Origin of the sequence: Pseudarthrobacter defluvii (assembly GCF_030816725.1) — a bacterium.
Classification (GTDB): domain Bacteria; phylum Actinomycetota; class Actinomycetes; order Actinomycetales; family Micrococcaceae; genus Arthrobacter; species Arthrobacter defluvii_A.
The window spans coordinates 1,196,996-1,254,666 of sequence record NZ_JAUSYG010000001.1 but is presented as its reverse complement, the minus strand read 5'-3'; the positions used below and the strand labels follow the sequence as shown (position 1 = coordinate 1,254,666).

Annotated in this window: 51 protein-coding genes, 1 tRNA gene and 4 pseudogenes (2 of these 56 running past the window's edge); 17 read left to right on the top strand and 39 right to left on the bottom strand. The window is 65.9% G+C overall.

Annotated elements, in window-relative coordinates; translation table 11 throughout:
* A protein-coding gene (locus QF031_RS05905) for an ABC transporter family substrate-binding protein (RefSeq protein WP_307425332.1) crosses the window boundary here: on the bottom strand, window positions 1-1,449 show its 5' portion. 327 nt of this gene lie to the left of the window's left edge; the window shows 1,449 of its 1,776 coding nt (coding positions 1-1,449); the start codon lies at window positions 1,447-1,449; the stop codon falls past the left edge of the window.
* 150 nt (window positions 1,450-1,599) lie between these two features.
* Here QF031_RS05905 and QF031_RS05900 point away from each other — a divergent pair, with 150 nt between their 5' ends.
* Window positions 1,600-2,025: a DUF3788 family protein gene (locus QF031_RS05900; protein WP_307425329.1), complete on the top strand. Its 426-nt coding sequence runs from the start codon at window positions 1,600-1,602 to the stop codon at window positions 2,023-2,025.
* A gap of 60 nt (window positions 2,026-2,085) precedes the next feature.
* On the opposite strand, the gene QF031_RS05895 is transcribed toward QF031_RS05900, so the two are convergent.
* Together QF031_RS05895 and QF031_RS05890 are read right to left on the bottom strand one after the other, a co-directional pair.
* Window positions 2,086-2,529, bottom strand: coding sequence for a hypothetical protein (locus QF031_RS05895; RefSeq protein WP_307425326.1), 444 nt, complete (start codon window positions 2,527-2,529; stop codon window positions 2,086-2,088).
* 138 nt (window positions 2,530-2,667) lie between these two features.
* On the bottom strand, window positions 2,668-3,237 hold the full coding sequence (locus QF031_RS05890; protein ID WP_307425323.1) for a TetR/AcrR family transcriptional regulator: 570 nt from the start codon (window positions 3,235-3,237) through the stop codon (window positions 2,668-2,670).
* 55 nt (window positions 3,238-3,292) lie between these two features.
* Between QF031_RS05890 and QF031_RS05885 the strand changes: the two are divergent.
* Window positions 3,293-3,792: pseudogene (locus QF031_RS05885) on the top strand (DUF4188 domain-containing protein).
* Between the two features lie 10 nt (window positions 3,793-3,802).
* Window positions 3,803-4,309, top strand: coding sequence for a DUF3995 domain-containing protein (locus QF031_RS05880; RefSeq protein WP_307425320.1), 507 nt, complete (start codon window positions 3,803-3,805; stop codon window positions 4,307-4,309).
* Window positions 4,310-4,361: 52 nt separating this feature from the next.
* Here the strand turns inward: QF031_RS05880 and QF031_RS05875 are convergent, their stop codons facing one another.
* From QF031_RS05875 to ychF, 4 genes are all read right to left on the bottom strand, one after another.
* Complete coding sequence (locus QF031_RS05875; RefSeq protein ID WP_307425318.1) at window positions 4,362-4,874, bottom strand: DUF3592 domain-containing protein; 513 nt, start codon at window positions 4,872-4,874, stop codon at window positions 4,362-4,364.
* Between the two features lie 174 nt (window positions 4,875-5,048).
* Window positions 5,049-6,089, bottom strand: a complete 1,041-nt coding sequence (locus tag QF031_RS05870) for an IS3 family transposase (RefSeq protein WP_307425315.1) — start codon at window positions 6,087-6,089, stop codon at window positions 5,049-5,051.
* Window positions 6,053-6,499 (bottom strand): hypothetical protein, encoded by a 447-nt coding sequence (locus QF031_RS05865; protein ID WP_285245506.1) that lies wholly within the window; start codon window positions 6,497-6,499, stop codon window positions 6,053-6,055. The genes QF031_RS05870 and QF031_RS05865 overlap by 37 nt, the downstream gene beginning before the upstream one ends.
* 135 nt (window positions 6,500-6,634) lie before the next feature.
* Window positions 6,635-7,720, bottom strand: a complete 1,086-nt coding sequence (ychF, locus tag QF031_RS05860; protein ID WP_307425311.1) for a redox-regulated ATPase YchF — start codon at window positions 7,718-7,720, stop codon at window positions 6,635-6,637.
* Between the two features lie 90 nt (window positions 7,721-7,810).
* Between ychF and QF031_RS05855 the strand changes: the two genes are divergently transcribed.
* Entirely contained in the window at window positions 7,811-9,040 is a 1,230-nt protein-coding gene (locus QF031_RS05855) for a DNA recombination protein RmuC (RefSeq protein ID WP_307425308.1), read from the top strand.
* Between the two features lie 87 nt (window positions 9,041-9,127).
* On the opposite strand, the gene QF031_RS05850 is transcribed toward QF031_RS05855, so the two are convergent.
* Window positions 9,128-10,207 (bottom strand): 4-hydroxy-3-methylbut-2-enyl diphosphate reductase, encoded by a 1,080-nt coding sequence (locus QF031_RS05850; RefSeq protein WP_307425305.1) that lies wholly within the window; start codon window positions 10,205-10,207, stop codon window positions 9,128-9,130.
* A 9-nt stretch (window positions 10,208-10,216) separates the two neighbouring features.
* Window positions 10,217-11,068, bottom strand: a complete 852-nt coding sequence (locus QF031_RS05845) for a hypothetical protein (RefSeq protein ID WP_307425302.1) — start codon at window positions 11,066-11,068, stop codon at window positions 10,217-10,219.
* 161 nt (window positions 11,069-11,229) lie between these two features.
* Between QF031_RS05845 and xseA the strand changes: the two genes are divergently transcribed.
* Together xseA and QF031_RS05835 are read left to right on the top strand one after the other, a co-directional pair.
* Entirely contained in the window at window positions 11,230-12,582 is a 1,353-nt protein-coding gene (gene xseA / locus QF031_RS05840; RefSeq protein WP_307425300.1) for an exodeoxyribonuclease VII large subunit, read from the top strand.
* Window positions 12,579-12,798 (top strand): annotated as a pseudogene (locus tag QF031_RS05835) (exodeoxyribonuclease VII small subunit). Before xseA ends, QF031_RS05835 begins: the two are co-directional and overlap by 4 nt.
* Window positions 12,799-12,861: 63 nt before the next feature.
* Here QF031_RS05835 and QF031_RS05830 read toward each other — a convergent pair.
* From QF031_RS05830 to QF031_RS05805, 6 genes and pseudogenes are all read right to left on the bottom strand, one after another.
* Window positions 12,862-13,716, bottom strand: coding sequence for a polyphosphate kinase 2 family protein (locus tag QF031_RS05830; RefSeq protein WP_307425297.1), 855 nt, complete (start codon window positions 13,714-13,716; stop codon window positions 12,862-12,864).
* A 52-nt stretch (window positions 13,717-13,768) separates the two neighbouring features.
* On the bottom strand, window positions 13,769-14,989 hold the full coding sequence (locus QF031_RS05825) for a pyridoxal phosphate-dependent aminotransferase (RefSeq protein ID WP_307425295.1): 1,221 nt from the start codon (window positions 14,987-14,989) through the stop codon (window positions 13,769-13,771).
* A 140-nt stretch (window positions 14,990-15,129) separates the two neighbouring features.
* A complete protein-coding gene (locus tag QF031_RS05820) occupies window positions 15,130-16,092 on the bottom strand; it encodes an ABC transporter substrate-binding protein (RefSeq protein ID WP_307425293.1) in 963 nt (320 codons plus the stop codon).
* Window positions 16,089-16,835, bottom strand: coding sequence for an ABC transporter permease (locus QF031_RS05815; RefSeq protein WP_307425288.1), 747 nt, complete (start codon window positions 16,833-16,835; stop codon window positions 16,089-16,091). The genes QF031_RS05820 and QF031_RS05815 overlap by 4 nt, the downstream gene beginning before the upstream one ends.
* The gene (locus QF031_RS05810) at window positions 16,832-17,551 is read right to left on the bottom strand and encodes an ABC transporter permease (RefSeq protein WP_307425285.1); all 720 of its coding nucleotides are present in this window, start codon (window positions 17,549-17,551) and stop codon (window positions 16,832-16,834) included. The genes QF031_RS05815 and QF031_RS05810 overlap by 4 nt, the downstream gene beginning before the upstream one ends.
* Window positions 17,551-18,652 (bottom strand): annotated as a pseudogene (locus QF031_RS05805) (ABC transporter ATP-binding protein). The gene QF031_RS05810 and the pseudogene QF031_RS05805 overlap by 1 nt, the downstream one beginning before the upstream one ends.
* A 236-nt stretch (window positions 18,653-18,888) precedes the next feature.
* On the opposite strand from QF031_RS05805, the gene QF031_RS05800 reads away from it, so the two are divergent.
* Window positions 18,889-19,908, top strand: a complete 1,020-nt coding sequence (locus QF031_RS05800) for a pirin family protein (RefSeq protein WP_307425282.1) — start codon at window positions 18,889-18,891, stop codon at window positions 19,906-19,908.
* Window positions 19,909-19,924: 16 nt separating this feature from the next.
* On the opposite strand, the gene QF031_RS05795 is transcribed toward QF031_RS05800, so the two are convergent.
* Entirely contained in the window at window positions 19,925-20,875 is a 951-nt protein-coding gene (locus tag QF031_RS05795; protein ID WP_370874491.1) for an N-acetylglucosamine kinase, read from the bottom strand.
* Window positions 20,876-20,973: 98 nt separating this feature from the next.
* Complete coding sequence (locus tag QF031_RS05790; protein WP_307433161.1) at window positions 20,974-21,966, bottom strand: LysR family transcriptional regulator; 993 nt, start codon at window positions 21,964-21,966, stop codon at window positions 20,974-20,976.
* 100 nt (window positions 21,967-22,066) lie between these two features.
* Here QF031_RS05790 and QF031_RS05785 point away from each other — a divergent pair, with 100 nt between their 5' ends.
* On the top strand, window positions 22,067-23,305 hold the full coding sequence (locus tag QF031_RS05785) for an MFS transporter (protein WP_307425280.1): 1,239 nt from the start codon (window positions 22,067-22,069) through the stop codon (window positions 23,303-23,305).
* A 140-nt stretch (window positions 23,306-23,445) separates the two neighbouring features.
* Window positions 23,446-23,949, top strand: a complete 504-nt coding sequence (locus QF031_RS05780; RefSeq protein ID WP_307425276.1) for an Lrp/AsnC family transcriptional regulator — start codon at window positions 23,446-23,448, stop codon at window positions 23,947-23,949.
* Here the strand turns inward: QF031_RS05780 and QF031_RS05775 are convergent.
* Window positions 23,946-25,220, bottom strand: a complete 1,275-nt coding sequence (locus QF031_RS05775) for an MFS transporter (RefSeq protein WP_307425274.1) — start codon at window positions 25,218-25,220, stop codon at window positions 23,946-23,948. The genes QF031_RS05780 and QF031_RS05775 overlap by 4 nt on opposite strands.
* Before the next feature lie 169 nt (window positions 25,221-25,389).
* On the opposite strand from QF031_RS05775, the gene QF031_RS05770 reads away from it, so the two are divergent.
* Window positions 25,390-25,884 (top strand): Lrp/AsnC family transcriptional regulator, encoded by a 495-nt coding sequence (locus QF031_RS05770; RefSeq protein ID WP_307425272.1) that lies wholly within the window; start codon window positions 25,390-25,392, stop codon window positions 25,882-25,884.
* Window positions 25,885-26,880, top strand: coding sequence for a magnesium/cobalt transporter CorA (gene corA, locus QF031_RS05765; protein WP_307425270.1), 996 nt, complete (start codon window positions 25,885-25,887; stop codon window positions 26,878-26,880).
* Here the strand turns inward: corA and QF031_RS05760 are convergent.
* From QF031_RS05760 to QF031_RS05750, 3 genes are all read right to left on the bottom strand, one after another.
* Window positions 26,858-27,613, bottom strand: coding sequence for a Pr6Pr family membrane protein (locus QF031_RS05760; protein ID WP_307425268.1), 756 nt, complete (start codon window positions 27,611-27,613; stop codon window positions 26,858-26,860). The genes corA and QF031_RS05760 overlap by 23 nt on opposite strands.
* Before the next feature lie 91 nt (window positions 27,614-27,704).
* On the bottom strand, window positions 27,705-27,857 hold the full coding sequence (locus QF031_RS05755; RefSeq protein WP_307425266.1) for an LPXTG cell wall anchor domain-containing protein: 153 nt from the start codon (window positions 27,855-27,857) through the stop codon (window positions 27,705-27,707).
* 198 nt (window positions 27,858-28,055) lie between these two features.
* The gene (locus QF031_RS05750) at window positions 28,056-28,259 is read right to left on the bottom strand and encodes a hypothetical protein (RefSeq protein WP_307425263.1); all 204 of its coding nucleotides are present in this window, start codon (window positions 28,257-28,259) and stop codon (window positions 28,056-28,058) included.
* 100 nt (window positions 28,260-28,359) lie between these two features.
* Between QF031_RS05750 and QF031_RS05745 the strand changes: the two genes are divergently transcribed.
* Window positions 28,360-28,776, top strand: coding sequence for a hypothetical protein (locus QF031_RS05745; protein WP_307425261.1), 417 nt, complete (start codon window positions 28,360-28,362; stop codon window positions 28,774-28,776).
* Between the two features lie 46 nt (window positions 28,777-28,822).
* Here the strand turns inward: QF031_RS05745 and QF031_RS05740 are convergent.
* The 4 genes from QF031_RS05740 to galU all read right to left on the bottom strand — a co-directional run bounded on the left by QF031_RS05740 (window position 28,823) and on the right by galU (window position 31,587).
* Window positions 28,823-28,895: transfer RNA gene (locus QF031_RS05740), tRNA-Ala, on the bottom strand.
* A 133-nt stretch (window positions 28,896-29,028) separates the two neighbouring features.
* Window positions 29,029-29,952 carry a hypothetical protein gene (locus QF031_RS05735; RefSeq protein ID WP_307433158.1) on the bottom strand — a complete coding sequence of 308 codons (924 nt, stop codon included), beginning with the start codon at window positions 29,950-29,952 and terminating at the stop codon, window positions 29,029-29,031.
* Between the two features lie 104 nt (window positions 29,953-30,056).
* Complete coding sequence (locus QF031_RS05730; protein ID WP_307425258.1) at window positions 30,057-30,677, bottom strand: GNAT family N-acetyltransferase; 621 nt, start codon at window positions 30,675-30,677, stop codon at window positions 30,057-30,059.
* Window positions 30,678-30,681: 4 nt separating this feature from the next.
* Window positions 30,682-31,587: a UTP--glucose-1-phosphate uridylyltransferase GalU gene (galU, locus tag QF031_RS05725; RefSeq protein WP_307425255.1), complete on the bottom strand. Its 906-nt coding sequence runs from the start codon at window positions 31,585-31,587 to the stop codon at window positions 30,682-30,684.
* Window positions 31,588-31,691: 104 nt separating this feature from the next.
* Here galU and QF031_RS05720 point away from each other — a divergent pair, with 104 nt between their 5' ends.
* The 3 genes from QF031_RS05720 to cpaB all read left to right on the top strand — a co-directional run bounded on the left by QF031_RS05720 (window position 31,692) and on the right by cpaB (window position 33,539).
* Complete coding sequence (locus QF031_RS05720; RefSeq protein WP_307425252.1) at window positions 31,692-32,312, top strand: 5-formyltetrahydrofolate cyclo-ligase; 621 nt, start codon at window positions 31,692-31,694, stop codon at window positions 32,310-32,312.
* Between the two features lie 111 nt (window positions 32,313-32,423).
* Entirely contained in the window at window positions 32,424-32,696 is a 273-nt protein-coding gene (locus QF031_RS05715; protein WP_307425249.1) for an FmdB family zinc ribbon protein, read from the top strand.
* A gap of 114 nt (window positions 32,697-32,810) precedes the next feature.
* Entirely contained in the window at window positions 32,811-33,539 is a 729-nt protein-coding gene (cpaB, locus tag QF031_RS05710) for a Flp pilus assembly protein CpaB (RefSeq protein WP_307425246.1), read from the top strand.
* Between the two features lie 71 nt (window positions 33,540-33,610).
* On the opposite strand, the gene QF031_RS05705 is transcribed toward cpaB, so the two are convergent.
* The 13 genes and pseudogenes from QF031_RS05705 to QF031_RS05645 all read right to left on the bottom strand — a co-directional run bounded on the left by QF031_RS05705 (window position 33,611) and on the right by QF031_RS05645 (window position 54,748).
* Entirely contained in the window at window positions 33,611-37,933 is a 4,323-nt protein-coding gene (locus QF031_RS05705; protein ID WP_307425243.1) for a DUF4011 domain-containing protein, read from the bottom strand.
* Between the two features lie 128 nt (window positions 37,934-38,061).
* Window positions 38,062-39,651 (bottom strand): glutamine-hydrolyzing GMP synthase, encoded by a 1,590-nt coding sequence (gene guaA / locus QF031_RS05700; RefSeq protein WP_307425239.1) that lies wholly within the window; start codon window positions 39,649-39,651, stop codon window positions 38,062-38,064.
* A gap of 112 nt (window positions 39,652-39,763) precedes the next feature.
* Window positions 39,764-40,273 (bottom strand): DUF3817 domain-containing protein, encoded by a 510-nt coding sequence (locus QF031_RS05695; protein WP_307425236.1) that lies wholly within the window; start codon window positions 40,271-40,273, stop codon window positions 39,764-39,766.
* Window positions 40,270-41,130 (bottom strand): SURF1 family protein, encoded by an 861-nt coding sequence (locus tag QF031_RS05690; protein ID WP_307425233.1) that lies wholly within the window; start codon window positions 41,128-41,130, stop codon window positions 40,270-40,272. The genes QF031_RS05695 and QF031_RS05690 overlap by 4 nt, the downstream gene beginning before the upstream one ends.
* A 76-nt stretch (window positions 41,131-41,206) precedes the next feature.
* Window positions 41,207-41,695, bottom strand: coding sequence for a PTS sugar transporter subunit IIA (locus QF031_RS05685; protein ID WP_307425230.1), 489 nt, complete (start codon window positions 41,693-41,695; stop codon window positions 41,207-41,209).
* Between the two features lie 56 nt (window positions 41,696-41,751).
* Window positions 41,752-43,491: a glycerol-3-phosphate dehydrogenase/oxidase gene (locus tag QF031_RS05680; protein ID WP_307425227.1), complete on the bottom strand. Its 1,740-nt coding sequence runs from the start codon at window positions 43,489-43,491 to the stop codon at window positions 41,752-41,754.
* A 109-nt stretch (window positions 43,492-43,600) separates the two neighbouring features.
* Window positions 43,601-44,737, bottom strand: coding sequence for a GuaB3 family IMP dehydrogenase-related protein (locus QF031_RS05675; RefSeq protein ID WP_307425225.1), 1,137 nt, complete (start codon window positions 44,735-44,737; stop codon window positions 43,601-43,603).
* A gap of 295 nt (window positions 44,738-45,032) precedes the next feature.
* The gene (locus QF031_RS05670) at window positions 45,033-45,395 is read right to left on the bottom strand and encodes a hypothetical protein (RefSeq protein WP_307425222.1); all 363 of its coding nucleotides are present in this window, start codon (window positions 45,393-45,395) and stop codon (window positions 45,033-45,035) included.
* Between the two features lie 12 nt (window positions 45,396-45,407).
* On the bottom strand, window positions 45,408-47,267 hold the full coding sequence (locus QF031_RS05665) for an ABC transporter ATP-binding protein (RefSeq protein ID WP_307425218.1): 1,860 nt from the start codon (window positions 47,265-47,267) through the stop codon (window positions 45,408-45,410).
* A gap of 27 nt (window positions 47,268-47,294) precedes the next feature.
* Entirely contained in the window at window positions 47,295-48,812 is a 1,518-nt protein-coding gene (locus QF031_RS05660; protein WP_307425214.1) for an HNH endonuclease signature motif containing protein, read from the bottom strand.
* A gap of 127 nt (window positions 48,813-48,939) precedes the next feature.
* Window positions 48,940-50,451, bottom strand: a complete 1,512-nt coding sequence (gene guaB / locus QF031_RS05655) for an IMP dehydrogenase (protein WP_307425212.1) — start codon at window positions 50,449-50,451, stop codon at window positions 48,940-48,942.
* Between the two features lie 201 nt (window positions 50,452-50,652).
* Window positions 50,653-52,697: pseudogene (locus tag QF031_RS05650) on the bottom strand (acyltransferase family protein).
* Between the two features lie 32 nt (window positions 52,698-52,729).
* Window positions 52,730-54,748 carry an acyltransferase family protein gene (locus QF031_RS05645; protein ID WP_307425208.1) on the bottom strand — a complete coding sequence of 673 codons (2,019 nt, stop codon included), beginning with the start codon at window positions 54,746-54,748 and terminating at the stop codon, window positions 52,730-52,732.
* A gap of 167 nt (window positions 54,749-54,915) precedes the next feature.
* Here QF031_RS05645 and QF031_RS05640 point away from each other — a divergent pair, with 167 nt between their 5' ends.
* Entirely contained in the window at window positions 54,916-55,884 is a 969-nt protein-coding gene (locus QF031_RS05640) for a DUF389 domain-containing protein (protein WP_307425205.1), read from the top strand.
* 10 nt (window positions 55,885-55,894) lie between these two features.
* On the opposite strand, the gene QF031_RS05635 is transcribed toward QF031_RS05640, so the two are convergent.
* Complete coding sequence (locus tag QF031_RS05635) at window positions 55,895-57,418, bottom strand: ATP-dependent DNA ligase (RefSeq protein ID WP_307425202.1); 1,524 nt, start codon at window positions 57,416-57,418, stop codon at window positions 55,895-55,897.
* Between the two features lie 68 nt (window positions 57,419-57,486).
* Between QF031_RS05635 and QF031_RS05630 the strand changes: the two genes are divergently transcribed.
* A protein-coding gene (locus QF031_RS05630; RefSeq protein ID WP_307425199.1) for a dihydrofolate reductase family protein crosses the window boundary here: on the top strand, window positions 57,487-57,671 show its start. It continues 418 nt past the right edge of the window; the window shows 185 of its 603 coding nt (coding positions 1-185); its start codon is at window positions 57,487-57,489; the stop codon falls past the right edge of the window.

The window sequence follows — 57,671 nt, the reverse complement described above, 5'->3', positions numbered from 1 at the left end:
GGACAAGGCGGCGTCATAGCCTCCCCGGCTTAGGGCGGCGGCCCAGTCGGCATTTCCCTGCCCGCCGTCCACCACGCGGAACCCGGCCAGTCCGGCCGAGTCGCGGATCAGGGCGAAGGCCTTGGCCCTGTTGGGGTTGTCGCGGTTGTAGAGAATCAGGACGCTGGGGGCAGCATCCTTCAGGAGCTTCTTTGCCCCATCAATGTCCACCTTGGCGTACTCGGAAGACCCGTTTTTCTTAACGGTGTCTTCGTACTTTGGCTGTCCTGGCAGGAACACCTGCGAATCCAGCGGCGTGCTGTCCGTCACCTGGGTTCCCACCACGGCGTCCATGATGGCCTGCCGCGGCACTGTTTTCAGAAAGGCTTCCCTGACGTCCTTGTCGGCAAACGGCCCGGAAAAGCTGAGGTCCAGGTGGTCGTAGCCGGATTGTTTGTACCGTTCGACGGTGATGCCCTGGCTGGACAGGCCGGTGAGGAGATCGTCCGTGGCGGCAGAGGGCTGCGGCGAGATGATGTCCGCCTGGCCATTGCGCAGGGCATCCACCGCCGCTGGCACTGCCCCGGTGAACCTGACATTGATCTCGTCCAGCCAAGGTTCCGCACCCCACACGTAGTCCCGGTTGCGGACCAGTTTCATCGAGACTTCCGGGACGATGTCGCGGACGATGTAGGGTCCGCTGGACAGGTAGAGGGCCGGATCGTCCGGAATGGATTTTGTATTGAACCCGGTGTTCCAGAAGTCGCTGACTTTCTTGAGGGCGGGGTTCGACGCCGGCTTCCCAGGGTTACCGCGGGGCGTTTCCTTGAGCAGCGCCACCAGGTCTTCCTCATCATTGAGTCCGCTCTTTGCAGCAACGACGTGGGCCGGGAGGCCGACGTCGAACGCTACCTCCCAGTCAGCGTACGGTGCGGCGTACTCAATGGTGATGGAACGGCCGTCAGCCCCGATTTCTGGAAAGAGGGAACCGGCGAGCCCGGTGGTGTCGGAGGCAACCGAGAAGTACCTGGTCCCCTTGCCGCCAGCGGGATCGACGTCGTCGTAGTAGCCGGAACCGGCGGCCCAGCTCAACAGGAGGTCGGCTGCACCGATGGGCGCCCCGTCTGACCACTTGACTCCCTCGCTGACCGTGTACTTCACCTTGAGCGGCTGGTCGGAGACCTTTTCAAAGTGTCCAAACTTGTCGTTGCGGACAACCTTGGAACCGTCGTCGAGGTAGAAGAAGCCGGAGTGCGTGATGGCACCGATCTTCGAATTGATGTCGGTGTTGCCGTTCGCGCTGAAGGGGTTGAACGAGGAAAAGGCGTTGACCTCGGCCACGGTGACGCTGCCGCCACGCTTTGCCTCCCCCACCACCACAGTCGGGGCGCTGCCGCTCGTGCAGCCCGAGAGAACCAGGGCAGCCGCCAACGCGGCGACGAGCAACTGCATCAGACGCCGTACCGGCATGCCGCCTCCTTGTAATGTCTTGCCTCTCTGGGGAGACCCGGGTCGCCGCGATTGCGCCCTACCAATTCAGGATAAGCGGTCGGCCTGCCAGAAGTTGACGCGGGCCGTTCGGCCCTGTGGTCCCACCCGTCTGGCCGCTAGGATCGGTCGGTGCCTGCCCGTGTTGCTGTCCTGAATGATCCCGGCCGCGTACCCGACGACGAGCAGATCCGCCAATACCTTGGAGCTTCCTTCGACGCTTGGGTGAACCTCAAGGAAACGCTGTCCGGTCCAGAGTTCGGCCTGGAGTTGTCGTGGCACCACTATCGGGACGGCGGATGGCTGTGCAAAGCGCTCCAGGGCAGGAAGAACATGGCTTGGCTGGCGGTTTGGGAAGGCTACGCCACGGTCACGTGTTACTTCTCCGCCCGGCACCGGCCCGGCCTGACCACGCTGCGTCTCCCCGACCATCTCCGGGCCCGGATCGCCGGGGCGGAGATGTCCGGTGCGATGCTGCCTGTCATCGTCGAGCTTCACTCCCCCGCGGACGTCGAGGCCGCCGTCGAGATAATCCGTTACAGGCTCCGGGCGCGGTAGCGGCGGCAGCCGTTCGAGGAAGCGGGCACGCCCCAGAACCGGATGTCGAGGGTGACGGCTTCACCGGACGGGGCGCCTGAATGGGCCGGGCCACCACCAACGATGCCGCGATCGGCGCTCAGCCCTGCGGCTGGCCGCGTCGAGATAGTCGTTGAGCGCCGGATCAAAGACCGACTGAGGCAGGTTCAGCGTCGCACGGCTCAACTGGCATCCTGCAAGCAGATCGCCGATCGCCCCCGGGATCATCCGCATCCCCTGGGTGCGTTTCACGGACCGCCTGAGTTGTGCACCCTGTTCCGTGAGCCGCATCCCCCAGGAGGAGTCGACCTCAGCAAGACCGGAACCGACCAGGATCGCTATTGCCGTTTCTACCCGTTCCCTTGAAGGGACGTCGGCCTGCAGCATGTCCCACCCCGGCAGCAGCGTACGGAGTGCCGAGGAGCGCTTCGCATCACGCAGCAGGGTCATGAGCGTCGCAGCGTCAGACATGTCCATGCGGTTCATGCCGCTCAGGCTAGCGCACGTCGAGCAGCCCCCGCCTCGGGAGCAGTCTCCATTTCGGAAGAACGTTAGGTTCCCCAACACCCTGGCCAAGGACTCGCAGGAGGTACCGGATCGCTTGCCGGGGTGGACCGAACCCCCTCAGCGGCCCAGCGAGTGGCCAATCTGCCCAAGGGCGGCATCATAGGCCGCATCCCAGGTCCAGCCGGCCGCTGGTGCACCGGCCAGTTCCAGCGACACCAGCCCGTGGACCTGCCCCCACACCACGCCGACCATCGAGGCGATCTCCTTCTCCGCTGCTCCGGGTAACGCTGCCGCAACCGCCGCGAACAGCGGCGCGATCGAGGGCTCAGTGGCTCCCGGCGTCGGCCGGCACGGCACCCGGCTGGCCAGTGAGCCGCCAAACATCAGGCCGTAGAGGACCGGATGCTCCAGTGCCCAGGTTCGGTAGGCCCGACCCAACGCTTCGAGGCCGGCGGCGGCTGCTTCTTGTTGGGCGGCGGCAAAAGAAGCGAATCCGTCGTCGAGCACGGCCGTCAGCAGTTCCGCTTTGCCCCCGAAGAGCGAATACACCGCAGTAGTCGACGTCCCGGCAGTAGCGGCAATACTTCGCAGCGACACAGAAGCGGCGCCGTCCCGTGCGATCAGGGTGGCTGCGGTATCAAGCAGCCTGCGACGCAGGGTTTCATCATGTACTACGGGTCTTGCCATGGAACCAGTATTGCATAACACTGTTCCATAACATTGTTATGGAGAGGGGAAGCACATGACTGAAAAAGTGCAGACAGGAAGGTTCACTGCCGATCCGGAGGCGGGCGCGGTGACTGTCTTCCTGATCGGGATGCGTGCGAACCGGTGGTGGAAGTTCGGGAAGGTGTCACGGGTGGGCGCGGCAATGCCCAAGATGCTTGCCCACTTAGCCAAGACGCCGGAGGCCGGGTTGCTGGGCTACCAGCAATGGTTCGGGCGGACCATCTGCAGCGGTTCGCGGCTGACCAGTCGGCGCCGCACCTTGAGCCCTGGCGCCGGTTCATGCGTGAATCGGCCGGCACCGGCGACGTCGGGGTATGGCACGAGACCTACGAGACGACGCCGGGTGGCAGGGAAAGCGTGTACAGCGATATGCCCGTCTTCGGGCTGGCAGCTGCTACCGGCCCTGCCCCGGTGGGGGCAGGCCTGAACACCGCGCGCCAGCGCCTGGACGCGGGAGACGGGAGTCGCCGTCCGGCCGCCCGGAAAAAGCCATTCGGGCGGCCACCGCAATAGGCTGAAGTGCATGATGCACGAGAGGAATCTGGCCCGCAGCCGGTCTTTCGTGTGGGTGGCAGCCGCAGCAGGTACAGTGCACGCGGGCTTCAGCCTGTACTGGGCCCTCGGCGGGCAGTGGCTCCTGCCCACGGTAGGCAAGTGGGCTGTCGAGTTGTCAGTTGAGGCTCCACTCGAAGCAGGACTCGCTCTGGGCGTGGTCGCGGCAGGGAAGCTGCTGGGAGCAGGAATTCCCATCGGCGTCGCCTATGGGCGGGTGCCCTGGCCGAGGTTTTGGCGGGCAGTGGCCTGGGCTGGCGGTTCACTTCTGGTCATATATGGCGGTGTCAACGTCGTGGTGAGCAGCGCTGTCCTTACTGGCCTGATCCGGCCAGCAGACGGCTACGACGTTGAGGCCATGATCGGGCACGCCTGGTTGTGGGATCCGCTGTTCCTGGTCTGGGGCGCTGCCCTGGTGCTCTGGCTCTGGTACTCACAGAGACGGCGGGCACCGGTGTCGCGAGCCGGTAGTTCGTGACCTCGCATCCGTACCTGCCCGTTATTAAGTCCCACAGGAGTCCCTACGTCCCTCAAAATTCCGCCGCACCACTCCGCACGTCCGAGCTGCGGACTTTGTCCCGTCGTCTCCTCCCCAGCCGTGAAATGGTGAGGATGAGGCCAAGCGTTGTGAAGACCGTCGTCAGGATCAGGCCGACACCGCCCAGGAACTCGCTGTTGCTTTCATAGCCGAGCACGACTGCCTGCTCTGGGTTTTGTTCGCTGTACGCGACGGTGACCTGCTCACCGACGGACGGGTGCTGCTCATGATCCACGGGGGCATTCGCGTAGCGGCTCACGCCGTCGGCCGCCTCGTACTCCACCGTGATGTCCCGGTTCGACGCCTTCCTGGCGTCACTAAAGTAGGTGATGGTCCCGGAGACTTGCGCCCCTGTGCGGGCGAGCTCTTCGTCGGCGTCCACCTGCTGATAGCTGGTCACCATCAGTGCGGGCCCCACCAGCATCAAAGCGGCAGTAAACAGCACATTCACCATGCGGCGCAGGAGGGACTTGGGCTTTTTGATCGCGGCTCCGGGACTGGTCACGGCGCCCATCCTTGATCAGTTGCTTGTTCAGGTCAAGGCGCCCGGTGAAAAAGTCCAGGGCGGGAGAGGGAAGCCTGCAGGCACAGCGACTGGAGACAGCAGCGGCGAACTCCTGAAAGCAACCCGCGCCTAAAAAGCCGTATTCTCTCGAGACCCTTACTAAAACGGTACATATCAAGCTGTCTGTGACAGCGGGGTGGTTTTGTGGTTGATGCCGGCCTGAGAGGGCACGGCTGGTGCGGCAGGTTTGTTGCGGTATCTCTGCGGATGGCGTGCATAGATCGCGTCGAGGGTGGCTTGCCGTTGTAGGCGTGCTTGGTTCCCGCGCCCTTTGTGGACGAGGTCCGGGGTGTAGTAGTTCAAACCGCTGTGGCGGTGGTTGGCGTTGTAGTTGGCGAAGAAAGCCGCCATGTAGTCCCGGGCGTGCTGGATGTCGCGGAAGCGGCGCGGAAAGTCCAGGTCGTATTTCACGGTCTTGAACAGTGATTCGGAGTAGGGATTGTCGTCCGAGACTCTTGGCCGGGAGTAGGACAGGGTGATGCCCAGGGACTGGGCCAGCTGAAGGGTACTGCCAGCCCTCATGGGTGCCCCGTTATCGGCATGAAGCACCTCGGGGCGCTGCCGGTTCACGGTGACCGCGTCGTTGATCAGTGCCGCGGCCAGGGACGCGGTTTCGGTGTGTTCGACCCGGTGCCCAACGACCTTGCGGGAGAATACGTCCAACATCGTGTAGAGCCGGTAGGTGTGTTTCCCCGGGCCGTGGAGCATCGTGATGTCCCAGCTCCACAGCTGGTTCGGGGCGGTGGCGTGCACGACCGGTTTGGCTCGTTTGGGACCGGTTGCCGTGCGTTGTTCGCGGCGGTCGCCGTTCTGTCCGTGCCGGGCCACGATGCGATGGGCGGCGGCGATGGAGAAGAAGCAGTGCCCGGCATCGAGCATCCGGTAGTAGGCCTGGGTAACGGAAAGGTTGGCGTATTCCCGGGAGTTCAACAGCTCCATGAACGCCTCGGCTTCGGCGTCGCTGATCCGGTTCGGGTAGGCCCGGTCGACATGGGGCACCAGGATCCCGGGCGGCCTGGGCGGGCTCAAGTGCCGGTACCAGGCCGTGCGGTGAATGCCCACCAGGGCGCAGGCCTTCACCGCTGACCAGCCGGCCGTGATCAGTTTCCCGGCAAAGGTCAGGGCGATGTCTTTCCAGATTTTGGCGTCAGCCACTCGGGCCGCTGCGGCTCCGGTTCTTCGAGTTTCGGATCCGTCGCCGCCGCGCTCTTGGCCATCGCGTCCAAGAGCGCCGAAGCTTTTCCCAGAATGTCCACGGCAGCCTCGGACCGTGCCAGTTTGGCCTTGAGGATTTCGTTTTCTTTCAAGACCCGTTTGAGCAACTGCTTATCGCCTGCGTTCAATCGCTGGTCCTCCTTTACCGTGTCGGATCTGGACCTCAGCTGACCGGCTTCCCTCTGCCGGCACCAGGTGTTGATGGTGCCTTCGGTGACGCCGGCCGCCCGGATGAATGCGGCCTTAGAGCCCCACTCCAAGCATTTGTCGTACTCATCCAGAATCGCGTGCTTCTGGTCGGTCGTGAAGTGCTTCCGATTCGTGACACGGACAGGCATAACGAAATCCATGATGGACCTTCCCCGTCCTGAGCGCCGGCCGCAACGACAGCGAAACTGTCACACAACAGCCTGACACACAGGGAAAACGCGTACCCCTCGTCCAACAGCTTTCTGCCGGAAGAGGGGTAAGAAATTCCTGGGGTTTTAGACGTTGAAGCGGAACTCCACCACGTCGCCGTCGGCCATGACGTATTCCTTGCCTTCGATCCGCACCTTGCCGCGGGACTTGGCCTCGGCCATGGAGCCGGCGTCCACGAGGTCATTGAAGGAAACCACTTCAGCCTTGATGAAGCCGCGCTGGAAGTCAGAGTGGATGACGCCCGCGGCCTGCGGTGCCGTGTCCCCCTGCCGGATGGTCCAGGCCCGTGCTTCCTTGGGTCCGGCCGTCAGGTAGGTCTGGAGCCCCAGGGTGTGGAAGCCAACGCGTGCCAGCTGGTCCAGGCCCGATTCGTCCTGGCCATTCATCTCAAGCATCTCGCGCGCTTCTTCCTCGTCCAGTTCCACGAGGTCCGCTTCGAGCTTGGCGTCCAGGAAGATGCAGTCTGCCGGCGCGACCATGGCGCGCAGCTCCTCCTGCTTTTCCGGGCTGCCCAGGATGGCTTCGTCGGCATTGAAGACGTAGATGAAGGGCTTGGCCGTCAGCAGGCCCAATTCCTTGAGATGTTCCATCTCCAGCTTGTCGCTCTTGATGGATGAGTAGATGGTGTCGCCGCGTTCCAGCACCGCCTGCGCGGCCCTGATTGCGGCAAGCTCGGCGGCCTCCCGCTTTTTGATCTTTACTTCTTTTTCGATCCGCGGGATCGCTTTTTCGATGGTCTGCAGATCGGCAAGGATCAGCTCGGTGTTGATGGTTTCCATGTCCGAGCGCGGGTCCACCTTGCCGTCAACGTGGACAACGTCGGGGTCGTCAAAGACCCGGACAACCTCGGCAATGGCTTCAGCCTCGCGGATATTGGCCAGGAACTGGTTGCCCAGCCCCTCCCCCTCGGACGCGCCCTTGACGATGCCGGCGATGTCGACGAAGGACACGGCGGCGGGCAGGACGCGCTGCGAGCCGAAGATGCCGGCGAGCTTCTGCAGCCTGGGGTCGGGGAGGTTCACCACGCCCACATTGGGTTCGATGGTGGCGAACGGATAGTTCGCGGCCAGGACCTGGTTGCGGGTAAGCGCGTTGAAGAGGGTTGATTTGCCGACGTTGGGCAGTCCGACGATGCCAATAGTAAGAGCCACGAGCATTAATTCTACCCGCCGGGCCGCCGGGAACAGTACCGGGGAATGTCACTGCCCATGAATGTCAGAGGCCCGTGCAACAGTGAAGGCATGGATGCTTTTGCCTTGATTCTGGCCCTCTTCATGCTGCTGCTTGGCGCCCTTGCCGGCGCCGCGGCCACCTATTTTTCCCTGCGCCGGAACTCGCACGGACTGGAGGCGGACTTTGACCAGGTGTCGTCCCGCCTTTCGGAGGTCACGGCGCAGTTGGCAGCGGCCGACGCCGAGCGGCGGCTTTTGGCCGCCCAGAACCGTGAGCTGGGCGAGGCAAGGAACCAGGACGGCAGTGTGCTGCGTGCCCTTGCTCCGGTGGCCGAGAAGCTTTCCGCGGTCCAGCAGCAGGTGGCGTTGCTGGAGCGGGACCGGGTTGAACAGTACGGCCAACTGGCCCAGCAACTGCAGGAGGCCAGGCTTTCGGATGAACAGCTCATCCGGTCCACGTATGCCCTGGAATCGGCCCTTAGATCCAACAGCGCCAGGGGCCAGTGGGGCGAGGTGCAGCTTCGGCGCGTGGTGGAGGCCGCCGGCATGCTGCGCCACGTGGACTTCGTGGAACAGGTGCACAGCGCAGGCCAGGACTCAGCTGTGCGGCCGGACCTGGTGGTGCAGTTGCCCGGCGAAAAGCAACTGGTGGTGGACGCGAAGGTACCGTTGTCGTCCTATCTCGAAGCCCAGGAACTGGGCGCGGTGGATGTCAGCCCTGGCCGGCCGTCTGGTGCGCAGTCTGCAAACGAAAACCGGAACCGGCAGGCCCTGCTGGCCGCACACGCTAAGGCCCTGAGGGCACACGTCGATGCACTCGGCACCAAGAAGTATTGGGACATCCCGGGGAACTCCCCGGAACTCGTGGTTTGCTTCATCCCCGCCGAGTCCATCCTGGCGGCGGCCCTGACGGCTGACGCCGGGCTCCTGGACCACGCCTTGTCCCGAAACGTTGTCCTCGCGTCCCCCAGCACCCTGCTGGCCGTCCTGAAGTCCGTGGCCTTCACCTGGCGCCAGGACGTCCTCACAGACAGCGCCCGCGAGTTGTTCGAGCTGGCACGGCAGCTGTACGACCGGATGGGCACGCTGGGAGAGAACGTCAGCAAGCTGGGATCTTCCCTGAAGACCTCCGTGGACCGCTACAACGCCATGGTCGGCACCCTGGAAGCCCGCATCCTGCCCACGGCGCGGAAGCTGAACAGCCTGGAGGAGTCGGGCCTGGCCACGCCTCCGGTGGTGGAGGTAACCCCGCGTGCACTGGTGGCGCCCGAACTGCAGGGTAACGAAGAGGCCGCCTGAAGCGTTGCTGAAAGCAGGAGGGGCCGGGCAGTCGCTGACTGCCCGGCCCCTCCTTTCCGGCATGCTGATTGTTGCCGTGCTTCGTTTTTAGTTGCGGGACCTCCGGCCGCCCAGCGCGCGGCTGACGTCACCGGCCTGTTTCAGGGTTGCGCGGAGTTCCTTGGGCAGCGAGAACAGCAGGTCCTCTTCGGCGGTGACCACTTCCTCCACGGTCCCATAGCCATAGTCGGCCAGGAGCCTCAGGACGTCCTGTACCAGCACCTCAGGAACGGAAGCCCCGGACGTAATGCCCACGGTGGCAACGCCTTCAAACCACGCTTCGTCGACCTCATTGGCGAAGTCCACCCGGTAGGAGGCCTTGGCGCCGTATTCGAGGGCCACCTCCACCAGCCGGACCGAATTGGAGGAGTTGGCCGAGCCGACCACAATCACCAGGTCCGCCTTGGGCGCGATCTTCTTGATGGCTACCTGGCGGTTGGTGGTGGCGTAGCAGATGTCGTCGCTGGGCGGATCCTGAAGGGTGGGGAACCGGTCCTTGAGGAGCCGGACAGTCTCCATGGTCTCGTCAACACTCAGCGTCGTCTGGGAAAGCCAGATGACCTTGTCGGGGTCGCGGACGGTTACCTTGTCCACTTCGTGGGGTCCGTTGATGATCTGGATGTGCTCCGGCGCTTCCCCGGAGGTGCCTTCCACTTCCTCGTGCCCGTCGTGGCCGATCAGGAGGATGTCGAAATCGTCCTTGGCGAAGCGGACGGCCTCTTTGTGCACTTTGGTGACCAGCGGGCAGGTGGCATCGATGGTGCGCAGGCCGCGGCTTTCGGCCGACTGGACCACGGCTGGGGAAACGCCGTGGGCAGAAAAGATCACCAGGGCGCCTTCGGGAACTTCGTCCGTCTCGTCAACAAAGATGGCACCCTTTTCCTCCAGCGAGCTGACGACGTGGACGTTGTGGACGATCTGTTTGCGGACGTACACGGGCGGACCGTAGTGTTCCAGCGCCTTTTCGACCGCAATGACGGCCCGGTCAACGCCTGCGCAATAACCGCGGGGAGCAGCCAGGAGCACCTTCTTGGTGCCGTTGACGGGGGCTGCGGCGGCTACGTCCTCAGGCGAACGGCGCCTGCGTGGAATGGTTGGCATCGAAAGGGGTACGGCCGTGGTGGTCATCCCTCCATGCTACCGGCTGGTCCGCACACGTTTCCGGGATGCGAACAACGTCACAATGCCCGCTGCCGCCAGGACACCGCCCGCAACGGCGCCCGTGGTGATCCACCCCTGGAAGTCCGCGCCTGCGGCGGCCAGGAACTCGTCCCGGAACATGTTGGCCACCGCGTTTCCAGTGTCCGTCGCCTGGGCACGGGCCGAGCCCAGCTGCAATCCAGCCCCCCAGAGGGCGGCGAGGCCCAATCCCCCAAGGCCGGCTGCCAGCAGCACGGTCCACCGGCGCCGTGCAGCGACGAGAGCCAGCAGGAACGCTACGGCCGAACCGATGGCCAGGAGGTAACCCATGGGCGCGTAGGTGGCCAGGCGTTCTGTCCACTCCCTCTGCGCGGGTTGGCCGACATTGATCAGTGTTTGCTCCGGCGGGTCGAGGGGAAGCCGCGTGGTCCGGGAGATTTCCTCGGAGCCGAGGGCAACCAATGGGGCCACATCCAGTGTCAACGATGACGTCGGCGCCGCGCCCTGGGGGGCCGCCGAAGGGTCGGCGAAACTCAGGCGATGGCTTCTGCGAAGCGTTTCCTCCCAGGCCGCCGGGTAGCCGGGAAGACCGGTCAGGGACTCCGCCGCCTTCTCAAGCATCGGTTCAACCAGTCCCGAAAGGAAGCCCGGAACCGATCCGGTGTCGATCGTGCCCACGGCCGCCGCCGCGAGCTTCCGCTGGAATTCCGAGTCCTTGCCGAGCGGAGCCGCAAGGCGGACAAACCCGTCTTCCTGGACGATGTTCCGGTCCACCCAAATGGCGGGGACCGCGACTGCGGCCAGGAGGATGCCCAGCACGGTGGCAATGGCAGAGACAAAAGTGCGCACAACAGGTCCTTCGGGGTTGGGGGCCTTAACCCATCCTAGGCAGGACGGCTGGACTGTCCCTGTCAGTCCCCGGTGCTACACCTTATGGATAAGGTTGATTGACCGCCCACAAGAGACGAAGGACCGCATGCCCGCAGCACCAGCTTCCCCTTGGCGTCCGCATGTCTGACCAGGCATCCCTTCCGGGTACCGCGCCCACCACGCTGCCTGCCACAGCAGCGGAAACCAGCCCGGATAATCCGTGGCCCCTGCAGCTGTTGTCGCAGAAGCTGAAGGCCCACATCGACAGGACTCCCTCCGCGTGGGTGGAAGGCCAGGTCATCGAGCTGAACCGGCGCGGCACCAATGCCTATTTGACCCTTCGTGACGTGGACGCAGAGGTATCCCTTCCTGCGTCCGTGTGGACCAAGGTGCTGGAACGCCAGAACCTGCCGCTGGAGCGAGGGTCGCGGGTGGTCGCACTGCTCAAGCCGGAATTCTGGCTGAAAACGGGCAGGCTCAACATGCTCGTGCGGGACATCCGTCCGGTCGGGCTCGGGGACTTGCTGGCCAGGATTGAGCGGCTGCGCCAGGCACTGGCCGCCGAAGGCCTGTTCGCGGACTCCCGGAAGAAGCCCCTGCCCCTGCTGCCGCACCGGATTGGGCTCATCACGGGCCGTGACTCGGACGCGAAAAAGGACATCCTGCGCAATGCAGCCCTGCGGTGGCCAGCGGTGGAGTTCGAGATCCGCGAAGTGGCCGTCCAGGGAAACACGGCCGTGGCCCAGGTGGTCCGCGCCCTGCGGGAACTGGACGCAAAGCCCGAAGTGGACGTCATCGTCATCGCCCGCGGCGGTGGCGCGCTGGAAGACCTTTTGCCGTTCAACAGCGAAGACCTGATCCGCGCGGTAGCCGCAGCCGCCACGCCAGTGGTGAGCGCCATCGGCCACGAGGCGGACCGCCCGCTGCTGGACTACGTCGCGGACCTTCGGGCGTCCACCCCCACCGATGCCGCCAAGCGGATCGTCCCGGAAGTCTCCGAAGAGCTTGCCGGAGTGCGCCAGGCGCGCGAACAGTTGAGGCGCTGCATGGAGCGCCTGGTGGACCGGGAATCGGACCGGCTGGCGGCCCTGCATTCCCGGCCGGTCATGGCCGCGCCTGAGGGCATGGTCTCGGTCCGCGCCGAGGAAATTGAGCGGCTCCTGCGCCGCTCCTCCGCCGCAGTGAGTTCCACCGTGGTGCGCGCGGCCGACCAGCTTGGGCACCTGAAGGCCCAGGTACGCGCGCTCTCCCCGCAGAAGACGCTGGACAGGGGGTACGCCGTCGTCGAACTGGCAGGAGACCAGGCCGCGCGGATCGCCGAAGCCGGGCACGCTGTTGTCCGCCGCCCGGCCGAGGCCCCTGCGGGTGCCGCCCTGTCCATCCGCGTGGCTGAGGGACGGTTCGGCGCCACCTCCAACGGTCCCACGCCGTCCAACGGCGCATCCCAGCCAGGAAACCCAGAACACCACCAGGAATTGGAAGAGAAGGCATGAGCGAACAGAAACCAGAGTCCGACGTCGCAGCCCTGAGCTATGAGGAAGCGCGGGAGCAGCTCATCGCGGTGGTGGGGCAGGCTGGAGGCGGGAGGCGCAAGCCTCGAGGAATCCCTGGCCCTCTGGGAACGCGGCGAGGCGCTGGCCGCGCGCTGCGAGGAGTGGCTGGAAGGGGCACGGAAGCGCTTGGCTGCAGCCCGGGACCAGCCACTGTAGCCACCGCGGACACAAAAGTCCGGCGCCACCGGGGCCCGCGGAACGGATGCCAGGGGCGGAGATTCAGGAACGGGCCACCAGTTCGCGCTCCGTGGCGACATCGAATTCGGCCTTTGGCCATTTGAGGTTCATCCCGGACAGGGCGCCGAGCAGCAGCTGCTGGACCGCGATCCGGGCAAACCACTTCTTGTTGGCAGGGACGACGTGCCACGGCGCGGCCGGCGTGCTCGTTTCGTCGATCGCCGCCTGGTACGCATCCATGTAATCGTTCCAGAAGGCGCGCTCGTCCAGGTCGCCGTGGCTGTACTTCCAGTGTTTGGCAGGATTGTCCAGGCGCGCCAGCAGGCGTTCCTTCTGCTCATCCCCGCTGATGTGCAGCATCACCTTGACCACCTTGGTCCCGGAATCCGTCAACCTGGCCTCGAATTCATTGATGGCAACGTACCGCCGCTTGATTTCATCCGGGGTGGCCCAGTTGTGTACCCGGTGGATAAGGACGTCCTCATAGTGGGAACGGTCAAAGACACCCACCATCCCCGCAGCCGGCACTTCCTTCTCGATCCGCCACAGGAAGTCATAGGACTTTTCCTCGTCGGTGGGGGCCTTGAAAGCCTTGAACTGGACGCCCTGCGGGTTCATGGACGCCATCACATGGCTGACGATCCCGCCCTTGCCGGCAGTGTCCATGGCCTGCAGGATCAGCAGGACCCGCTTGGTTCCGCCGTAGCGGGACTCGGCAAAGAGCTTTTCCTGCAACTCGGACAGTTCGTCGTCCATCTCCGCCAGGAGCAGCTTGCCGTCGTCCTTGTTTCCGCTGTAGCCGGGCGTGGAGTTGGGATCCACTGCGGCAAGGGAGAAGCCCTCCCCTGCCCGGAGGGTTTGGGCAGGGTGCTGATCGAAGCCAACGACGCGGGCCATGGGAGTCCTTTCGGCAAGGGATTACACGGACCGGAGGGCCCGTGAGCACAGGCTAGTTCCCCTGGTACCTGCTTAGGAAGTCCCCCATCCGGGCAATGGCTTCCTCGATGTCCTTCACGTTGGGCAGCGTCACCATGCGGAAATGGTCCGGGCGCACCCAGTTGAAGGCACGGCCGTGGGACACCAGGATCTTTTGGTCCCGCAGCAGGTCAAGGACAAACTTTTCGTCGTCCCGGATGTGGTAGACCTCGGGATCCAGGCGCGGGAAGAGATAAAGCGCGCCCCTGGCCTGCTGGGTGCTGACGCCGGGAATGGCGTTGAGCATGTCGTAGGCCTTGTTCCGCTGCTCCAGCAGCCGGCCGCCCGGGAGGATCAGGTCGTTGATGCTCTGGTAGCCGCCCAGTGCAGTCTGGATGGCGTGCTGGGCAGGCACGTTGGCGCACAGGCGCATGTTGGCAAGGAGGTTAATGCCTTCGAGGTAGTCGGCTGCCTCCTTCTTGGGGCCGGAAATGGCCATCCAGCCCGCCCGGTAGCCGCAAACGCGGTAAGCCTTGGACAGCCCGCTGAAGGTCAAACACAGGACGTGGTCGCCTGTGAGCTCGGCAAGGTTTACATGGACGGCGTCCTCATACAGGATTTTTTCGTAGATCTCGTCGGCGAAAATCACCAGGCCGTGCTTCTCAGCCAGGGCAACGATCCGCTTCAGCGTCTCTTCCGGGTAAACCGCGCCCGTGGGGTTGTTCGGGTTGATCACCACAATCCCCTTGGTGCGGGGCGTGATCTTGGCTTCCATGTCGTCAAGGTCAGGCTGCCAGCCGGATTCCTCATCGCACAGGTAGTGGACAGGTTTCCCGCCCGCGAGCGCCACGGATGCCGTCCACAGCGGGTAGTCCGGCGTGGGAATGAGGACCTCATCACCCGAGTCCAGCAGCGCCATCAGGGACATGGTGATGAGCTCGCTGACACCGTTGCCGAGGTAGATGTCATCCACGTGGATGTTCTGGATGCCGCGTGTCTGGTAGTACTGCGAGACGGCGGTGCGCGCGGAGAAAATACCCCGCGAATCGCTGTAGCCCTGCGCGTGCGGTAGGTGGCGGATCATGTCCACCAGGATGGCGTCCGGCGCTTCGAAGCCGAACGGGGCCGGATTTCCGATGTTCAGCTTGAGGATCCGGTGGCCCTCCGCCTCCATCTGCTGGGCGGCCTGCAGGATCGGTCCACGGATGTCATAAAGAACGTTGTGAAGCTTCGTGGACTGCCTGAATTCTGCCATTCCTCAAATATGCCATAGGAAGGATGCATCCCCGTTGAGACATCCCCCACACGGCCGACGGCGGCTGCCGGACTTCTGCAAGTCCGGCAGCCGCCGTCGTCATTTCCTGAGTTGCCCGCACCCGCGGACCGGCGCAACGCCTACTTGACGATGCCCTTGTCCTTCAGCCACGCCATTGCTGCCGTCTTGGCATCCTGCTTCTGGCTGCCGCTGACCGCCCGGTTGAGGTTGATCAGGTCATCGGTGGTGAGGGTGCTGGACACCGAGTTCAGCGCCTGCTTGGCCTTGTCCGTCATCTTCGCCTTGTTGTACAGGGGCAGGACCTGCTGGGCAATGAAGTTGTTCTTGGGATCCTCCAGCACCACCAGGTCGTTGTCCGCGATGGACGGCGTGGTGGTGTAAATGTCAGCCACCTGCACCTTGTCCTCCAGCAGTGCCTTCAGCGTCACCGGCCCGCCGCCGTCGCTGAAGGGCTCCAGCTTCTTGGGTACACAGTTGTAGTTCTTCTTCAACCCGGGCAGGCCGTAAGCGCGCTCGGCGAACGTGGCAGGTGCGCCCACCACGATGTCGCTGCAGACCTTGGCCAGGTCCTCGATGGACTTCAGCTGGTACTTCTCCGCTGTTGCCTTGGTGACCACCATGGCGTCCTTGTCTTCGGCCTTTGCTGCGTCCAGCACGGCCAGCCCGTCGGGCAGCTTGCCCGGCAGCGCCTTGATGATGTCGCCGGCGGAGACTTCCTTGGCTTCCTTGTCCACGTACAGCAGCAGGTTGCCGCTGTAATCCGGCACCACGTCCACCGAGCCGTCCTGCACTGCCTTGAAATAGACCTCTCGGGAGCCGATGTTCGGCTTGGTGGTGGCGGTGATTCCGTTCGCGTTCAGCGCGCCGGCGTAGAGCTCGGCGATGATCTGGCTTTCGGGGAAGTCGGCGGAACCCACGACCAGGGACGTGGCCTCGCCGGAAGCCCCGCTGCTGGACGCCGGCGGGTTCTTCAGCGGATCGGATGAACCGCCACAGGCGGACAGCACCACTGCCAGGCCGAGTCCGGCAGCCAGGCCGCCGAAGGCCCTCCGGCCCAGGTGCAGGGGACGGCTATCTTTCATGACTTACCTCCTTGTACAACAGTCTCCGCAACAACGGGGTCTGTGAGATCAACCGCAGCCGCCTGGCTGCGGTAGGACAGCTTCGAGGCACCTTGGGTCAGGAACAGCCTCTGGAACAGGGACAGGACGAGGTCGACGGCGATCGCCAGCACCGCGATGAGGAGGGATCCTCCCAGCATCTGGGGGAAGTCGCTGAGGACCAGGCCGTCGAAAAGGTAACGGCCCAGGCCTCCGAGGTTGATGTAGGCCACCACGGAGACGGTGGCGATCACCTGCAGCACGCCTGTGCGGAACCCGCCGAACATGACGGTGAGCGCGTTGGGCAGCTCGGCGCGGAACAGGACCTGCAGTTCGGTCATGCCCATGGCACGGGCGGCGTCCACCACGTTCCGGTCCACGCTGGAAATTCCGGCGTAGGTTCCGGCCAGCAGCGGCGGGACGGTGAGGATCACCAGGGCCCAGACCGGGGGCATCAGTCCGATGCCGGCCATCAGCACGAACAGGATCAGCAGGCCAAGGGTGGGAAGGGCCCGGAGGGCGCCGGCCAGGGCCACGACAGCTACCCCGCCCTTTCCGGTGTGGCCGACGTAGAGCCCGACAGGAACGGCGATGGCGGTGGCGATCAGCATGACCAGTCCGGTGTACTGGAGGTGCTCCCCCATGCGGGCGGGAATACCCATGCTTCCGGACCAGTGCAGGGGGTCGGCGAGCCAGGCGAAAGTGTCGGCGAAAACGTTGCTCACGGGTTACCACCACCGGTCTTGGGCCGCGCAAACCGCTGTGCAGCGGCTGTTGCGGAATCGTCCGCGTCGCGGCCCCGCCGGCTGCCCGCCCGCTCCCATGGAGTGAGGACGCGTTCCACGAGGACCAGGACGGCGTCCATGACCAACGCAAGGACCAGGATAGCGATGATGCCCACCACCACCTCCGTGACGAAGTCGCGTTGGAGGCCGTCGGTGAAGAGCATGCCCAGGTTGCCGACTCCCAAAAGGGCCGCCACGCTCACCAGCGAGATGTTGCTGACGGACACCACCCGAAGCCCGGCGAACAGAACCGGCAGGGAGAGCGGCAGGTCGACCTGGAGGAACCGGGCCAGCGGTTTGAAGCCCATGGCCTGCGCGGCCCGGCTGATGTCTGCGTCCACGGAATCGAAGGCGTCCAGGGCGGCGCGGACCAGCAGGGCCACCGCGTAGATGGTCAGTGCCACCACGACGTTCAGGGGGTCCAGGATCCGGGTGCCCAGGACGGTCGGCAGGATGATGAACAGCGCCAGTGACGGGATGGTGTACAGGAGGGAGGATGCGGTCAGCACCACGGAACGCAATGCGCTGTTTCGCCGCGCCAGCTGCGCCAGTGGAATGGAAATCAACAGGCCCAGGACCATGGGGACGAGCGCCAGCACCAGATGCTGGCCGCCGCGCTCCAGGATCATGCCGGTATTGGCAAGGAACCATTCCATCAGAGGGCAGCCTGCCGCACTTGGCGTGCTTCTTCGATCAGCGCCAGGACTTCACCGCCGCGGACCACGCCCAGGACCCTGCCGTCGGAGTCGACGGCGACACCCAGGGCCCGACGGCGAGGACAAGGCAGCATCCAGGGCGCGCCGCAGGCTCTCGCCAGGACGGAACAGCGAACCCCCGGGAACAAGTTCAGTCTCGGTGCCCGGGGCCGACCAGCCCAGCGGGCGCTTGTCCGCGTCCACCACCAACTGCCAGCCACCGGCAGCGCGGGAATCCGACTCATATCCGCCGGAGGCACGGATGATGGTGGGCACGGGGTGGATCGACACGCCCTCGGATGAACTGAAACCGAGGTGGCGGAAGCCGCGGTCCCGGCCTACAAAGGAGGCTACGAAGTTGTTGGCCGGCGCCCTCAGGATTTCCTCGGGCGTGGCGTATTGGGCGAGCTTGCCGCCAGTGGCAAAGACAGCAACCTTGTCGCCCAGGATGGTGGCTTCATCGATGTCGTGGGTGACAAACACGATGGTCTTGGCCAGGTCCCTCTGCAGGCGCAGCAGTTCCTGCTGGAGTTCGTCCCGGACCACAGGATCCACCGCGCTGAACGGCTCATCCATGAGGAGGATGGGCGGATCTGCCGCCAGAGCCCGTGCCACGCCCACACGCTGCTGCTGGCCGCCGGACAGCTGGGACGGGTAGCGCCTGCCCAGGGAGTGCGCCAAACCAACCACATCCAGGAGCTCCTCGGCCCGCTTCCGGGCGTCCGCTTTGGAAACCCCGTTCAGCCGGGGAACAGTGGCGATGTTGTCCAGGACCGAGCGGTGCGGCAGCAACCCGGCGGACTGCATGACGTATCCCATGGACCGGCGCAGTTCCGCCGCCGGTACCGAGGTGACGTCGCGGCCGTCCACCGTGATGGTTCCGGAGGTGGGTTCCACCATCCGGTTGATCATCCGCAGCGATGTTGTCTTACCGCAGCCGGACGGTCCCACGAAGACGGTGACAGAACCTTTGGCGATGGACATGGACAATCCATCCACGGCCGGCTGGCCGCCCGGGTACTGCTTGGTAACGCTCTGGAACTCGATCATCGCCTGGTCCATGGTGCGGACTTACCTGTTCTCTTGGACGGGCTGCTCCCAGCACCGCGACATTGCCATCAGCACGCTGTTAGTTACGGTAACCCAAACGGCGGCGGCCTTCAGCAGCTGAAGCCCTAATCACCGCAAAGGAATCCCTACTGTAACCATTCGGTACCCCGGCCCGCGCGGATGGGTATGGCAACTGGGACGCCCGGCCGCTTCTGTCCCGGCGGTGCCGGCGCGCCTAAAGTAAAGGCGTGACCAACTTGGAAGTTTCACCCCAGGAAGAGCTGTGTCCCCCTGCCGCCGAAGGGACCGCAGGCCCGTGCCTGCAGCTGTGGCCTGAGCGCGAGGTGCCTTTGGGCGGCGTCCGCGCGATGAACGTCAAGCGGACGCTGCCGCAGCGCGGACTTCCCACGATCGGCGCCTGGTGCTTCCTGGACAGCTTTGGCCCGGACCGGACCGCGATGTCCGTCCTTCCGCATCCCCACATCGGGCTGCAGACGGTGACCTGGCCGCTGGCTGGGCACATCCGCCACCGCGACAGCGTGGGCAGCGACGTGGTGGTGCGCCCCGGGGAGCTGAACATCATGACTGCAGGGCATGGGGTCTCACACTCGGAGTTCGCGGTGCTTCCTGCCGGCGGCGGCCAGGAGTTGCCGCTGCAGCGGGGCCTGCAGCTGTGGGTTGCCCTTCCCGACGGCGACCGGCACCGGGAACCGGCGTTTGAACAGCACCGCGAGCTCCCGCGCGCTGCCGGCCCGGGCTTCACCGCCACCGTCATGGTGGGTGAACTTGCGGGAATAACATCGCCGGCAACCATGTACTCGCCGATAGTCGGGGCTGACGTTTCCTGCGAAGGCGCCGCAGTCCTCCCGCTGAACCCCGCCTTTGAGCACGGCGTCCTGGTGCTCGACGGCGGCCTGGCGGTGGACGGGCAGGACTTGCCTGCGGGTCCGCTGGGCTACCTGGGCACCGGCCGCAGCGAACTCCGGATGCAGGCGCGCCCGGGCACGCGGTTCCTGCTGATCGGCGGCGAGCCGTTCGGTGAGGAACTGCTGATGTGGTGGAACTTTGTGGGCCGCACCCATGACGAAGTGGAACAGGCGCGGAACGACTGGGAGGCGCAGGCCGGGCTGCCGGACGCGGCTACGGCTGCGGCACGTTACGGCCTGGTTCCCGGTCACGGCCCGGACGCCGGGGCAGAAGCAGGCCGCATTCCGGCTCCCCCGCTTCCCGCTGTCAGGCTGACGCCCCGCAAGCGGTCTGTCGGCTAGGAATCCGGCCGGAAGGTCAGGCGGGTTCTGCGACGAGCTGCAGGACACCGAACACAGGTTCCTGGTCCAGGACGCGCACATCCATGATCCCGGCGGCGGCAAGGTTTCGCCGGAACGACTCCTGCAGGGGAACCACGTTCATGCCCAGCCCGCCGCCCAGAATCACCGGGCCTTCAATCCTCAGCTGGCCCAGCACCTGTCCCGCCAAGGCGGCAAGGTCCTGTCCGGCCTGGTCCAGCAGGGCTGCGCTGTCCTGGTGCCCGGCTGCTGCCGCTTCCACAACATGCCTTGCCTGCTGGGCCCAGAAGCGCCGCCCGGTGTCCGGGGAGTGGAACAGCGCAATCAGCTTGTTGGGGTGGTCCAGGCCGCAGGACACCAACAGTGCCGCGGTCAGCTGGTCAATGGGCAGGCCTTGGTTCATCCTGCGGAGGCTGTGCCGCACCGCTTCCCTGCCCAGCCAGTAACCGCTGCCTTCATCCCCGAGCAGGTAACCCCAGCCGCCCGCCCGGGCCTCGCCGCCGTCGGCATTGCGTCCCCAGGCGGCTGAGCCGGTGCCCGCGATGATGGCCGCACCGGTGGCGGCACGGCCCGCCGCCAGCAGCAGGCGGGAGTCGTGGACAACGGTGACGCGCGCTTCCGGGGCCAGCGGCTGGATCAGGGCTGCCAGGGCGGCGGCGTCCTCGTCGGTATCGATTCCGCCTGACCCTGCATACACCCGGTCCACGCGCCCCCGGCCGATCCTGGCAAAAAGGTCCGCCAGATTGCGTGCTGCCTGCTCACGGGTAACGTTCTGGACATTGGAACTCCCGGCCGAATCGTCAGCGACCGGCAGGCCGTCTTCAAAGCGGACCCCGTGCGTCTTGGTGCCGCCGATGTCCAGGCCGATCGTAATGCCCTGGAGTGGATTGGCTGGGGCACCCTGCCCGTGCTCCGCTGCACCTGCGGAAGCGTTCTCGATGTTCGTCACGTCACAAGGGTACTTGTGACTGGTGGCTTCCCCGGCCCGCCCACACACCCGGCACCGGCGCCTTTAGGTGACCCACCGCCGTCGGACGCTTTTCCTGCTCAGCGTCCCGGCCTGGCCACCGGGCCCGCCCTGGTGACCAGGCCCGCCAACAGGCCGGGCCCCTGCGCCACCACCAGGTCGCGGAAGAGCCGGGCTGGCACCGGCTCGCTTTCAGGCTTTCGGCGCCGCCAGCTCACGCCGACTTCACGGAAGGCCAACGCGGAGTCGAGCGCTACTTCCACCCATCCGAGATCACCCGTTTCGGGGCGCAGCGTGCGGCCGGGCGCGTCACCGCCGGGCGGCAGGATACTGACGCCGAGGCCTGCCGAGACAAGCCCGCGGACCGTGTGCGAATCCTGGCTTTCAAACGCAATCCGCGGGCGGTAGCCGGCCTCCCGGAACAAGGCGTCCGTCAACGACCGCAGGCCGTAACCGCGTCCCAGCGCGACGAACGGCTCTGTGCGGATGTCGGCAAGCCGCGCCATCCGCTGCCGCGCCACTGGATGGCTGTGATGCACCACCAACCGGAGCGGCTCGCGGTACAGCGGCGCCGAATCGAGGTTCTTGCCGGGTGGGGCCACGGGCGCGGTGAGGGCGAGGTCGGCTTCCCCGGAGGCAAGCTCCTCAAGGCAGGAGCTCCGGGCGCCCTGGCTCAACCGGAATCCCGTCCCGGGGTGCCGCGCGCGGAACGCGCTGATCAGCAGCGGCAGGGTGGCCTCGCCGAAGGTGTGCTGGAAAGACACGGACACGGTGCCCCTGACCACCTCGGACTCGTTCCGCACCAGGTCCAGTCCGGCCTGGAACTCCGCGAGCGCCTGCTCGATGTAAGGCAGGAGTGTGCGGGCCGCAGGGGTCAGGCGGACCCCCCGGCCGTCCCGTACCAGGAGTTCGGTGCCGACGGCGGCGCTGGCGCGGGCAAGTGCCCTGCTCACCGTTGACTGGGGTACTCCGAGCAGTTCGGCCGTCTCCGTGACATGTTCCGTGCGGCCCAACTCGGCCAGTACCGGCAGGAGCGGCAGCAGCTGCGCCAGCTGTTTCCGGTCAGGTTCCAACAGCAAAGCTCCCCTTAGGTCGGCAATCATCCGGTTTCGCTATCAGTCTGGCATGAACAATGCATTGGAGGCATCTGTTGCCCGGGACTACGCTGGCTGGATGCCACAGAATGCAGCAGCCGGCGCTGGCCCTTCTTCCCTTTGGAACGGCCATGTCAAGGGTTCGCGGGACTATGGCCGGATCCTTGCCGGCCTGTCCTGCGCCGGCGTGGCCACCTTCGCGCAGCTCTACTCCACCCAGGCGGTCCTGCCCCTCCTGGCCGCTGACATTGGCGTCACAGCCGCCGAGGCCGCCCTCACCATCTCCCTGGCCACCGTGGGCCTGGCCGCCACGGTGATCCCCTGGTCGTTCCTGGCGGACCGCATCGGTCGCGTGAAGGCCATGATGTGGGGCATCACCGCCGCCACCGTCCTGGGCCTGCTGGTGCCGATGTCCGCCAATTTCACCATGCTGCTCGTGCTGCGGCTGCTGGAAGGGATGGCCCTGGGCGGCATCCCCGCCATCGCCATTGCCTACCTCAACGAGGAGGTCAGCAAGGCCCACGCCGCACTGGCAGCCGGAAGCTACGTTGCCGGAACCACGCTTGGCGGCCTGTCCGGACGGCTCGTGGCGGGGCCGGTGGGCGAGCTTTGGGGCTGGCGGTCGGCAGCCCTGGCCGTGTCGCTGCTGGCGACCGTGGCCGCCGTCGCATTCCTTGTCCTGGTGCCCCGGGCCCGGGGCTTCGTCCCCGCCCGGTCCGCCGGCCTCCGCAGCGCCCTGCAAACGCTCGGTGCCCATCTGCGGAACGTCCGGTTGCTGGCCATTTACGCCCAGGCATTCCTGATGATGGGCGGGTTCGTGGCCGTCTACAACTACCTTGGCTTCCGGCTGTCCAGCGCTCCATACGGGCTCCCCGCCACCGTGATCAGCCTGATCTTCCTTGCCTACCTGTCCGGCACGGTCTCCTCCCGCTGGGCCGCGGCCCTCACCACGAGGTACGGGCGCCGGAACGTCCTGCTCGCAGGACTTGCCCTGACCATGGCAGGCCTCGCCCTGACCCTCACTCCGTCCCTGGTGCTCATCCTGTCCGGGCTGGTGGTGTTCACCGGCGGCTTTTTCGCGGCCCACAGCATCGGCTCAGGGTGGACCGGCGCCATCGCCAGTACCGGCCGGGCCCAGGCCGCCTCGCTGTACAACCTGGCCTACTACCTGGGCTCCAGCCTCCTGGGTTGGGCCGGAGGCCTGGTCTTCCAGACCTGGGGCTGGGACGCGCTGGCGGGAGCCGTCATGGCCTTGGCATGCCTCACCGCCGCAACCGTCGCCGTCGTCCATTCCCGGGCCGAATCGCTCCCTGCCTGACGCTGCGAGCCGTCGTTGAATTAAGTGCCCTTGGCTGCCCCGTGGGTGCTGTGGATGTTCGGTAGGACCCGCTCCTGTTGCGCGGTTGGCTGCGGTTGCGCGGTCTAGGATGAACGGAAGACCGCGTGGAAGGAACCGCCGTGAGTACGAATCCCAGGAACACCAGGCCCGGGGCGCATGCCGAGCCCCTGGACGCCATCGACGAAAGGCTGCTGGACGCCCTCGTGTCAGACGCGAGGATTTCCAACAAGCAGCTCGCCGAGATGGTGGGGATCGCACCGTCGACGGCCCTGATGCGCACCCGTGCGCTCTCGGAGCGGGGCATTGTCCAGGGCTACGAGGCGAAGCTGAACCTGTCCGCGATCGGCCGGTCCGTTCAGGCGCTGGTGGCCGTACGGCTTCGCGCCCACGACCGGGACCAGATCGACCGCTTTACCGCACGCGTCCCGCACCTGCCGGCCGTGCTCTCCACCTTTCACACCTCAGGTTCAGTGGACTACCTGCTGCACATCGCCGTCGGAAGCACCGAAGACCTGCGGGACTGGGTCCTGGACAACCTGGCGACCGATCCCGTGGTGGGGCATACCGAGACCACCCTCGTGTTCGAACACATCCAGGGCAACCACGGGCCTCTTCCGGACTAGCCTCGCCTGGCCATGGACGCGGATTGCCGCTTTGACTGCCCTTTGACCAAGGCGGCGAGCGTCCAGGCTGACAGGCCAAGGGCGGCCGCGCCGCACAGCAGGACGAAGCCCTGGACGGCCGGGGTCGTCCCGAACGCGGCGCTGGCCCAGCCAAGGCCCAGGACCGGCACTGCGCTCCCCAGGTAGGTGATGACGTAGACGGTGCTGATGATCTGGGCGTGGCGGGTGGGCTCCACCCTGTCCGCAACGTCGTTGAAGACAATCCGGAACGCCAGGCCCTGCCCCAGCCCGGCTGCCACGGCGGCCGCCACCAGCAACAGGGGGCTGTGCCAGGCGCCGGCGGCACCCAACAACATTACGGAGACGCCAAGGACTGCCAGGCCCGCAGGGAGGGTCAGGCGCCCGCGCACAGTCACCAGCTGGCTCAGGGCAGATGCCCCCAACGGCAAGCCCGCCAGCACCCCGATCAGCGGCCGGGAATCCGTGCCCAGGACCTGCGCGAAGTAGCCCGGAGCGAGGGACAGGGAGAAGCCGAACACGGCAAAGCTCAGGAAGCCGACGCCGGACGCCAGCCAGAAAGCGCCCCTCGCCTGCCGTGACACGGACGGCCGGCGCGGCGCGAGGGCGTGCAGTGGACGGGACACCGCCGGTGCCACAATGGCCGGGCGTGCGCGGACCAGGTACAGCGGGACCAGGAGCCCGGCGAGCAGCAGCGAGTGGACAACGTAAGGGGCGGTTGTCGGGCCGGGAAGCAGCGACAGCAGCCCGCCAATGACAGGGCCGGCGGCAACTCCCCCGGACGAGGCCAGCAGCGTGAAGCGCGATGCCCAATCCGGGCGGGACGGGAGCAGTTCCCGGAGGGCAGCGGCACTGGCTCCGGTGGCAAGCGCGACAGCCATTCCCTGCAGTGCCCGCCCGGCACACAGTGCGGCCAGCGTGGCCGCTTCCGCAAAGATCCAGCCGCCCGCCAGTCCCGCCAGCACGGCGACCAGCAGGGCCGCCCGGCGACCGATGTGGTCCGACCAGTGCCCGGCCAGGAGCAGTGTTCCCACCAGCGCCAGGACGTAGCTGGCGAAGGCTGCGGTCACTTCGAGGCTGGTGAGTCCAAGATTGGCCTGCAGCAGCGGGTACAGCGGCGTGGCGAGGTTGGCGCCCACCAGGAGCAGGAAGATGGCTGCGCTGGAAAGAACCAGCCGCGCGGTGGTGGAGGCGTTCCACCCGCTGGGCGCTGCCGCTGCCGGACGCATGCGCAGTTCGCTGAAGACCGTCAATGTGCCGCCTTAGGGATCGCCGCGGCAGGTGGTCCTTGTGGGAGCCCGGCGCGGATACAACTGTAGTGATCCAAGAATGCAGCACCCTTGCTCTGTACGTCCGTTTCCACATGGATAATTGAGCGGAATCATCAATCTTTGGATATTGATGTGATGGAGAGTGACAGTTTTGAACAAGTTGGACCCCACAGACCTGAAGATCCTCCTCGCCTTGATCAGGGATCCCCGGATCCAGATCGGGGAGCTGAGTGAATCCCTGGGCATCGCCCGCAACACAGCGCAGTCCCGCGTGCGCCGCCTGCTGCGCGCGGGCGTGCTGCGCCCGGGCGGCCGCGAGGTGGACCTGGAGGCGGTGGGCTATGACGTGGTGGCGTTCGTGACCATAGAGGTTTCCCACCGCGAACTTGACGGGGTCGTGGCGGCGCTAAGGCTCATTCCGCAGGTCCTGGAAGTCCACGAGATCTCCGGCCGCGGGGATGTTTGGTGCCGCGTGGTGGCCACGGACACCCACAACCTTCAGGCGTCGCTGCGGCAGGTCCTGAGGATCAAGGGAGTCATCCGGACCGAAACGGTGCTGGCCCTGAACACACACATCCCCTACCGGACCGAGCCCCTTATCAGCGGTCTCAGCAGTGGCGCAGCTTCGGCGGCTAGGATCTCCTGAATGACCATCATCGATAACGCCGTTTACGTCAACGGCGTCCGCCACGCAGAGCCTGAAAACCTTGAGCAAACCTTTGAGACCCTGTCCCGGCACGGAGGCATGGCCTGGATCGGGCTTTACCGGCCCACTGTGGAGGAAATGGCCGCCGTGGCCGCCGAGTTCGGGCTCCACGCCCTGGCGGTGGAGGATGCGGTCTCCGCCCACCAGCGGCCCAAGCTGGAGCGATACGATGACAACCTTTTTACGGTCCTGCGTCCGGCCAGGTATTTGGACGAGGACGAGACCGTGGAGTTCGGCGAACTCCACGTTTTCACCGGCAAGAATTTCGTGGTGACCGTGCGGCACGCCGAAACCCCGGGTGTCGCCACCGTGCGGCGGCGGCTGGAGGCACGGCCGGACCTCCTCCAGCACGGCCCCGAGGCGGTGCTGTACGCCCTGCTGGACCGTGTTGTGGACGACTATGCGCCGGTGGTGGCCGGCCTGGAGAACGACATCGATGAGATCGAGGACCAGCTGTTCAGCGGCGACTCTTCCGTGTCCCGCCGGATTTATGAACTGGCGCGGGAGGTCATCCAGTTCCAGCGCGCCATCCACCCCCTGCCGGAAATGCTGGACCAGCTCAAGCGGGGCTTTGAAAAATACCAGGTCGAAAGCGACCTTCGGCACAGCCTGCGGGACGTGGAAGACCATGTTGAGCGGGTGATTTCCCGGGCGGATTCCTTCCGTGACCTGCTGCAGAACGCCCTGACCCTGGACGGAACCCTCACGGCGAACCGTCAAAACGAGGCCAGCGCGGAGCAGAACGAGCAGGTGAAGAAGATCTCGTCCTGGGCGGCCATCCTGTTCGCGCCCTCGTTCGTAGCCGGGATCTACGGGATGAACTTTGACACCATGCCCGAACTGCACTGGACCTTCGGCTATCCCTTCGCGCTGGTCCTCATGATTGCCACCGGGGCCCTCATGTACGGGATCTTCAAAAAGAAGGGCTGGATCTAGGGGTTTTGAGCCGGCCGGCCTTTCCGGCCGCCAGAGCCACGCGCGCGTTGCCCGCAGCGTGGACCAGGACGGACACTGCCAGGAACGCGGCGAGAACCTGGCCGGTGGCCGCCAGCACCCTTGGCCAGCCGCCGTCCAGGGTGGGGTCAAGAAAGTCGTAGACGTACCACCCGTCGAACCCGCCCCGGGCCCAGGAGAACAGCAGAAACACCACCGGATAACCCAGCCAGGCAAAGGGACGCCACCAGGGACCGCGGACAGTGCGGGTTACGAGAGCCCAGTCAAGGACCGCCACCAGCGGGGCCAGGCGGTGGTGGACCAGCTGCGGCCAGTACAGATCCAGGGTCCACCAGGGTTCTTCCGGCGGAGCGACCAGCACCACGTAGATGATCCCGGTCATCACCAGGTACAGAACCAATGCCCCGAAGAAGTGGTCCCACCACGCCGGCAACCCGCTCCGCCGCAGCACCCCGGAAATGAGTAGGGCAAGACCAAAAGCAAGGTTCCCCTGCACCGTGAATTCCGAATACAGCTGGGGCACGTCAACATCATTGCCGGGCAGGGTGGCATCAAAGGTCTTCTGAACTACGGCGGCGAGCACCACCAGCCCTGTTAGGACCCGGAGAGCCCGAATCCACGGACGGTCCGGGTGGAGGGCGCGGTTGACGGCAACATTGCGCCGGACCGGAGGAACGACCGGCTCCAGGCCGCTCGATTTCGCTGCGAGGCCCATGGACACAGCATGGCGGCGGCCGGACGGAAAAGGCTAGGGTCCTTCGGCAGGCCCACCCGGCCCACAACCCGTCCCCCCAGGCGGATCAGGGTCAGGCGTTGGTCCTGCGTTTCAGCCAACCCCAGACGGCGGTAGCTACGAAGAGAACCAGGCCAATGATGGCGAGCCAGATAAGGCCCTTCACGACGAAGCCGACGATGGACAGGATGAGCCAGATGACCAGAAGTCCGATGATGATTCCCATGGCCCCACTCTAGGCCTGACCTGCACGAATGCTCCGGGCATTGCCCGGTGTTTCGCGGACCGGCTTCAATACTGCCGGTGCGGCAGACGAAATGGTGCGGAGGGCTTGGGGGTACACCACCCAGGTGCACTGCTGACACCCGGCACTAGACGCAGCAAAGGCCGCCCCGGACGGCGAAACGGCCTTTCACTGTCCAGGCTAGAGGCGACCGATGTGACGGCGTGGCGGTGCGCCCGACTTCCTGCCGCTGAGTAGAGGCCCGTCCAGGTACATCCTGGTCGCGATCGGGTCGACGTCGTTCGGGTCAGCGGCCTCACCGATCATTATGGACTTGGCCTCCGCGATCAGGACAACGGAGACCGCGACAAGCAGCACGCCGATCAGGGCGGTGCCCGGCAGCATCCCGGAGACCGTTGCCGATGATCACAGTACGCCCAGGCCCCCGGCCAGGGACCCCGTATGCTGACCAGGCGGGACTCGCCGCAAACCCGAAAGGCGTCTAGTGACCAACCCCTCCCAGTGGAGTGAGCCTGACGGCTTTGCCTACGCCGCTCCGGCCGCTTCAAACAAGCTGCCGGGATGGGCGAAGACCTACCGGACCGTCCTTATCGTCCTGGGATTCGTCGCCATGGCCTGGCTTCTGATCATTGCCGCAGGCTACGCACTGTCCCCACGTGAAGCGGCCGGCAGGACATCGGCTTCCATCCTGCTGCTGATTGTCGATGTGCTCTTCGCACTGGCTGCCGTCCCGTACCTGATCGCCAGTGCGGTTTACGGGACCCTATGGGCACTCTCCCTGCGAGGCGGCGGCTACGCCGCCGGCGGGTTCTCCTCGTTCTTTCTTGTTGCATCACCGGCCACTGTGACGGTCGCCGTCGGCATCGGAGCCGCCCGGGTAATAATGCCCTGGTCCGTCTGACACTAACGGGCACCGAGGAGCGTCTCCGCGCAACCGCTGAAATTTGTGGAGCTAAGGAGATTCGAACTCCTGACCTCTTCGATGCGAACGAAGCGCTCTACCAACTGAGCTATAGCCCCGGAACTGGCCGTATCCTGCAAGGACTCCCAAGCTGGTGCGGAACCGGTGTCCCTAGGCTACAAATTTTCCCTGCCTAACGCCAATCGACGAACACCTGCACCTACCGGTCACGCGAGGCTCCCCCGCCTGGCCCTACGCGCGGCGGCGCTGGAGGACGTCGTCGAGGTTGCTCAGCGCGCTCTGTGCCTTGGACGTCTGCTCTGCGCCCAGCCGCTCCGCTTCGCCGGCCTCCGCTGCCGTTGCCCCGGCAGCACCCTTCTTCAGCGACGGCTTCCCAACTGCTTTGGGCGCCTCCGGAAGTTCGAGCGGCTGCGGCTCGGGGCGCTCAGCCTTGGCCGCTTCAACGTAAACGGGCTTGGGAACTTCCACCGGCTCCCAGGGCGTGCCCACAGGGGCAGTTGACGGAGCCGCTGCGCTGGTGTCGCCGGCGGCCACAGCGACGGCGAGGGCAGCTTCACGCAGCTCCATGGCCGTCAGCGGCTTGACCTTCGGTTGGCCTGCCTCCGCGTCGAAAAGCGGGCTTTCCGGCTTCAGCGACGGCACAGCATCAGGCTTCGCGGGGATGGCGACGGCGGCTTCCGGGCTGCGTGCCGGCGCGCTCATGGCAGAGCGGAAGGCTGCGTCCACCTTCGCCTTGCGGTCGCGGACGGCGAGCCAGCGCAGCAGCGCCACCGAGGCGAGGGTCAACAGGGCGCATGTGAGCGGAAGAGCGGATGAACCGACACCGAAAGGAAGCAGCGCACCAGAGATAAAAGCGGTGACCAGGGACAGCAGTCCCACAAGGGCCAGGGCGGTGCGGCCGTATCGGACGCGGAACCTGGCCGGAGCTGGGGTGCTTGCAGTGCCTGCAGCGGATGCGGCACTCTTCCTGGGTTCCATGGCTTTCTCCTGCTGGGCGGCGACGTTCAAGACCAGGCCGGCGTGCGGGTCCGGCCTTTCATCGGCGGGGGCGTCTGCCCGGAAGTCGCCGGCGGGCTGGAATTGCTGCCTGCGGTTCCGGAGGACGTAAGGGGCAACCCATACAATCCAGAGCGCGACGGCAACCACAAGGATCACTGAGCTGCTAAGGGGGAAGTCCACACTCAAAACCGTATGAGCATCATGGCTGCTCAGGCCGCATTACCAACGGTGTGTCGTGCCCCGGGGACAAACCGTTGGATTTATGACCGGCGCGATGCCAGCCATGGAACCAAGAGGCCTTCCGGGACTTCTTCGGCGGTGACGGCGAACGAGCGGTGGTCGGCCCACTTGCCGTTGATGTGCAGGAAGCGGGGCCGGTAGCCCTCGTCACGGAACCCCAGTTTTTCCACCACCCGCAGGCTGGGCCCGTTCTCCGGCCGGATGTTGATTTCCATCCGGTGAAGGCCCAGGGCACGGAAGCAGTGGTCGGTGACAAGAGCCACGGAGGTGGGTGCTATCCCATGTCCTGCCCGGTCCCGGTCAACCCAGTACCCCAGGGTGGCCATCATGGCCGAACCCCAAACGATGGAAGATACCGTCAACTGGCCCACGATGGCAGGGTTCCTGAGACCGGGCCTCCATTCGGTGATGAGAAAAGGCAGTGCTGTGGCCTGCGCAGCCTGGATATTGAGTGAGCGCACCATGTGCCGGTAGTCAGGGAGCCCACCCGCCGGATCCGGGTTGGACGCCTCCCATGGCGCCAGCCAGTCACTGTTCCGTGACCGTACTTCGGTCCACTCCTTCTTGTCGCGGTACCGGATAGGCCGCAGGACCAGGTCCCCGCATTCGAGGGTGACCGGCCAAATGGGACCTGTGCGCACGGGGCTACCGGGAAAGGCCGGCTGTGAACCCGGGCAGCCATTCCCGCAGGCCCGGACCCAGGTCTTCGCTGTCGATGGCCAGTTGGACGCAGGCCTTGAGGTAACTCAGCTTGTCTCCGGTGTCGTAGCGGCGGCCCCTGAAGACCACCCCGTACACGCCGTGCCCCTCGGAATCGCCGGAGGCCAGTTCCTGGAGGGCATCCGTCAGCTGGATCTCGCCGCCCCGTCCCGGCTCGGTGTGCTCGAGGACTTCGAACACGGCGGGGTGCAGGACGTACCGGCCGATCATTGCAAGGTTGGACGGGGCTTCCTCCGGCGAGGGCTTCTCCACCATCCTGTTGACGCGGACGTAGTCTTCGCCGTCAATTTCCTCGATGTCGGCGCAGCCGTAGGCGCTGATCTGCGAGGGATCCACCTCGATCAGGGCGATGACGGACCCTCCCGTCTTCGCCTGCACATCGATCATGGTGCTGAGGAGTTCGTCGCGGGCGTCAATCAGGTCGTCTCCGAGCAGGACAGCGAAGGCTTCGTTGCCCACATGCTGCTTGGCCCGGAGCACGGCGTGGCCCAGGCCGTGGGGGTCGCCCTGCCGGACATAGTGGATGTCGCCCAACTGGCTGGCGGCCTGGATGGACGCAAGCTTCTCCGTGTCCCCCTTGTCCTCGAGCGTCGATTCAAGGGAGGGCACCCTGTCGAAGTGGTCTTCCAGGGCGCGTTTGTTGCGGCCGGTAATCATCAGCACGTCGTTGAGCCCCACATGGACCGCTTCCTCCACCACATACTGGATGGCAGGCTTGTCCACGACGGGAAGCATTTCCTTGGGCATCGCCTTGGTGGCAGGCAGGAACCTGGTGCCCAGGCCCGCTGCGGGAATGACGGCTTTGCGGACTCTGGGATTAGTGGTACTCACCGGACTAATCTAACGTCAGCGTCAAGCATTTCAGTAACTACAGTCGCGGCACGCTGGCATCCGGTCAAAAGCCGCGGAGTGCGGGCAACGCAGGAAAGGACACCATGCTGCAGGAGACGAACTCCGCAAAGGACGATATCCGGGCCGCCCACCGGCAGCGGCGTGCAGGGCTGGCCCCGGCGCAACTGGAAGCGGCGGGGTCAGCTTTGGCTGTCCACGGGGAAGCCTGGGCCGGCGCTGTTACCGGCGGCCGTCCCGGCATCGCCTGCGTGTACCTCGGCGTGGGTCATGAACCGCCCACCCTGCCACTGATCAATGCCCTGCACAGCAGCGGGCACAAGGTCCTGCTTCCGGTATGCGAACCAGGCAGGGAGCTGAGTTGGGTCTTTTGGACGCCGGAAGCCGGTCTCGAGCGCAGCAAATATGCGCCCATCCTCGAGCCCGCCGGGCACCGGCACGGGCCGGAGACCGCCGGCGAGGCAGCCGTGCTCTTTATTCCGGCCACTGCGGTGGACCGTAGCGGCAACAGGATCGGCCAAGGCGGCGGGTACTACGACAAATTCCTGGGGCACCTTGCCACGGCCGGGAAGGAAATTCCCCTGGCTGCTGTTATCTACGACGACGATTTGCTTCCTGCGGGGCGGATTCCTGCCGAGGAGTTCGACCGGCCGGTCCCGGCCGTCCTTACACCGTCCGGGTACCAGCCGCTCACGCCCCGCGCCTGAGCCAGGCCCGCCCGGAGGCAGTGATAGAATTAGCACTCAGGCCCTGCGACTGCTAACGGTTTACCAGCTGGCAGCACGGGACCTCTCGTTTGCCCAAGAGGAGGAGCACCAGTGCCAACATATGCTTACGCCTGCAAGGATTGCGGCCACGCCTTCGACATTGTCCAGTCGTTCTCAGACAGCAGCCTGACGTCCTGCCCTGAATGCCAGGGTACGTTGCGCAAGAAGTTCAACAGCGTTGGTGTTGTCTTCAAGGGCTCGGGTTTCTATCGTACGGACTCCCGCGATTCCAAGGGCAGCTCCGTTTCGCCCGCTCCTGCCGCGGCTCCGGCTGCGCCCGCTGCTGCCCCCTCCGCCCCGGCGCCGGCTGCAGCAGCCAGCTAGAGACGCATATTTCTTAGTACGACGGCGGCCGGCGCGTTCCAGCGCCGGCCGCCTTTGTCCACATAGCGTCAGTTCCCGCTCCCCTGCCGGGTTACCCGCAACTAGCGTGGGCGCATGCCCAGATTTCCCCGCCGTCGCCGTGATTCCTACCGGCTTGCTGCCGGCCCCCGAAATATCGCAACCCGCCGCAAGGACCGGCCCCTGGTGGCACGGTTTGCCGGATGGCTGAACCGCAACCGCCGGCTCGCTGCAGCACTGTTCCTATGCGCAGCGGCAGCCCTTGCAGTCCAGCAGCTCACTCCAGCCCCGCTCTCCACTGTTACGGTGCTGGCCGCCGCCCGGGATCTCGCCGCCGGAACCGCAGTGACGGCAGCCGATCTCGCTGACGTCCAGGCTCCGCCGGGAATGGTGGGCAACGGGTTCCTGCAGGACGACGCCGCTGCAACGGGCAAGCAGCTCGCCGCGCCCATGCGCAAGGGCCAGCTCCTCACTGATGCCCAGCTGGTGGGCCCCGGGCTCCTGGCAGGCACGCCGCCGGGTTCAGCCGCCGTTCCGCTGCGAATGGCGGATGCCTCGTCCACCCAGCTGGTCTCCCCGGGCCAGCTGGTCAACGTGGTGCTGACAGCCGCCAACGGGTTCGACCAGCAAAGCCCCTCCCAGGTTCTGGCAGCTGCAGTCCCGGTGCTGTGGACCTCCAATACGGGCGGCCAGAGCGGGCAATGGCTGGGCACCACTGAAACGGATGGCCTGATCGTGGTGGCGGCCAACGCGGAACAGTCATCCCGCCTGGCTGGAGCCTCCACCCAAGGCCGGCTGTTCTTCGTCCTGGTCAGCCCGCCGTGACCCCACCGTTGCCGGCCCCAACCCGGATACCGATTTCGGAACGGCTCCCGGCCAAGGGCCAGACCACGTTGTCAGCCCCAGTGCGGCGGCTTCTGTTCCTTCAACCAGGTGTCGTGGTCGTCCTCCCGGTCACCCCAGCTGCGGGCATCGTCTTCCGCAGCCTTGCTCGGGAGGATTTCCTCGCTGCCGCCCTTTGTTGCCGGGGCTGCGGTTACGGCCGGGGCAGGTGCCGCATGGCCGGCAGGAGCGGCACCGTCAGTGCCTGGTTCAGTCCCGTTCTTGTTCCCGTCCGGGTGCGACTCTTCTTCCTCGGGATTGGCTCCCTCAGCCCTGTCTTCCGTACTCACAGGATCCGCCTCCTTCGTGTCCGGGACGCCTGCCCGGCTGCCATGGCTGCCCTGGCTGTCCTGGCCGGGATCGGCGCCAGGGTTGTCTTCGCCGCTCTCCTGCAGCTTCCCGCTGGAGCTGTACCGGACTCCGCCTGCTTCCTGGTGGTTTCCGCCCTCGCTGCGCCGGGTACCGCCGGCACTTGGCAGATAGGAAACAGCTGCAGAGGGCGCGTCGTCGATTTCAGTGAGCGCCTGGTGAACGTCGTCGTCAAGGAACCCCGCAGAGGGCGTGGTCCGGGCCGGCAGCACCATTTTTTCAAGTCCCAGGTACCCTGCGATGCGGTCTGCGCAGGACGAGGGGTCGGTGAACACCTCGATGGTCCACAGGGGCATGTAGCGCCACCCCAGGCGTTCCAGCAACTGCGGTCGCAGCCTGCTGCGTTCACGCACGCTCATGGTGCGGTATTGGGAAGTGCCGTCGGACTCGATGGCCACGGGCCGCGGGAGGTCCAGGTCGTCCTGGCCCATGGTGTTCAGTGGGTCGGCCGCGGCCACAACGTCGATGGCGCCGTCGTACTGGTGCCACACCCTGGCGCCGCGGGCGCGCAGCCGGTCCCCCAAGTCTGCCACCAGCGGGTCGGCTCCCAGTGCCTGCTCGCTGGCAGCCGCACGGGACGCCGGCGTGCCAAGATCGGTGTTGCCGGAAATTTCCCGGTCCAGCAGCCCATACAGGTCCACCGCCCCGTGGGTGAGGCGGGTGTGGTCCAGGTCTTCGGGCCGGAAGCAGGTCAGCACGTGCAGGGAGCGCCGTGCCCGGGTCATGGCCAGGGCAAACTTCTCCCGGCCGCCCTCAGCAGACAGCGGACCGAAGTTGTGGAGTGCACGGCCATGCGGGGTCCGCCCGAATCCCGGCGAGAAAATGACGTGGTCACGGACCAGGCCCTGGGCGCGTTCCAGGTCAACCACCCGGAAGGATTCCGGGCCGGCGCCGAAGAATCCGGCCAGGCCTGGCTGGTTGGACAGATGGAGCCTGATGGACTCGCCTATCCGGGCCGCGTGCCGCAAGCTGGCGGTTACCACGGCGAGCGACGTCCGGGGACGCGTGCGGGCATGTTCGAAGACCAGCTCCACCACCCGGTTGACCTCTGCCACCACGGATTCCACGCCCTCGTGGTCTGCACTTGGCAGGCCGGTGCCGTCCGGCAGGTACTCAACCAGCAGGGACCGGTCCAGCCCAGTGGCCGACTGCCCTTCCGGCAGCCGGCGCAGGCCGCCGTCGTAGAAGCTTTTACTCAGCTGAAGGACCAAGTCCTCGTCAACCGCGCGGTACACCACGTTAAGCCGCCAGACGGGCAGGACGGCAGAGAGCGCGGTGAAGGCGCTTTCCACCCTGTGGTGCGCGGACTCGCCGGGCGCCAGCCGCTCCACCCCGACGGTGAAGGTCCGGGGCGTGGCAATGCGGGCATCACCGAAGGCAATCACCTGCCGGGCGCGGGCAATCGAGGGCAGGACCGCCTGCAGTGACGTGGCCTCCGCATCGAGGATCACGACGGCGTCGAAGTGCTGTTCCGCCGGCAGCAGGCCCGTCATCAGGTAAGGGCTAACGGACCAGACGGGAACCAGGGTGCCGATGAGGTCCGGAGCCTGCGCGGTCAAGGCGGCGAGGGAGACCCGCCCGTCTTTGAGCAGGCTGCGCAGGAGGTCAGCCTGCCGCGGCTGGGCGCCAATGGCGGTACGCCACCGCTCTGCAAGGTCCCACCGCAGGCGGGCCGCGCCGCTGGCGATATGCGCGTTGTCCGCAAGCCGGTACTCGGCTTCGAGCTGGCGCAGGGCGTCGCCGTCAGACATGGCAAGGTAGTCGTCGCCGCTGATCATGGCCTCGAGTGCGGACTGCCACCAGGCAAGTTCCAGTTCGGCGCCAACGGACCCTTCGGGCACCTCCCGTTCGGCGAGGTCGGCAAGCAGTTCACCCAAGCCGTGTTCGCGCATACTCTCGATGAGGAGCGTGCGTTCGGGCAGGGTCTTGAGCGTATCGGTGTCCGCCACCAGCCGGTCCAGGCGCTCCATCAGCTGCGCGTAGGGAAGGCCGGTCAGCGACCCGCCGCCTTCAGTGTGCCGCAGCGCCTCACCCAGTTGCGCCAGCTCCTGGTCCAGCGAGCGGTACATGGCGTTCATTTCGGCAAGGCCGGATGGAACTGCAGGGTGCCGCTGGGTGGTGGCGTAGGCTGCCCAGAGGGCCCGCTGTTCCTGGACCAGTACCAGGGATGAGTGCAGGTCCGCGATGTGAACGCCCGGACGCACGTATTCCTTTGCCACCCGGCGCAGCCTGGAGCGCTGCATGGCTGTCAGCTCGATGCCGCGCTCACGCCGCCACGAGGAGGGTGCGGTGGCGGAGATCAGATCCGTCACGGGGCGGTCGAAGATGTCCGGGGTGAACTTGTCCAGGCTGCCGCGGACGGCCACCAGCAGTTCCAGCTGCTCGCCCCACTCCGCGAAAGTATCACCAAGGCGGATTTCGGCGTGGTCGGCGACAGCATCCATGCGCTCCCGCAGGATGGGCAGGCTCTTGGCAACGGAACGGACCAGGTCCTGTGCTTCCTCGGTTTCCTTGCGGGTCAGCAGCCTGGCGCCGTGCCACGGGCTGGTGGTGGCCGCCTTGCTGAAGCTGCCCAGTTCCGCGGCACGCCGCAGCCTTCCGGCCAGCTCTTCCCGGTCCCGGATGCTGTCCAGGACGCTGCGCTTGAGCCTGACGGTGGTGGCCGGTGCGGGATGGATGGAGGTGAGCTCGGCGAGTGACTGCATGGCCTGGTACGGCGAGCAACCCCACCGTTCGCGGACGTTGTGCAGCGACGCCACGTGGTCCATGAGGGCATGCCGGTGCTCGGTGAGCGTGTCGTGGAGGTTCCCGAGCTGTGGTTCCAGAGACTTTTCGTTGCGGACGATTGCCCTGACCAGCTGGCCCTTCAACTGCTGCGCGGAGACGGTTCCCGAGAGCTGGAACAGGATGGAGTCCAGCCCCAGCGATTCCAGGTGCGAGGAGACTTCGTTGAGGCTGGCGCGGCGGTCACCGACTACCAGCACGGTCCTGCCGGCATCCACCAGGGCGCCGATGGTGTTGATCGCGGTCTGGGTCTGGCCGGTGCCGGGCGGGCTGCTGACCACCAGGGAGTCACCGGCACGGGCTGCATCGATCACGTACTGCTGGTCCGTGTCCGCGTCGAGCAGGAGCAGTTCGTCCTCGGGGTGCCGGTTGTCAAGGTGCGGGAAGCGGGACGGGTCCGGTTCTTCGACGTCCACCACCTCGCCGCCGGCCGCGGTGGCCAGCGCGGAGACGATGGGGTGGGTGTCGTTGATCCAGGGATCGTCCAGGTTGCCGGAGAGGTCGGCGAAGGTGGAGACCAGCAGGTTGTGCTGGGTTTCCGCTCCGTGGATGGGCCGGATCAGGGTGGCCAGCCGGTCCAGGACGGGCTGCGGATCGAACCGCGCGGTGCTGTAGGCCAGGCGGGTCACGGCGTTGACGTCGAACACGATGCCGTGGATGTTCTTCAGATGCCGCACCAGGGCGGGGTTGATCTGCGCCTGCTCGGTGAGCTGCAGTTCGAAGTCGTCCTCCCCCGGGCGGACCGTGAGGGAGATGGCGGTCAGCATCACTGGGGCGGAGACGCGTTGCGGTTTACCTCCGACGGCGGACGTCCACACCACGGTGCCGGCGGAGAGGTACCCGGCGTCGATGCCGCGGTCGTTGGCGAGCTCGAAGATCTTGGACCGGATGTTGCGCGATGCCCTGGCTGCCACCACATACTGCTGCCGGTCGCGGATCAGCGTGGACAGGCGGGTGCGGCGCCCGGCCATGAGCTGGGCCAGTCCGGAGGGGTGGGCCGAGGTGAGGTCAATGGAGCCCTCGGGCGTCTTGGTGAAGCGCAGCATGGTGTCCGCGCCGGTGACGGGTTTGAGCCCGGACAGCCATTTACGGAGCTCTTCCGAGCCCTCCGGGTGGCCTTGACCAACTGACACTTCTGCCTTCTTTTCTGCGTTTGCACGTGACGTCCTGGACCATACCGGCATAGGTTCGAGAGTAGCCTCTTCGGCGCCGGACTTGAGCGACCGCAACACTGGAGCACGGGAATTTGCGGTCGATTTCACTGGGAAAAGCAGTGGCCGGCCCCCTTGGCGGAGGCCGGCCACTTAGGATGCTATTCCCATTCGATGGTTCCCGGCGGCTTGCTGGTGACGTCCAGCACCACCCGGTTGACGCCGTCCACCTCATTGGTGATCCGGTTGGAGATCCGGGCGAGGAGGTCGTAGGGCAGCCGTGACCAGTCGGCGGTCATGGCGTCCTCGGAGGAAACGGGACGGAGCACGATGGGGTGGCCGTAGGTGCGGCCGTCGCCCATGACACCGACGCTGCGGACGTCTGCGAGCAGGACGACCGGCATCTGCCATACTTCGTTGTCCAGGCCGGCGGCGGTCAGCTCGGCGCGCGCAATGGCGTCTGCCTTGCGGAGGAGGTCCAGCCGCTCCTTGGTGACGTCGCCGACGATCCGGATGCCCAGGCCGGGGCCGGGGAACGGCTGGCGGCCCACAATCTCCTGCGGCAGTCCCAGCTGGGCGCCCACGGCGCGGACCTCATCCTTGAACAGGGCGCGCAGCGGTTCGACGAGCTCGAACTGCAGGTCCTCGGGGAGCCCGCCCACGTTGTGGTGGCTCTTGATGTTCGCCGCACCTTCGCCGCCGCCGGATTCGACGACGTCCGGGTACAGGGTGCCCTGGACCAGGAACCTGATCTTCTCACCGTGCGCGGCGGCCTCGGCGATGATGGCCAGTTCGGCCTCTTCAAAGGCGCGGATGAACTCGCGGCCGATGATCTTGCGCTTGGTTTCGGGGTCGCTGACACCTGCCAGCGCCGAGAGGAAGCGCTCCTGCTCGTTGGCCACATACAGCTTGACGCCGGTGGCGGCCACAAAGTCGCGTTCCACCTGTTCCGCTTCGCCCTCGCGCAGCAGTCCGTGGTCAACGAACACGCAGGTCAGCTGGTCGCCAACGGCGCGCTGGACCAGCGCTGCCGCCACCGCCGAGTCAACGCCGCCGGAAAGCCCGCAGATCACCCGGGCATCGCCGATCTGCTGCCGGATTCGCTCCACCTGTTCTTCCAGGATGTTGCCGGTGGTCCAGTTGGGCTCGATCTTGGCGCAGTTGAACAGGAAGTTTTCGAGCACCTGCTGGCCGTACGCGGAGTGCTTGACCTCGGGGTGCCACTGCACGCCGAAGAGGCCCCGTTCCTCGTTGGCGAAGGCGGCCACTTCCGCGCCTGCCGTTGTGGCCAGGACCTCGAAGCCCTCGGGCGCCGCGTGGACGGAATCGCCGTGGCTCATCCAGGTCTTCTGGTGCTGGGGCATGCCTTCAAGCACGGAACGCCCCTCGCCCAGGATGGTGGTTTCGGTGGAGCCATACTCCCGCAGGCCGGTCTTGTCCACCTTGCCGCCCAGCGCGTTAGCCATGGCCTGGAACCCGTAGCAGATGCCGAAGACGGGGACACCCGCTTCGAAGAGGTCGGCACCCACGCTTGGCGCGCCGTCGGCATAAACGCTGGAGGGGCCGCCGGAGAGGATGATGGCGGCGGGGTTCTTGGCCAGGAGCTGTTCGGTGGAGTAAGTATGCGGAACCACTTCCGAATACACATTCGCTTCCCTGACGCGGCGGGCAATCAGCTGCGCGTACTGGGCACCGTAATCAACAACCAGCACCGGCTTCTGTGAAGTCTGGGATGCAGTGGGAGTAGTCACCGTAATAGCCTACTTTGCGGCGTTGCACCGGCGCATCTTGAGAAGCCGCGCTGTGATGGAGCAGACGCCCGACGGCGTGCGGCCGGCAGGCGTTGCAGGCCCCGCCGCGGCGTCAGTACCGCTGGGGCGCCTGCGGGTTGGCGGCCAGCTCGGCTTCCACCTCGGCGTGGAACTTCTTTTCCACGATGAAGGACAGGAACGGCACCACGCCGCCAAGTGCCAGCAGGACCAGCTTCAGGAATGGCCAGCGCATGAGTGACCACAGCCGGAAGTTGGAGACCAGGTACACCACGTACATCCAGCCGTGGACGATCAGCACCGTGACGGAGACGTTGACGCCGTTGATCACCCCGGGCGGCTCGGCGTCGGCGAATCCGAAGCCGAAGGGCTGGCCGGTGACGGCGTTGGTGCCGCCGGCAAACAGGTATTGCCCGAAGCCGTACCGTGCCACCAGTTCCGCGCACAGCAGGAGCAGCATGGTGCCGGTGAGGTAGGCCATGACCTTGTAGAACTTCAGGGCCGACCGGATCTGCGCCTCCGTTCCGCCGAAGCGGCGCTTCTTCCCGGAAGTTTTGCCGCCGGGTGCCTGCGACGAGGGGGTGGCCGGTTTCGGATCAATCATGGCTGTACCTTCTGCTGGGGCTGGTCAGGTTGCTGGTCTGGTGCGTGCTGCCCGTCGTTGCCGGCGGCTTCGGCGTCATCAAGGGCTTCCTCGAGGTCCCGGTGGTAGTCGTCCTTGACCAGGCGCCACCAGATGAAGAGGGCAAAGCCGGCGAAGACGACCCATTCGATGGAGTAGAAAAGATTCAGCCAGTTGATGTGCTGTGCGGGCGGCTGGGGGCCGATGTCCAGCGGAAGAAGGCTCCCGGGAACTGCCGCGGCACTGACGTCCTCGCCGCCCACCACCTCTGCGGTGGCCGACACGAAGCCTGGGTAGCTGCTGACTTCCCAGTAATTGATGAGCTCGGCCACGGAAACGGCTGAGGCCTCCCCCGGCTTTGGTGCCTTCCCGGCCACCGGCGCCTCGGAGGGCAGGAGGCGTCCGGTCAGTTCAACGACGCCCGACGGCGGTGCTGCCGCGTCCCCGGGTTCGGCCACCCAGCCGCGTGCCACCGGTATCCAGGTCTGGGGGGTTGCGGCAGCTCCGGTCAGGGCCGGGGCGCCGTTGACGGCAAAGGCCGAAACTACCCAATAGCCGCTCTTTCCGTCATGGAGCCGCCCTGGAACCAGCACCTGTTTGTCGGGGCTGTATGTTCCCTGGGCTGTCACCATTTGGTCGGCAACGCTGCCGTGGAAGAACTCTCCCGGCTGGAGCGTGCTTGTCAGTGGCTGGACCTGCTCGGTGGCCGGATTGACCGGCACTTCGGGTTGGGTGGACCGGCCAAACTGCCACTGGCTCAGCAGCACGAAGACCCCGGAGAGAGCGATCGCGAAGATAAAGCCTGCGATCCACCGGGGCTTAAGGGCTGTTTTCCACACGTCTTAACCGTACTTCGTACTTCTGTAGAACAACTAAACGCCAGGGGCGAACAGACCGGGACCAGCCCGGTCCTGCCTAGTGGTCGAAGAACACCAGGCTGGAGTTGATGAGCTCGGCGATCACTTCGGCGTCGTAGGCACGCCGCAGCGACTCACGGAAGGACTCCTTGGAAAGCGACCGGGCCAAGGTGGCCAGTACCTCCAGGTGATCTGAGAAGGAGCTGGCCGGAGTGGCTATCAGCAGGATGACGGAGGCGGGACCGTCTGCGGCACCGAAGTCAAGCGCATGGCCGTACTTCGCGATTCCGACTGCGATCGACGTCTGGGAAACGAATTCGCTGCGGGCATGCGGCAGCCCGATGCCGCCCGGGAGCCCCGTGGCCAGCTGGTGTTCCCGGGCGTTGACGTTTTTCAGGAAGCCGTCCAAATCCGAGATCCGACCGGCAGCGTACAGCCGCTCTGCGAGCTGGTTGGTGGCGTCGGTCTTGTCCTTCGCCTCCATTTCCAGGATGACCATGTCGGCGGTGGTCAGGTGGGCGTCATACGGGTCCAGCGGTTCCGCCAAGGCGTATCCCTTCAGTCAGCAGTGGGGCGGACAGCCCCTCCACGCAGAGCGGCCCCTCAACGCAAGGGCACGATGTCTTCCGCGCCCAGGCGGGCCGCGTCTGCGGATTCGTCGTCCGGCTGTTGCTGGCTAAGGCGCTCCGCCTCCACGCGGGCAAGGTAGTGGCGGACTTCGTTTTCGCGCTGCGCCTCACTCCAGCCAAGGACGTCACCCATCAGTTTAGCGACAACTGGGGCCGCGGACACGCCGCGGTCCCAGGCCTCGATGGAGATCCGCGTCCGCCGGGTGAGGACGTCCTGCACATGGCGGGCACCTTCGTGGGTGGCAGCGTACACGGCCTCCGCCTGCAGGTAGTCGTCCGCACCCGGGATGGGCTCGGCGAGCTCCGGATTCTGCTCGATGATTTCCAGGACTTCGGGCGTCATGGACCCGTACCGGTTGAGCAGGTGCTCGATCCGCGCCACATGCACGCCGGATTCCTCGGCCGTCCGGTTGCGGCGGTTCCAGGCCGCCCGGAAACCGCTGGCACCCAGCAGCGGGATGGTTTCAGTACAGCTGGGTGGCACCCGCTCGTCCATGGTGCGGGTGGCCTCATCGACGGCGTCCTTGGCCATGACCCGGTAGGTGGTCCATTTGCCCCCGGCCACCACCACCAGGCCCGGAACCGGGTGCGCCACCACGTGCTCCCGGGAGAGCTTGGCAGTGGAGTCGTTCTCGCCGGCGAGCAGCGGCCGCAGCCCTGCGTAGACCCCTTCGACGTCTTCCCGGGTCAGCGGGCGTTTGAGCACCTGGTTGACGTGTTCCAGAACGTAGTCGATGTCCTTGCTCGAAGCCGCCGGGTGGGCCTTGTCCAGGTGCCAGTCGGTATCGGTGGTGCCGATGATCCAGTGGCGTCCCCACGGGATGACGAACAGCACCGACTTCTCGGTGCGCAGGATCAGCCCCACCGTGGATTGGAAGCGGTCCCGGGGAACCACCAGGTGGATGCCCTTGGAGGCGCGGACCTTCAACTGGCCGCGGTCCGTCACCATGGCCTGGGTTTCGTCGGTCCACACGCCGGTGGCGTTGATGACCTGCTTTGCGCGGACACTGAACTGCGTGCCGTCCTCGCGGTTCTCCACTTTGGCGCCGACCACCCGTTCACCTTCGCGGAGGAAGTCCACCACCTTCATCTGGTTCACGGCGTGGGCGCCGTAGTAGGCAGCGGTGCGGACCAGGTTTGCCACGTATTTCGCGTCATCCACCTGGCCGTCGTAGTACCGGATGGACCCGACGAAGGCGTCGTTCTTGAGGCTGGGGGCGGCCCGGAGGGTTCCACGGCGGCTGAGGTGTTTGTGGAACGGCACTCCCCTGCTGTGTCCGGCGGAGACTGACATCGCGTCATACAGCGCGATGCCGGCGCCCACGTAGGGCCGCTCGATGAACGGCTTGGTGAGCGGGTACAGGAAGGGCACCGGCCGGGCCAGGTGCGGGGCAATCTCGGAGAGCAGCAGCCCGCGTTCCTGCAGGGCCTCCTTGACCAGGGCAAAGTCCAGCATTTCCAGGTAGCGCAGGCCGCCGTGGATCAGTTTCGACGACCGTGAAGACGTGCCCGCGGCCCAGTCGCTTGCTTCAACGATGCCTACGCTCAGCCCGCGGGTCACGGCGTCAAGCGCCGCTCCTGCGCCAACGATGCCGCCGCCGACAATCAGGATGTCCAGTTCCTGGCCGGGTTCGGAAGTGGCGCGCAGCCGCTGGACGGATGCTTCCCTGGCCTGCGGGCCGAGGACCCCGCCGTTTGCAGGAACACTCTTCATTGAACGCCTCCAGTGCCTCTAGTGCCGGTAGTAGACCCAGACTACTTGCAAGTGGCGTGCTTTGGGCAGGGCAGGACAGGGTGGTGACCACCCGGCCCTGCCCTGTGCGTCAGTTCCCTTCGTAAGGAGATACGACGACGTCGACCCGCTGGAATTCCTTCAGGTCCGAGTAGCCGGTGGTCGCCATTGAGCGCCGCAGCGCCCCGATGAGGTTGGACGTGCCGTTGGTGTGGTGGCCGGGTCCGAAGAGGACCTCTTCCAGCGGACCCACGGTGCCGACGTTGGCGCGGTCCCCGCGCGGCAGTTCGGTGTGGTGGGCTTCCTGGCCCCAGTGCCAGCCCTTGCCCGGTGCTTCTTCTGCCCTGGCCAGCGCGCTGCCGAGCATGACGGCGTCGGCGCCCATGGCGATTGCCTTGACGATGTCGCCCGAGGTACCCATGCCGCCGTCGGCAATAACGTGGACGTAGCGGCCGCCGGACTCGTCCATGTAGTCGCGGCGGGCGGCCGCGACGTCGGAAATGGCGGAGGCCATGGGCGAGTGGATGCCCAGCGCCCGCCGCGTGGTGGTGGTGGCGCCGCCGCCGAAGCCCACCAGGACGCCGGCCGCGCCGGTGCGCATGAGGTGCAGGGCCGGGGTGTAGCCTGCTGCGCCGCCCACGATGACGGGAACGTCGAGTTCGTAGATGAACTGCTTGAGGTTCAGCGGTTCGTGATCCTTGGATACGTGCTCGGCGGACACGGTGGTGCCGCGGATGACGAAGATGTCGACGCCGGCGGCAAGGACGGTCTTGTAGTGTTCCTGGGTGCGCTGCGGGGTCAGGGACCCGGCGACGGTGACGCCTGCCTCGCGTATTTCGGCCAGGCGGGACGTGATGAGGTCGGGCTGGATGGGTGCCTGGTACAGCTCCTGCATCCGTCCCGTGACGGCAGGACTGTTGGTCTCGTCTTCCAGTCCCGCAATCTCATCGAGGACCGCCTGCGGGTCCTCATAGCGGGTCCAGAGGCCTTCCAGGTCCAGCACGCCCAGGCCGCCCAGCTTGCCCAGGGCGATTGCGGTGGCCGGGGACATGGCGGAGTCCATCGGGGCGGCGATCACGGGCATGTCGAACTGGTACGCGTCGATCTGCCAGGAGACGGAGACATCCTTGGGGTCGCGCGTCCGACGGTTGGGGACGATTGCAATGTCATCCAGGGAGTAGGCACGACGCCCACGCTTGCCACGGCCGATCTCGATCTCATAAGTCACTGCTCTAGGTTATCCCAGCCGCTCCGCTGTCCCGGATCGGCTGCGAGGGCTTGGCTAGAGTGGCCTGATGGGACAGCGCTGGACATTCGACGGTCACATCACCGGTATCGGCACGGCCTCCGGGCTGCGTACCGTGGTGGGCATATGGCAAGAGTCCCCCTTTGGGTCTTTCGCCGACGTCATGGTGCAGCAACCCTCCGGGCACCGCCTGCTGCTGGCACCGACACCCGAAGTGGCTGGCTTTATCTCAGCCACGTACAGCTTTGACGAAGTGCGGGTGGTTGACGTTGCCGCCTTACTCGCCGATCAGGCGTTGACGGTCGACGTCGGCCCGCTGGCCATCCGGGCCATCACCGGTACAAGGACTTTCCTGGGTTCGGCGCTGCGGGCAGTGCCCCGGCGCCTTGCCGCCCATCCCCGCTGGCTCACCGCCGTCAATCCGTTCGCCGCCCTTGTGGCACCCGGCGCCCGCACCTACGGTACTGCGGGCAGCGGAAGGACGGAGTTCTATGGGGTGACGGACCTGCACCACGTGACGTCCGCCGTCGTCACTTGGGAAGGTGCCGATGCCGGGACGCTCTCCCCCATCCGGCCCGCCGTCACGGTTCGGCTTCAGCAGCGTGCCGCCGCGGCCCAGTGTTGCGCGGGTGCGGACCACCGTGATGGAGAACTAGGGCCCGGTCGCTTCCTCCACGGTCAGTTGGGACTCGAACATCCGGAAGTAGCGGCCGCGCAGGGCCACAAGGTCCTTGTGCGTGCCCTGCTCCACGATCTTCCCGTCCTCCAGCATGTACACGACGTCCGCCTTCTCGATGGTGGCGAGCCGGTGGCTGATGGCGATGATGGTGCTGCTGCGGTCCGCGAAAAGCCGGGTAAAGATGCGGTGCTCGGCGAGGGCATCGATGGCGGACGTGGGCTCGTCCATCACCATGAAGGAGGCGTCCCGGTAGAAGTTCCGGGCCATCGCCAAACGCTGCCATTGACCGCCGGACAGGCCGCTGCCTTTGCGGCCGCGGGGGTCCTCCATCCAGTTGCTCACGTGGTTGTCCAGGCCGTTGGGGAGCTTGTTGATGAAGTCCAGCGCCTCGGCGTCGGCGGCTGCGCGTTGAATCCGCCCGTCGTCGCGCCGGCTTTCCACGTCGCCGAAGTAGATGTTCTCGGCGGCCGTCGCGAATTCGTACTTGAGGAACTCCTGGCTGAGCACGGCCAGGTGCCGGTGCCAGGAGGTCACGTCGGCGGCGGCGAGGTCCACGCCGTCGAGCAGTACTTGGCCCGAGTCGGGACGGTAGAGCCCGGCGAGAATGCGGATCAGCGTCGACTTGCCGGCACCGTTCTCCCCCACGGTGGCGATGTGTTGGCCCTGGCGGATGGTGAGGCTGATGCCCCGGATGACCTCGATGTCGCTGCCCGTGTAGGTAAACCGGATGTCCTTCAGCTCGACTTCCCCGGGTGCTTGCAGCAACGGCGGTGCGTGTTCGCTGTGCACAGGCAGCGCCATGAACAGCTCATAGTCCTTCAGGTTGGCGAGATCCTCGTCAATGGAGCTCAGGGACGAGACCAAATTGTTGGCCGTGGACAGGGCGCGGCTCACGATCTGCTGGACGTAAAGGAACTGACCAACAGGGGCTGCACGGGCAATGATCTGGCCCACCACCCAGATCAGCGACACCACCTCCGCGCCGTACTGGAGGGCATCCGCGGCCAGTTGCTTGGGGATGTAGCGTCGCTGGTAATCGAGGCGGCGCCGCTCGTCGGCATCCCGGAGCCGCGAACGGAGGCCCATAAGGAAACCGACGATCCCGTAGAGCCGCATCTCGGCGATGTACTGGGGACGGAGGAGGTTCGTTTCGATCATGCGGCGCTGACGGCGCGAGTCCACCTGGGTGTTCCAGTGCGCGATCTGTTCCCTGGACAGCTTGAACTGCAGGTACACGCTGGGCACGATGGCCACCAGTACGATGACGGCGATCCACCAGCTGACCAGCAGCAAGGCGCCGATGGCCAGGATGACGGAAACGAGCTGGGTGAAGATGGCAGCGATGCGGTCCAGCACCCGGGCGTAGGAATCGGAGAATCTCTTGGCCCGGTCGTAGAGGTCGATCGTCTCTTTATCGTCGTAGCGCCAAAACTCCAGGGCCAGGAAGCGCTCATACATCTGGTCGCCCACGATGGCGCCCACCTTGAAACTCATCAGCTGCTGGATGTATCGGTCAACACTGTTGAAGGCGCCCCAGAACAGACCCAGCGCGGCAGTGACGATGACGTAGACGATGGCAAGCCGCCCCGCTCCGCCGTCGCCCGCGTACGCTGCCGCCAACGCGGTGGTGGTGAGGGAGGCGAAGTAGGTGGTGACCAGCGGCAGCACGGCGGAGATCAGCGAACCAAGCACCTTCATGACCACAGCTCCCGGCGAGGCCCGGAAGCTCACTCGAAGCACCTGGGCCACGGCCCTGGCATAGGGGCGCAGGGCCAGCCGCTTTTGCGGATTGCGTTTGGGGGTCAGTTCCGCCGGATGGCGCGGTTGGGACATGGAATCAGCCTAGTGCCGGGCAGTTCGTCATGACCTGGAATGGAGACAGCGCAGCAGGGCATCTTCCCCTGGTGAGTGTGCCACGTACTGGAAGTCCGGCCGCCCACCGGCCAATCGACGTGCTCCCCCGCTGTGGTGTGCCGCATTCATCCACTCCGGGCTCAGCCACTGAGGCCAGTGGGGTGGTTCTGCATCCTCCTGTTCGGATTTGTGGTGTCTGCCTGTTGGTGAGGTCCAGCCGGGCGGTTCATTTTCGGTCGCCGGGTCGGGTGTCCATTGGCTGTGGTGTTTGAGTCGGTGGTGTTTGGGGCAGAGCTGTGCGAGGTTGTTGACGTTGGTGGTGCCGCCGTGTTGCCAGGCGGTGAGGTGGTCGGTGTCGTTGTCAGGGGTGCGGTTGGTGCAGCCGGGGAAGGTGCATTTGGCATCCCGCATCCTGATCCAGCGTTTGATGGCCTCGGTGAGCCGGTAGTTCTTCCGCCCGATCTCCAGTGGCGCCCCGTCCCGGGGATCCACCAGCACCCGGTAGAACGACTGTGCCCCGTCAGCGACGAGTTTGCGTGCCATGGACGCGGGGATCGGTCCGAAACCATCCAGTACGGCGGGTTCGCCGGTGTGGCCGAAGAGGGCGAACACGGGAACCATCACCAGGACGTCGGCCCGCGGGGTGGGGACCTGTCCGACCTCCGTGGGTTTCCCGGTCTGTGTGGTGTTCCCGGCGCCGAGGAGCAGGGATGCTGCGATGTCGGGGCGGAGTTGGGTGAGGGTGCGGGGTTCATTGGGGCCCTGGAGTCCGCGGGCGGTGGCGGTGGCGCGGTTCCAGATGGCGCACGCGGTGTCTGCGGGGAGGTAAAGCGAGACCCAGGCCATGCCGTCCTTGTCCGGTGTGTATTCCATCCGCCGGTCCGCCACGCCCTTGGCATGCCGCTTCTCCAGGGTTTCGGGGTGGTGGCGTTCCCGCCAGGTACGGACCTTGGCCCGGAACCGGGAGGGGATGAGTTCGCCGGGCGCTGCGCCGCGGGCGGGGTTGGGGGCGTCGGGGTCGAAGAAGTGCGCCACCAGCCCGGCCGCCCCCGCAGGGTCAAGGCCCTCGGTCTCGTCGGCAATAATCCTTGCGTGCTGCCAGGACATCGCCCCGGCGGACAGGGCCTCGAACACCCGCGGCAGGGAGCAGACCCGCCGGGACTGATCCACGAAAGCCCCGGCCGCCGCGGAGCTGATGGTCAGGACCCCGGCGATCTCCTCAACGACGGACATTTCGGTGTAGGTGCGGTCCTGCACCGAGGCATCGGGCGGGGTCATGGCCTGCTGGAACTCAACGGCCCCGGCGGCGTCCTGCGCCTTCACCGCCGCGAGCTGTGCCTCCAATCGGGAGATAACCTCCAGCCGTTCCAACCGGATCCCATACCGCCGCTCCAGCACATCCATACCGGCACCAACAGGGACCGCGGAAGTCAGGAAAGCATCTTCACGGTCCAGCGCATCAAGGGCAGCAACAGAGGCAGAAACACCCTCCAACGCCACCCCAACACCACCGCTGATTCCCATATAAACATCATGCAGCGGGGGTCCGACATTTAGACCGACAGCGCCATCCGGGTGCACAAAACAGGAGGAGGCGGGATTATCCCGCCTCCTCCTTCACACACGTCAACGTGTATTAAACCGTCGCAGCCTACCGCGAACCGTAGTTCGGCGCCTCGACGGTCATCTGGATGTCGTGCGGGTGCGATTCCTTCAGTCCTGCCGAGGTGATCCGGACAAACTTGCCGCGGACCTTCAGCTCCGGAATGGTGGGGGCGCCGGTGTAGAACATGGTCTGCCGCAGTCCGCCAACCAACTGGTAGGCCACGGAGGACAGCGGGCCGCGGTAAGCAACCCGGCCTTCGATGCCTTCGGGGATCAGCTTGTCGTCACCGGACACGTCGGCCTGGAAGTAGCGGTCCTTGGAGTAGGACGTGTTCTTGCCCCGCGACTGCATGGCCCCCAGGGAGCCCATGCCACGGTAGGACTTGAACTGCTTGCCGTTCACGAAGATCAGGTCGCCCGGGGACTCGTCGCAGCCCGCCAGGAGCGAGCCCAGCATAACCGTGTCGGCTCCGGCCACCAACGCCTTGCCGATATCGCCTGAGTACTGCAGGCCGCCGTCGGCGATCAGCGGCACGCCGGCCGGGATGGCGGCCTTGGCGGACTCGTAAATGGCGGTGATCTGCGGGACGCCCACGCCTGCCACCACGCGGGTGGTGCAGATGGAGCCCGGGCCCACACCCACCTTGATGCCGTCGGCGCCGGCGTCGATCAGTGCCTGCGCACCTTCGCGGGTGGCGGCCTGGCCGCCGATGATGTCCACGTGGGCAGCTACGGGGTCGGACTTCAACCTGCGGATCATGTCCAGCACGCCCTGGGAGTGGCCGTTGGCGGTATCCACGAACAGGGCGTCGACGCCGGCGTCCACCAGGGTCATGGCGCGCTCCCAGCCGTCGCCGAAGAAGCCGATGGCTGCACCGACGCGGAGTCGGCCTTCGTCGTCCTTGGTGGCCAGCGGGTACTGCTCCGCCTTGGTGAAGTCCTTGGTGGTGATCAGGCCCTTGAGCCGGCCCTGGTCGTCAACGAGCGGGAGCTTTTCGATCTTGTTGGTGGCCAGCTTGTGCGAGGCTTCCTCGCGGCTGATGCCCACATGCCCGGTGACCAGGGGCATTTTGGTCATGACGTCGCTGACCAGCCGCAGCGGAAAATCGGACTCCGGCACAAAGCGGGTGTCGCGGTTGGTCACGATGCCCAGGAGGCGGTTGTCCTCGTCAACTACGGGCAGGCCGGACACGCGGTAGTGGGCACAGAGATCATCCAGCTCCCGCAGCGTGGCCTCGGGCCGAATGGTCAACGGATTGGTAATCATGCCGGACTCGCTCCGCTTGACCCGGTCCACCTGGTCCGCCTGGTCGGCGATGGACAGGTTGCGGTGCACCACGCCCAGGCCGCCCTGGCGGGCCATGGCAATGGCCATGCGGGATTCCGTAACGGTGTCCATGGCGGCAGAGAGCAGCGGGGTCTGCACGCTGATCCGCTTGGAGATCCGCGATGAGGTGTCTGCCTCGGACGGGATGACGTCGGTGTGGCCCGGGAGGAGGAGCACGTCGTCGTAGGTCAGGCCGATGAAGCCAAAGGGATTGTGTTCGGGCTCGGTCATGAGTGCGCCTCTTACCTTGGTTGCTGGGTCACGGGTAGGGGTTGCAGCCGATGACCAGCCCGTTATTACGGTACTGGCCTGTGCAGACGATCCTGCGGGAGCACCGTGCAGCACGGCGTTCCGGGGCAGAAAGTGTTGAGTAAATATTAGAACCTCGGCGCCGATCCCCCTATTCCACGCCGGCAATGTGAGGAACCGCACTCAGCTCCAGCCCGTGGCACCCAGCAGCCGCTGCTCGAACATGGGGATCATGGTCTCCACGTACGTCCGGGTCAGGTGGTTGTCGTCCTTGTAGACGTACACGTTTCCCACCACCGCGGGGCATACACCACGTGCGCAGATGAAGTCGCTCATGTCCATCAGGTGCAGGCCATGGAGTTTGCCCCGGTAGTTCTCCAGGGGCGACGGCTCCACCAGGGATTCGGCCATGGCCGGGTTGCAGGCCGGCGCAGCTGCGCCATGCCGCTGGGCACACTCGGGCATGTTGAACGTGAACCGCGGGTTGTCCCGGATGCCCGCGACTTCGATTCCCGCGTCGGCGAACGGCCTGATGCCTTCGAGGTAGCCGGGCACTTCCGTTTCGAACGGGGCTTCCTCGTGCGTCAGTGATGCCACAGTGAATACGGCGTCCGGCATGTGTTCCAGGACGTAGGCGGAACTGGCCCGGTTGTAGGCGTTGCAGTCGGCGGTCCGCGCCTCCGATTGGGCGCCGAACCGGCAGGCAGGCATCAGCAGCGTCACCAGTTCCCAGCCACGGGCCACCGCCACCGGAGCCAGGGCGGCGAGGTACTGCTGGGCGGGGGAGTCACCCAGCACCACAATGCGCTTGGTGGGCGGTTCCTCCGGAAGCTCCTGCCGGCAGCCCGCCAAAATGGGATCGCTGGTGGCATTGGCTCCGGTGCAGGGCGAGTCGATGCCGGCCCAGTCATTGTCCAGCGCGGCGGGTCCGGGAATGGTCCGGGCCCTTGGCACGGGACTGTTTTCGTTCTCCGGGGTGAGTGCCAGCGCCCCTGGCGTCCGCTCCCGCGGTTGTGCCGCCGTCGCGCTTTCCTCAGCAGTGAGCGACGTCTGCCAGACAGCCACAGGGCCTGCAAGCAGGGCACCGCAGGCAGCAATGACGACGGCGGTGCGCCAGGTGCGCAACTTGGGCCAGTGCCAGTCGCGCAATGGCTTTTCGACAAAACGGGTGGTCAGGACGGCGAGCACGATGGAGGCGGCGACGATTCCCAGGCCCTGCTTGAGGTTTGGCGTTTCAACTCCGGTGGCGGCGAGGGCGAGCACCAGGACCGGCCAATGCCACAGGTACAGGGCGTAGGAGTTGTCCCCCAGGGCAACGGCGGGCCTGCTGCTGAGGAGGCGGTCCACCCCGAACCTGCTGCCGCTTTGACCTGCGATGATGATGGCTGCAGCCGACAAAGTTGGCCACAGCGCCGCGTACCCGGGGAAGGACCTGTCAACAGTGAGGAGCAGCCCGCATGAAACCATGCCGGCCAGTCCTGCCCAGCCCAGGGCCATCCGGAGCGTGCGGCCGGGCTTGAGATACGGCAGCAGAGCGCCAGCAGCGATCCGAGCGCAAACTCCCAGAGCCGGGCGCGGGTGTCGAAGTATGCGTACGCCTGGTTGCCGGCGGTCTGGTCTACGGAATAGGCCAGGGACACGGCAAGTACCATCGCGAACACCACGGCCAGCAGGGCGCGGTAGGTCAGCCCGTGCAGTCCAGCTATCCGGCGCAGCCGGGTCAACGCGACGGCCGTGGCGGCGAAGATCAGCGGCCACAGGATGAACACCTGGCCCTGGATGGACAGTGACCAGATGTGCTGCAACGGGCTGGCGCCCGCATGGTCCTGCGCGTAGTAGTCCACGGCAGCCTCCGCCAGCAGCCAGTTCTGGCGGTAGAGCAACGACGCCCACGCCTGGTCGAGCACCTCCGGCCATCGCCCCTGGGGCAGGATCAGCCATGTGCCGGCCAGCACCCCGAGGATCACCACGACGGCGGCGGGCAGCAGGCGCTTGAACAGGTGCAGCCAGTGCGCCAGGAGTCGGAAGGGCTTGCCTGACTCCGCCCTGCGGACGAAGGAAAGGGTGAGCAGGAAAGCCGAGATCAGCAGGAAGATGTCCACACCGCCCGACACCCGGCCCAGCCAGACGTGGTAGGCCACGACCATGAGGACCGCCAGGGCGCGCAGTCCCTGTACCTCCGGGCGGAAGGAGGCTTTCCGTGGCTTCGCAGCCGGGGAGTCCGCCATCGCTCTCTTTGTGCCTGCTGTTACACGCGGAATCACTTCGCCCATCCGGCCGCGTTCTGCAACCGGATGGCGAACTCGTCTGCCATGCTGTCGGCGTATTCGGCGCTTAGGTGGTTATCGTCCAGGTAGACAAAAACATTGCCCACAACGGCAGGGCACTCCGTCGGGGTGCAGATCCTGTCCGTGAGGTCCACCAAGGACAAGCCAGGAAGCCTGGCCGGGTCAAGGGTTTCGAAGGGACTGGCGGCCGGAAGATTGTCGCCGATCGCCGGGCGGCAGGCCTGGTCATCGGTCCCGGCCTGCAGTACGCATTCCGCCATGTTGAAGGAAAAGCGCGGGTTGTCCCGGAGCGCTACAACTGCGATCCCCTGGTCCAGCCACCCGGAAACCAGCTCCTCGAAACCCGGTGTCAGGGCCTCTGCAGTGCTCGAGGGAGCCGCCGCGGTCCCCAGCAGGATGATGGCATCGGGCTTCTGCCTGCTGATTTCCTTCTGGACGGCGGCGTTGAAGTCGTCACAGTCTGCGCTTCCCCCGAGCCCGGGCGGCGCGGCCTTGCAAGCGCCCTTGAGGATGGAATACAGAAGCCAGTTCTTCTGGGCTGCCAGCGGTTTGACAGCACCGGACCATTGCTGCGCGTGACTGTCGCCGACCACCAGGACCCGTTTGGAAGGACCGCCGGACGGCCGCTGTTCAAAACACGAACCCTTCAGTAAACGGTCCTCAGGTGCGATGTCCTTCGTGCAAGGCCCGTCCAGGGATACCCAGTTCTTGGACAAATCCGCCGCCAGCGGCAGGAGGGACACTTCTCCCGAGGGGATTGCGGCGGTGAAAGCCGGGTCAAGGACACGGGATCCGGGATTGTTGGCGATCTTCTGTGCCTGGATGGCACGGCGTTCCAGATCAAGCTGGAGGTTCCAGCCGGACAGGGGCACCGCTGCCACGGCCACGGCCAGCATGATGGCCAGGACTGCCCGCCGCTTCCGGACTTCGGGCCATTTCCACTCCCGCCAGGGCCTTTCGATATAGCGCGTCGTCAGGTAGGCGAGCCCCAGGGCCACCAGGATGATGACAGAGCCGGACAGCCAGCCGGCATGGTCCTTGCCGCTCCAGGCGAGCGCCAGTACCAGGAGCGGCCAGTGCCACAGGTACAGGGCATAGGAGATGTCGCCGAGCTTGACCAGTGGCTTGGCGGAGAGGATCCGGTCAACCCCTGCGGCGCTTTCTGTTTGGCCCGCCACGATGACCAAGGCCGCTGCGACCGTGGGCCACAACGCGGCGACACCCGGGAACGCCCCCTGCACGTCCAGGACTATGCCGCACGCCAGCATGGCAAGAACACCCACCCAGCCCATGACAATGCGGGTCTGCCGCTTGAAACGCAGGCCCGGCAGGATCAACGCCACGAGCGTACCCAGGGCGAATTCCCACAGCCGGGCGCCGGTATCGAAGTAGGCCTGGACCTGGTTGGTGGCGGTGAAGAAAATGGAGTAGCCCAGTGAACCGAGGAACAGGGCGAAGAAGATGTAGGCCAGTAGGGGCCGGTAGGACAACCGGTAGCGCCGGGCGGTCCAGCCGGCCACCGCAAAGATCAGGGGCCACAGGATGAAGACCTGCGCCTGGATGGACAGTGACCAAAAGTGCTGGAAGGGGCTGGCCAGGCTGTGGTCGTTGGCGTAGTAATCGACCGCCTCGTGCTGCAGCAGCCGGTTCTCCGAGTAGGACAGGGACGCCCAGCCCTGCGCGATAAGGTCCAGCCACCTGGTTGGTGGAAGGACCAGGGCAGACGCAGCCAGGGTTGCCACGATGACGGTGACAGCTGCCGGAAGGAGACGGCGGAACAGGTGGAGCCAGTGCTTTGCGAGTGCAAAGGGTTGGTTCCGGTCGTGGCGGCCGAGGAATTGCAGCGTCATCAGGAAAGCGGAAATGAAGAGGAAGACGTCCACCCCGCCGGACACGCGCCCAAACCAGACGTGGTAGGTCACCACCATGAGGACAGCCAGAGACCGCAAGCCCTGGATCTCCGGCCGGAACGTCGGCTTCCTCCGTCGCATGGCGGCACTTGACCTGGGTTCAGGTGCCTTCGGGATCTCCGTTATCGACACATGAACCTCTCACAACGCCTGCCAGCCAAAGCATCCAGCCTAGCCAACGCCGCCTGTGACAGCTAATCAACCCGGCGTCCGGACTATGCTGGCCCCAACCGGCGAAGGGAGCGGGCATGGTTGTCCAGCTGCGGATCTGTGTGCCTGGGGAGCTGTCGGCCCTGACGTTGAAAACCTGCCGCGACCAGCGGGGCGTGGCGGAAGTTGTGGTGGTTGCCGGCGCGGCCGTGGTGCCGCCGGGTGACGTCCTCGAAGTGCTGATTGCCCGGGAGGCCGTGGAGGAACTGCTCGAAAAGCTGGAGGTGCTGAAAATCCAGGACGCCGGCTCCATTGCCATGTCCTCGCCGGAATTCGTTCTCTCCAGGAATGCGGACCGGGCTGAGCGTGCGGCCCCTGGTGACGGTGCGGACGCGGTCATTTGGGACGATGTGACCCGGCAAACCGGTGAAGATTCCCGGTTGACGTGGAACTTCCTCGCTTTCCTGGTCCTGGCTACCCAACTCGCCGGGATTGGCATCGTGACTGATTCCCCGATTGCCATCGTGGGCGCCATGGCGGTGGGCCCGGAGTTCGGACCGCTGGCTGCCCTTGCCGTCTCGCTTGCCACCCGGCAGTGGAAACTTGGACGGCGCGCCGCGGTTGCGTTGGCCGTCGGCTTTCCCGTGGCCATGCTGCTGGCAGCACTTACCGCCTGGCTTTCGGTGCCGCTCGGGCTCTTCCCGCGCGATGCCCTGGACAAGGGCTCGGCCGTCGAATTCATTTACCATCCCGGACCCTACTCGCTGATTGTTGCGGTGCTGGCCGGGATCGCCGGCATGCTGTCCATCATCGGCCGCCGTTCCGCTGCGCTGATCGGTGTCTTTATCTCCGTCACCACCGTGCCGGCGGCCGGGTACGTGGCGGTGGCCCTGGTGTTGGGTGAGTACCAGAAGGCAGCAGGTTCTGCCCTCCAACTGCTCCTCAACCTCGTGGGCATCGTGGTGGCGGCCTTGGCAGTCTTGCTGTTTTACCGGATGGTCGCCAGGCGCCTGCCGGACAGAGTGGCACGAAGCCTGAAGCGCCAGCGGACGGGGGCCCGGAACTAGGCGTGGTCCGCTACGGACGCAGCAGGGCCCGCAGGGTCTGGATGGTGTCGGCCTCAGCCGGAGCCTTGTCGTCGCGGTAGCGCTTGACACGGGCGAACCTCAGGGCGATTCCGCCGGGATAGCGCGGTGACTGCTGCACGCCGTCAATGGCAATTTCGACGACGGTGACCGGCTCCACCCAGACGGTGCCGGAAGTGCGCCGCACCTCAATCTCCTGGAACCTTTCGGTTTGCCAGCGCAGCAGCTCGTCGGTGAGCCCCTTGAAGGTCTTGCCCACCATCACAAAACCGCCGGGTTCGCCGAACTCCCCTGCCGGGTCAAGGGCCCCCAGATGCAAGTTCGACAGCATCCCGGTGCGCCGGCCGGACCCCCACTCGCAAGCGAGGACCACCAGGTCATAGGTCAGCACCGGCTTCACTTTCACCCAGTTCGATCCACGCCGGCCGGCCGCGTAGGTGGAGCCGATGGCCTTCACCACAACACCCTCGTGGCCGGCGGCAAGGGCGTCCTGGGACACACGTTCCGCGACGGCAGGATCAGCGGTGATCTCCCCCGGAATCCGGTGTGCAGGGGCTATGCGCTCAAGCACCTCGATGCGTTCTGCCAACGGCTCATCCAGCAGGTCCCGGCCATCGAGATGCAGCACGTCGAAGAACCACGGGTGCAGCACCGTTTCCCGGACGGCGTCCGCACCAAAGCGCGCCATGGTTTCCTGGAAGGGCCGAGGACCGCCTTCCTCATCAAGGGCAAGGGTTTCGCCGTCCAGGATCACGTGCCGCAGCGGCAGTGCACGGACCACCTCCACCACTTCGGGAAGCCTGTGGGTGACGTCGGCGAGGTTGCGGGTATAGATGCGGACGTCATCGTCCGCGCGGTGGACCTGGATGCGGGCGCCGTCGAGCTTGTATTCCACCGACGCCTCACCGGTGGTTTCCAAGGCCGCACTGGGATTTGCTGCCGTGGACGCAAGCATGGGCAGTACAGGGCGGCCCACCACGAGGCCGACGGCGTCAAGCTCGGCCTGGGTGCCCGTGATGGCCAGCAGAGCGGTTTCACCAAGGTCTCCGGAGAGCATGGCGGCACGCCGGACAGTGTCCACAGGCTTCCCGGCGGCGCGGGCTACGGCATCCGTCAGGACTCCTTCCAGCGCGCCGGTGCGCAGTTCGCCGAGCAGGACGCCGGTGATGAACGCCTGCTCTGACCCGGTGGCCGCCGCCATCAGTTTCCGCAGGGTTGCTGCCCGCTCCGCGCCCGATCCCGAACCCGCCGCAGCGAGCAGCCGGTCCAGCGCGGCATCAAAATCCGCCACGGTGAGGCTTGGCTCCACGGCCGGCTCCTGCTTCGCCGCTGCCACCGCGCTCCAGCCGACGCCCACGCGGCCTTGGCGGGGCTTGGCAGTAAGCAGGCCCACCGCCGTCGGGATCTCCGCGGGCTCAAGCCGGCGCAGAAGGCTGGCCAAAGCGTCCACCTTCGCCAACCGCGAGCGGGTCGACCCAACGGACGTTGAAGTTTCCACGAGCTCAAGGAGCAGCATGCCACCATCCTGCCACGGCACTGCACAGGACACTGGACAGGGCCGGGGCGCAGGTCCAGAATGTGCGCGTGGGCATCATCGTCGCGAACCTGTTCATTACCCTCGACGGCGTCTACCAGGCGCCCGGCGGCCGCGAAGAAGACCCCGCAGGGGGCTTCGAGTTCGGCGGCTGGCAGGCGCCGGTGTCCGACGACGACGCGGGCGCCGCCATTTCTGCTGAAATCGAGCGCATGGACGCCCTGCTTCTGGGCCG

Coding starts and splice junctions, on each gene's coding strand:
- QF031_RS05895 (WP_307425326.1), bottom strand. CDS start 2,529: ATGAACCGCATGGACATGTCTGACGCTGCGACGCTCATGACCCTGCTG.
- QF031_RS05890 (WP_307425323.1), bottom strand. CDS start 3,237: ATGGCAAGACCCGTAGTACATGATGAAACCCTGCGTCGCAGGCTGCTT.
- QF031_RS05880 (WP_307425320.1), top strand. CDS start 3,803: ATGATGCACGAGAGGAATCTGGCCCGCAGCCGGTCTTTCGTGTGGGTG.
- QF031_RS05865 (WP_285245506.1), bottom strand. CDS start 6,499: ATGGATTTCGTTATGCCTGTCCGTGTCACGAATCGGAAGCACTTCACG.
- QF031_RS05855 (WP_307425308.1), top strand. CDS start 7,811: ATGGATGCTTTTGCCTTGATTCTGGCCCTCTTCATGCTGCTGCTTGGC.
- QF031_RS05850 (WP_307425305.1), bottom strand. CDS start 10,207: ATGACCACCACGGCCGTACCCCTTTCGATGCCAACCATTCCACGCAGG.
- xseA (WP_307425300.1), top strand. CDS start 11,230: ATGTCTGACCAGGCATCCCTTCCGGGTACCGCGCCCACCACGCTGCCT.
- QF031_RS05830 (WP_307425297.1), bottom strand. CDS start 13,716: ATGGCCCGCGTCGTTGGCTTCGATCAGCACCCTGCCCAAACCCTCCGG.
- QF031_RS05825 (WP_307425295.1), bottom strand. CDS start 14,989: ATGGCAGAATTCAGGCAGTCCACGAAGCTTCACAACGTTCTTTATGAC.
- QF031_RS05820 (WP_307425293.1), bottom strand. CDS start 16,092: ATGAAAGATAGCCGTCCCCTGCACCTGGGCCGGAGGGCCTTCGGCGGC.
- QF031_RS05810 (WP_307425285.1), bottom strand. CDS start 17,551: ATGGAATGGTTCCTTGCCAATACCGGCATGATCCTGGAGCGCGGCGGC.
- QF031_RS05785 (WP_307425280.1), top strand. CDS start 22,067: ATGCCACAGAATGCAGCAGCCGGCGCTGGCCCTTCTTCCCTTTGGAAC.
- corA (WP_307425270.1), top strand. CDS start 25,885: ATGACCATCATCGATAACGCCGTTTACGTCAACGGCGTCCGCCACGCA.
- QF031_RS05760 (WP_307425268.1), bottom strand. CDS start 27,613: ATGGGCCTCGCAGCGAAATCGAGCGGCCTGGAGCCGGTCGTTCCTCCG.
- QF031_RS05755 (WP_307425266.1), bottom strand. CDS start 27,857: ATGGGAATCATCATCGGACTTCTGGTCATCTGGCTCATCCTGTCCATC.
- QF031_RS05750 (WP_307425263.1), bottom strand. CDS start 28,259: ATGCTGCCGGGCACCGCCCTGATCGGCGTGCTGCTTGTCGCGGTCTCC.
- QF031_RS05720 (WP_307425252.1), top strand. CDS start 31,692: ATGCTGCAGGAGACGAACTCCGCAAAGGACGATATCCGGGCCGCCCAC.
- cpaB (WP_307425246.1), top strand. CDS start 32,811: ATGCCCAGATTTCCCCGCCGTCGCCGTGATTCCTACCGGCTTGCTGCC.
- QF031_RS05705 (WP_307425243.1), bottom strand. CDS start 37,933: ATGCCGGTATGGTCCAGGACGTCACGTGCAAACGCAGAAAAGAAGGCA.
- QF031_RS05695 (WP_307425236.1), bottom strand. CDS start 40,273: ATGATTGATCCGAAACCGGCCACCCCCTCGTCGCAGGCACCCGGCGGC.
- QF031_RS05680 (WP_307425227.1), bottom strand. CDS start 43,491: ATGAAGAGTGTTCCTGCAAACGGCGGGGTCCTCGGCCCGCAGGCCAGG.
- QF031_RS05665 (WP_307425218.1), bottom strand. CDS start 47,267: ATGTCCCAACCGCGCCATCCGGCGGAACTGACCCCCAAACGCAATCCG.
- QF031_RS05660 (WP_307425214.1), bottom strand. CDS start 48,812: ATGGGAATCAGCGGTGGTGTTGGGGTGGCGTTGGAGGGTGTTTCTGCC.
- guaB (WP_307425212.1), bottom strand. CDS start 50,451: ATGACCGAGCCCGAACACAATCCCTTTGGCTTCATCGGCCTGACCTAC.
- QF031_RS05645 (WP_307425208.1), bottom strand. CDS start 54,748: ATGCGACGGAGGAAGCCGACGTTCCGGCCGGAGATCCAGGGCTTGCGG.
- QF031_RS05640 (WP_307425205.1), top strand. CDS start 54,916: ATGGTTGTCCAGCTGCGGATCTGTGTGCCTGGGGAGCTGTCGGCCCTG.
- QF031_RS05635 (WP_307425202.1), bottom strand. CDS start 57,418: ATGCTGCTCCTTGAGCTCGTGGAAACTTCAACGTCCGTTGGGTCGACC.